The following is a 57,005-nucleotide window of genomic DNA, read 5'->3' as shown; positions in this document are numbered from 1 at the left end:
TGAGCGCCTTCGAGTCCTAGTAATTTAGGGTACGTTGGTTTATTTGCTTCTTCATCTGAGAACTGTGTTTTACCTAACGTTTGGGTGTCGCTAGTAATATCAATGATGTCGTCTTGGACTTGAAAGGCTAAGCCTATTGCACAAGCGTAGGCTTCTAAGGATTGGAGCTGCTCTTGTGTTGCCAGTTCTGTGCTTAGCGCGCCCATTCGTACACTGGCGCAAATTAATGCTCCCGTTTTATGCTTGTGCATTTGCTCTAATGTTTCGATCGAAATATCTTGCCCAATGTTCGAAAGATCAATCATCTGGCCTGTAATCATGCCGTGTCGTCCTGAGGCAAGAGACAGTTCACGTATCAATTGAAGCTGTGTTGTCGCTTGGCCAAGTGACGGAGCACTTAGCAATTCAAAAGCAAAAGTTTGTAGAGCATCACCAGCAAGAATGGCCGTTGCTTCGTTAAAGTAAATATGACTGGTAGGCTTGCCGCGACGTAGATCGTCATCGTCCATAGCGGGTAAGTCGTCATGAATTAACGAATAAGCATGGATAGATTCAATGGCCGCTGCGCAAGCATCGGTTAGCGGATTTGGTTCAGCGAAAATGGCCGCGGTGGCGTAGGTGAGCATTGGCCTAATACGTTTTCCGCCATTGAACAAACTATATGCCATTGCTTCTTGCAAATTCGTCGCTGGCGGGTAAGTATCTAATTGTTGTTTAAGATAACTATCAACGCGAAGGCGAGCGTATTGAGAGAATTGGTCTAAATTCACGAATCAGATTCCGGATCAAAGGGTTCTAAATGTTCTCCGTCTTGCTTATCGAGTAAGATTTGAACCTTTTGCTCGGCTTGTGTTAGAACGGATTGACAGTCTTGGCTAATTTTCACCCCTTTCTCAAATGCTTTTAATGCTTCTTCGAGTGGTAGTTGATTAGACTCTAATTGAGTCACAATACTGTCTAACTCGTTTAGATTTTCTTCGAAATGACGAACGCTATTTTTACGAGGCATGATTAATTCTCTTAGGTATTACGATAATTTGTAACAGAAAACGATAAATTCTTCGAGTATCGTTTCTGAGAAAATTACAAAAATACTGATCAAAGATCTGATCCTTTTATATTCTTTCGTTTAGAATTGGTTAAACTGTGTTTATTATAGCTTTTTTGTTAGGAGACGTGTGTGGATATCGCAACGTTAATTGGGTTGGTCGGCTCTTTTGTCATTGTTTTAATGGCTATTCTCTTGGGCGGCTCTGCAGGGATGTTCTTAGACCCCGCCTCTGTACTGATTGTATTGGTAGGTTCCACTTTCGTGGTCCTGATTCAATACCCTCTAGGTCAGTTTCTTGGCGCAGGTAAAATCGCAGCCAAAGCGTTTATGTTTAAAAGTGTTCCTTTAGATACTTTGATTGATGAAATTTATGGTTTAGCTGATGAGGCGCGTAAAGGCGGCTTGCTTTCCCTTGAAGGAAAAGAGGTGAGTCATCCTTTCCTATCAAAAGGTATTCAAATGCTTGTCGATGGTCATGATGGTACTGTCGTCAAAAATCAGTTATCTAACGATATGAATATGGCCTTTACTCGTCATGATACTGGTGCGAAAGTTTTTAAAGCCTTCGGTGACGTTGGTCCTGCGATGGGGATGATAGGAACCTTGGTGGGATTGGTACAAATGTTAGCCAACATGGATGATCCTAAAGCAATCGGTCCGGCTATGGCCGTCGCCTTGTTAACCACATTATATGGTGCAGCACTTGCAAACATGGTGTGTTTGCCTATTCAGGCTAAGCTACAAAATCGGGCTAATGAAGAATTAATGTGTCAGAAGCTGATTTTAGACGCACTGCTTGCTATCCAGGCAGGTCAGAATCCACGAGTAGTTGATGGTGTTCTGAAAACCTATATTGCCGAAGGCAAACGAATTGAACGTGAATAACTTTTTTAGCGGTAGTCGGATTGTTTAATGAGTGATGAAGAAGAGCAAGATTGCCCCGAATGCGTAGAAGGCTTACCAGCTTATATGGGCACATTTGCCGACTTGATGTCGTTGCTAATGTGCTTCTTTGTGTTGCTGTTGTCATTCGCCGAAATGGATGTTTTGAAATTTAAACAGCTAGCTGGTTCGATGCGAGAAGCGTTTGGTGTGCAAAAGGAAGTGAAGGCGGAAACTATTCCGATGGGAACATCGATTATTGCCCAAGAGTTTAGCCCCGGTAAACCAGAACCCACACCAATAAACGAAGTGCGTCAAAAAGCCGATGATCGTCCTGATCATACGCTGGAAGTCTTATGTAAGCCGGGTACAGCGGAAATGGATGATCACGACGGTGCAGGGAAACCTTCGCAAGCTATTTTGATTGATAAATCTTCAGCTGATTTAGAGCGTGAAAAGAAAATTAAGCAAACCGAAGAAACAGCACGGCAAATTGCCTCGGTGATGAGTGATGAGATTTCAAAAGGAACAGTAGAAGTCGAAACACAAGAGCAGACCATCACAATACGCTTAAAAGATAAGGGAACGTTTGAGTCTGGCTCAGCACAGTTAAATTACGACTTTATTCCTGTTATCGATATGATTCGAGATATATTGGTTAATGTGAAGGGGTCTATTTCTGTTGAAGGGCATACGGATAATATCCCTATTGATGGTAAGCGCTTTAAATCAAATTGGCAGCTTTCTTCTGCTCGAGCGATTTCTGTGGCGGAGGAGCTATTTGCTTCTGGTAAATTAAACCAGAGTCGTTTTGCTGTCACAGGTTTTGCTGATACGCGTCCATTGGTGCCAAATGATACCCCTGCGGATAGAGCAACTAATCGTCGAGTGGAAATTGTTATTAAGCAAAATGATTTTTCTGATCCATCAAAAGTGGATTTAAATGGCAGTAAGCCAACAAGTGATAATGCGATTGAATTTGATAAATCGAGTCTTGATAAGAAAACATTTAATTTATCTCCCCGTGAGATCTTTTAAGAGTAAATAATAGTTTTTTATCGATGTCACTGGGGTTAAAAAAAGAGCCTGTCTTATTGAAATGAGACAGGCTCTTTTTTTTACTTAATTTGGTGCTCTCAAGCGAGCGGCATACTGATTAAGGATGTTATTCTTCACTGGCAATTTCATAAATGGCTTTACCGAGTGTTTCAATTTGTGACTGCGTGATGATGTAAGGAGGCATGAGGTAGATGAGCTTGCCAAATGGACGAACCCAAACGCCTCGTTCAACAAATTTAGGCTGGATCTCGTGCTGGTTTACGGCATTTTTCAGTTCGACTACACCAATAGCGCCAAAGCATCTGACATTCGCAACTTGTTCTAATTGAGCGCAAGGTGCGAGCGCTTCTTTCATCCAATGTTCGATCTTTCCGATACGATTTTCAATGTCATATTGAGCCAGTAGTGACAGGCTTGCGTTGGCTGCTGCACAGGCCAATGGATTCCCCATAAACGTTGGTCCATGCATAAATACACCACCTTTATCGCTTATCCCAAGGGCCACTTTATCGGTTGCTAGGGTTGCCGCTAGAGTGATGTAACCGCCAGTAAGTGCTTTGCCAACACACATAATATCTGGGCAAATATCGGTATGATTGGTGGCGAATAGTTTTCCAGTGCGACCAAACCCTGTGGCAATTTCATCGAAGATGAGCAATATGTCAAATTCATCACACAAGGTGCGGATACGGTTTAAATAGTCAGGATTATAGAAGCGCATACCTCCGGCATTTTGTACGACGGGCTCTATGATAAATCCTGCGATTGAGTCGCCATTTTTCAAGAAAAGTTGACGAATTTCGTCGATATACGCTTCTTTTATTGGATTGGATGTTCCTGTTGGTGGCGGTGAAACAAAGAATTGCTCTGTGACCGCGCCATTAAATAGGCCATGCATGCCGTTTTCTGGATCACACACGGACATGGCCGCAAACGTGTCTCCGTGATAGCCGCTTTTGGGCGTAGCAAAAAACTGCTTAGCCGGCTTGCCTTGGGAGTGCCAATATTGAATCGCCATCTTGAGAGCGACTTCCACAGAAACCGAACCTGAGTCTGAAAAGAATACTCTTTGCAGTGGTTCTGGTGTCATCTTGATGAGTGTATCCGCGAGGTCGATGGCGGGTTTGTGGGTAAAGCCACCAAACATTACATGGGAGAAATCGTCTATTTGTGATTTAAGTGCCGCGTTGATGACAGGGTGATTGTAACCATGAATGACACTCCACCATGAAGACATGCCGTCGATGAGTGTTTGTCCGCTCGCCAGAGTAATATTGCATTCAGAGGCGTGTTCAACAAAATAGTGTGGCGTGGGAGTGCTCATCGAGGTGTAAGGGTGCCAAAGACGTTGTTTGTCGAGCTCAATGTACTCTTCTGGTGTCAGTGAATTTTGCATAGTGGAAGCCATTTTGTTGTTTAAGCTGGCGCATACTAAACAATGCTTGTGCTGGTTGCTAGTCTGGTTTTCTAGCCAGTTTTGTCTGGTGTTCTGGCAATAACCCAAATGTCCACTTGCGTTGCACCGGCCTTTTTTAGTTGTTTTGTGCAGGTTTCTAGGGTGTTCCCACTGGTCATCACATCGTCAAAAAGAGCGATGTGAGAATCCATTATTCCTTCAACTTGATATACCCCTTTGTGATTTTCTAAGCGCTGTTTTCGGCTCAGTGTATGTTGAGCCTGCGTGTTGATCGTTTTTTTGATTACGCTTTGCTTCACGAATGATGGTGTTCTGTTGCCGAGTTTTTGTCTAAGTATTTTATAAAGCTCTGATGCCATTAGTTGAGTTTGGCAGAAGCCACGTTCTTTGATCCGCTTAGGATGACTCGGTACAAAAATAAGTTGAGTGGGCCAGTCTTCAATATGTTGATAGTGTTCTATTAATTTTCTACTAAGTAGTTCAATTAAGGGTCGAATATAGTCAGCTTGCTGATGAAATTTTATCGAGTGAATTAAGCTTTTAGTGAGGCTTTCAAAGCGAAGTGGCGCTATGCATACATCATAAGGTGGTGGCATTGCTTGGCATTGGCCGCAAATAAATTGGAGCTCGGAATAGGTTGGTCGTTTACACAGTAGACAGGCAAATTGATTAACTGCAAAACCGGCTTCACAGAAAGCGCAAAGTGTTGTGTCGCTTTTGGCGTGACACAAATAGCAGTGATCAATAACTAATCTTCTGTAAACCTTGGTTATATTTATGGTTGACAGTTTTTTCTGGTCCATTAGTATTGCCATCCTTGACACTATTTTTGAGGCCACCATGTCTGCTACTAACACTAATGAGCCGCGTTTCGATTGGACGCACGCTGAAATACAGGCACTTTTTGATTTGCCTTTTACAGATTTATTATTTCGTGCGCAGACAGTGCATCGCGAAAACTTTACGCCTAACGAAGTACAGGTTAGTACACTTCTTTCTATTAAAACGGGTGCATGCCCCGAGGACTGCAAATATTGCCCTCAGAGTGGACATTACAATACTGAGTTAGAAAAAGAAAAACTCATGGAAGTGCAAAAAGTCCTTGAAGAGGCGGCACTGGCGAAAGGAAAGGGCGCAGGCCGTTTTTGTATGGGCGCGGCGTGGAAGCACCCATCAGAAAAAGACTTTCCTTATGTGTTGGAAATGATTAAGGGCGTAAAGTCACTTGGATTAGAGTCTTGCGTTACTTTAGGTACGCTAAACGACGAGCAAGCGGCACGTTTATCTGAAGCGGGTTTGGATTATTACAACCATAACCTAGACACCTCAGCTGAATTTTATGACAGCATCATCACGACTCGTACTTATCAAGACCGTTTAGATACTTTGTCACGAGTACGTGATTCAGGCATTAAGCTTTGTTGTGGCGGTATTGTTGGGATGGGTGAAGAGCAAAAAGATCGCGTCGGTTTACTTCGTCAATTAGCGCTTATGACGCCTCATCCTGAAAGTGTACCGATTAATATGTTGGTTAAAGTGGCGGGTACGCCGTTAGAAAACGTAGATGATTTGGATGAGTTTGAATTTATTCGCTCTATTGCTGTGGCTCGTATCGTAATGCCAAAATCTCATGTGCGTTTGTCTGCCGGTCGTCAAAGCATGAGCGAGCAAACACAAGCACTTTGCTTCTTAGCGGGTGCTAACTCGATTTTCTATGGTGAAAAACTGCTCACCACGAGCAATCCTGAAGCCAGTAAAGATATGCTGTTGTTTGCTAAGCTGGGAATCAAACCAGAGCAGCGTGAAGAACATTCAGATGATGCGGTTGCAGAAGCAATAGCAGCCCAAGTGGTTAAACAGGAAGAGTCAAAACTCTTCTATGAAGCGAATGTCTAACAACCCACTATGGCTTGAGGCGGCGCTCGATGAGCGCCGCCAGCAATCATTATTGCGTCAGGTCATTACATTAGATGGTCCGCAAACACCGAATGCGTCTTTTCATCATCGTCAATATAAAGCCTTTTGTTCTAATGATTATCTTGGCTTAGCCAATCATCCTGCGTTAATTCGTGCTCTGAGTGATTCTGCCCAGCAATATGGTGTGGGTGGCGGTTCTTCTCATCTTGTTTGTGGTCATTTGGCCCCTCATCAGGAGTTGGAAGAAGCGCTCGCGCAGTGGTTAGGTTATGAGCGAGTGATGCTTTTTAGCACGGGTTATATGGCGAATTTAGGTGTTATTTCAGCGTTAGCCGCTAAAGATCGACCTGTTGTGCAAGATAAGCTTAATCATGCCTCTTTGCTGGATGGCGCGGCCTTAGCTCAAGCGCCATTACGCCGTTATTTGCATGGGGATGTGGCAAGTGCGGGTAAATTACTCAGTAAACTGACGCCTGGTTTACTGGTGACAGATGGTATTTTTAGCATGGATGGTGATTTAGCCCCTCTAGCTGAGTTGTCGCAATTGGCCGCTGATCATAAATGGCTTTTTATGGTGGATGATGCCCATGGTTTGGGCTGCATCGGCGACAATGGTCGTGGCAGCTTAGAGTTAGAAGGTTTAAATGCTGAGTCACTGCCTATTCTGGTGGGAACATTTGGTAAGGCGTTTGGTACGTCTGGTGCGTTTGTCGCGACAAACCATGCGATTGCTGATTATTTAACTCAGTTTGCACGTCCTTATATTTATACAACCGCGATGTCTCCTGCTATTGCGGGGGCAACATTAAGTGCGCTTAAGCTGATTCAATCCGCAGAAGGGCAAGAGCGTCGAGAGAAATTAGCACGGCATATCCATTATTTTCGTCACCGTATATCACAACTTCCTGTTAAGCTGATGTTATCAAATACCGCAATTCAGCCTATCGTCATTGGAGATAGCAGTGCTGCCATTAAGGTGAGCGATGCGTTAAAATCTCTTGGTATATGGTGTACAGCAATTCGTCCACCTACGGTACCAATCGGTAGCGCTCGTTTGCGTATCACTCTTAGCGCTTCTCATACAGAAGAGGATTTGGTTTTTCTGTGCGATTCGCTAGAGTGTGTTTTAACGTCTTTGTAGTGGAGGGAAATATGCACGTAAACATCGAAACAGAAGCGCTTGGTGATCCAAGTCATTCGGCTATTTTTATGGTATCCGGTTGGGCGATGCCAAAAGAAGTGATGAAGCCTTTGGCTAAACGTCTCAGTGAGCGTTTCTATGTTGTTATCGCTAATTTACCAGGGATCTCTCTAGATGATCAGCGTAGAGCGCGAGTTCGCATTGAGCCAAATTATGATATCGATGCTTTATCTGAACGTTTGATTGCCGCCGCTCCAAAGGATTGCTGGTGGATTGGTTGGTCTTTAGGCGGCATGGTGTCGACTTATGTCGCTGCGCGACGTTCTAGTTGTGTAAAAGGTTTGATTACGATATCGGCAGCGCCTAGTTTTATCCAGCGAGAAGATTGGCCTGAAGGCATGGCTCCTATGGTCTTTGATGAGTTTTCTCAGCTTGTTAGTGAGTCGCCTGAGCAAGGCATGAAACGATTTTTAATGTTGCAGGTGAAAGGCGCGCGACATGAGCGCCCATTAATGAAACAGTTGCAGGCTTTGCTGCCTAAACAGCTTCATAAAAACGCGTTAGTCGGTGGGTTGCGGTTATTGAGATCATTAGATGTACGTCGTGAAGATTCGCTTTTGGATCTTCCTAATTTACATATTCTGGGGCAGAACGATTGTTTAGTTGTGCTAACATTTTTAGCAACGCAAACCAATGTTAATCCGTTTCAAGAGGTTATTGTTGTGCCTGACTGTGCGCATCAACCTTTTTTAGAAGAAGAGGACGTTTGCGTTCAATACATTGAAAATTTTATAGATGCAAACACCTGATCATGAAGACTTCTTTCATTATAAACGACAAATTGCTCAAAAATTTGATCGTGCCGCACTAACTTACGATGCCTATGCCGACTTCCAGCGCCTAGTGTTGGATCGGCTCATTTGTCATCTACCTTCTTTACCTTCTGCTCGTACTGATATTGTGCTGGATGTAGGAGCGGGGACGGGGCAAGCGCTTCCCCGATTGGCGCGCCTTTTATCGCCGCGTTTGTCCATCGCTCTAGACCTATCTTCTTTGATGTTAACCAAGGCCAGTACGAACCTTGCCAAGCAAGGGGGGGATCATTCTTTTTCGTTTGTTTGTGCTGATGCTGAGGCGCTACCCTTTGCCGACAATAGTATTGATGTCATTTTTTCAAGTTTGGCGATGCAGTGGTGTTTGAATCCCAGCATGTTATTTAGTGAGCTTTATCGTGTGACAAAGCCGGGAGGGTACTTAGTTTTTTCGACTTTGTGTGAAGGTTCTATGCCGGAAATCGAAGCATCTTGGAAGGGCGTGGATCAAGTGCCACATATTAACCAATATCCTTCGTTCGATGCTTTGCTTGAGCAGGTCTCACATTGTCATTGGCAGACACATGCTGCTGAATTAGTCACTGTGCCCATGTGGTTTGAGTCGCCAGAAAGTGCTATTCATTCGTTAAAAAAAGTGGGTGCTAGCTTGGTGGTTTCAACTCAAAAAAACCAAATGTCGCCCTCTAAGTGGAAAGTCTTTATTAAACAGTATGAGCAGCTTAGGGAAAGTGCCGGTATTCCTTTGCGTTATCAAGTGGCCTTTGTTGTATTGCAAAAGCCCGTTTTAAATGGAGAGTGATCAGTGAAAAAAACGTTTTTTATTACCGCAACGGATACCGATGCGGGAAAAACCTATGTGAGTGTTGGTTTGTTAAAAGCGGCCCATCGTGCCGGCCATCGCTCGTTAGGACTGAAGCCTATTGCGGCGGGCGCTGAATTAATAAATGGTGCATTGCGTAATGATGATGCGCTGTTAATTCAGGCTGCGAGCAGTGTGCGTTTGGCTTATGAGCAAGTTAATCCAGTTGTTTTTGAACCCGCTATTGCGCCACATATTGCGTCGGCTAAAGAAAATAAGTTAATCACGGTATCGCGACTTGAAGGCTATTTGAAAGGCTCGCTTTTAACGCCTTATGATTTCGCGATTGTGGAAGGTGCCGGGGGGTGGCGAGTGCCGCTCAATGATCGTGAGTTGATCTCAGATTTAGCTAAAAACCTGGGGTTCCCTATTATTTTAGTGGTTAATATGAAGTTGGGTTGTTTAAATCACGCGGTATTAACAGCCGAAGCGATTGTTCGAGATGGGCTTAAGCTTGGCGGGTGGGTTGCTAATGGTGGGCAGGATACGATGCCTTATTATGAAGAGAACCTGCATAGTTTAACAAATATGTTATCAGCACCTTTGCTTGGTACGTTGACGTGGCATAATACGCCTTCTGAAGCAGATGTTGAGTTTGACCATATTTTTCGCAGCTTTAGTTATGCGGCAAAGGGTTGAAACCTAAGATTAAAATCGCATTATTAGATTATAAGAAGAGCGACTGACTTCTTTTTTGGCGCTATTCTTGTAGGATACGTTGCTTTTTTATATTGGGTTAGAGGGTAAAACGCGTGAAAGCTTGGTTGTGTGGATTAGATGACGAGGAGATGCTGAGCGTCTCAAGTGTGCTGACCTTTATTGGTGTTGAGCATAGTGCGTCATTCACCGCGTTTCATTTGCCTGATTTCATCGTTATCGGTCAAGCTGTTGAGTGTGCTCAACTTGACGAAATGATTCCAATTATTACATTGAGTCATTCTTTAGTTAATATTGATGATGATAAAACTGAAGACAATGTTTGGTTTTGTCCATTGCCTTGGCGTTCTCAAGATTTTTGGGCTGTACTCAAAGAAATACAACAGCGACGTTTATTGCCTCAGCCATCAGGTGTGAACTTGAATTTACATGTGCGCCATCTAGAAGCCTTATTGATCAGGCAAGCTTTGCTTTCAGCGCAAGGCGTGGTTTCACGAGCAGCGCAGAATCTACAAATACAAAGAACAACGCTGATTGAAAAAATGCGTCGATATAATATTGATAAGTCGGAGTTTTAGTGACAAAGGATGAAGAAATTGCCGAGTTAAAGGCAGCCTTTCAAGCATTTTCAGAATCTTCAGAGGTTCTTGCTAAGTCTTATTTAGACTTGCAAGAGCAGGTAGCACAACTTTCCATCCAGTTAGAAAAATCTGAGCAAGATCGTCGAGAAGAGCAAGATAAGAATCGCGTGCTTGTGCAACAATTTCAGCAGCTTTTCGAATCTATGCCAGTGGGTGTTCTGTTGTTGAGCGCAGAAGGCCTTGTGGTGATGGCTAACCCGGTTGCAGATCGCCTTTTTGAACTGCCTTTGATCGGCCGTTCTTGGGGTGAAATAGTTCCGTTAAGTTTTCGTCCGCAAAAAGACGATGGTCATGAAATTAGCATGACATCGGGGCGTCGAGTACGTGTCGAAACCGCTTCGCTTGGGGATGTACCCGGTCAGCTGCTGATTTTGGTCGATTTAACAGAGGCCTATGTCTTACAAAAGAAGCTTTCTCATCATGAAAGATTGTCTAATATGGGGAAGATGGTAGCGGCTCTTGCGCATCAGATTCGCACCCCTTTATCATCGGCTACTTTGTACGCAGGGCATTTGCAAAAGAGTGATTTATCTCCCGTTATGCGTCAGCGCTTTGCGGATAAACTGGCCAATCGCTTAGAAAATATTGAACGACAAATTAGAGATATGCTCATTTTCTCACGCAGTGATATCAAGCTGGATGAGCATGTCGACGTTGCTACTTTTTTAGAAACGCTCATTACCGATTGTCGGGATATTTGCGAGCAGAAAAATGTCAGCCTTAATATTGATGGCGATGATGTGGTTGGCTCACTGTTAATTCAGTGTAATAAAGAAGCATTAATCGGCGCTTTGTTAAATTTATTAAACAATGCAATCGATGCACAAGCGGAAGGTGGCCACGTTATATTGCAGTGGCATTGTGATAAGTCTACGTTACGTATTACATTTAAAGACCAAGGTGAAGGGATGTCTCGTGCTCAATTAGAGCATGTTCAGGAAGGGTTTGTGACGACAAAACAACATGGTACAGGGTTAGGGTTGATGGTTGTGAAAGCGGTTGCAAGAGCGCATCATGGTTTTTTTGAAATAGACAGCGAAGAGGGAGTAGGTACGATAGCAAGCCTGCAGCTTCCTCTTGTAAGGGTATAGAATGTCTGATGTGAAGTTATTAATCGTTGAAGATGATAAGGGATTGGCTGAAGCGTTAGAAGACACATTAATGTTGGCAAGCTATCAATGTAAGTTAGTGTTCAACGCCGAAGATGCAATGTTAGCACTTAAAACAAATGTGTTTGATATGGTTGTTTCCGACGTTAATTTACCCGGCATGGATGGCTATGGGTTGCTGAATCATGTTGTCGAGAATTATCCAGAATTGCCGATCATGCTAATGACTGCGTATGGTGATATTGCCCATGCGGTTGAAGCAATGAGAGATGGCGCGGTAGATTATTTGCTCAAGCCGTTTCAAGAAAAAGAACTGTTAGAAGCAATCGAAAAATACACCATAAAAAAAGTGGTGACGCATAATCATCAACCTATTGCTAAAGATCCTTCTAGTGTTGCCATGCTGGAATTGGCAAAGCGCGTTGCTGTAACCGATTCAACGGTGTTGATATGCGGTGAAAGCGGTACCGGTAAAGAGGTGCTTGCTAACTTTATTCATCAGGAATCGACTCGAAGCAATGCCCCTTTTGTTGCCATAAACTGTGCTGCTATTCCAGAGAATATGCTGGAAGCCATTTTGTTTGGTTATGAAAAAGGCGCATACACAGGTGCTGTTTCTGCGCAGGCGGGCAAATTTGAGCAAGCGAATGGCGGCACTTTACTGCTTGATGAAATTACTGAAATTGATATTGGGTTACAGGCTAAACTGCTCAGAGTATTGCAAGAGCAAGAAGTAGAGCGGCTTGGTGGGAAAAAAATAATTCAACTTGATGTGCGAATCATTGCTACAACCAACCGAGACTTAGCGGAATATGTTCGTGATGGCGGTTTTAGAGAAGATTTGTATTATCGCTTAAATGTATTTCCTCTGCGCTGGCTTCCTATTCGGGAAAGAAAAGGCGATATTCAACCTATTGCACAGCGATCGTTAGAAAAACATTCGGCGAAAATGAGAGTAGCGGGTGCTGTATTAAAGCCATCGGCGTTAAGTAAGCTGGAAGCGCATCCTTGGCCAGGCAATGTCCGTGAATTAGATAATGTTATCCAGCGCGCGCTAATTTTAAGTCCTAATGGTCAAATACACGATGACCATATCGCCTTTGATATGATGAGCGCCTCGGCAGCGAGCGACTCTATTTCTGAGGAGGAAGAAGACAGTGCCGCTTCTATTCTAGGCAAAGGTGTTCAGCAACATGAGTTTCGCATTATCGCTCAGGCTTTGATTGAAGCGAATGGTAAGCGCAAAGTCGTGGCGGATAAATTAGGCATTAGTCCAAGAACATTGCGCTATAAAATTGCAAAAATGCGTGAAAGTGGCCTTGATGTAGATTGATTTTTGTATCTTTTTTTAATCGTCTTTATGCTAAGCTGTCTAAATGTGTGTTTTATAGGTGAGTTACATGGTCACGAATAGACCAGATATTAATCAGGTGCTTTCCCAGATGAGGGAAATGAAGGCGCAAGTTCATTCGCCTAGCTCATCTATGCCTAGTATTCCTAAGATCGGTGACCAACAAGGTGATGGAAGTGCGGTTGGGCGTGCGGACTTTGCTGATATGTTAAAAAATGCTGTTGATAATGTAAATTCGTTGCAACAGGATGCGACAAAGTTGGCACAATCTTATGAGCGCGGTGACGCCGGCGTGGATTTACCTCAGGTCATGATAGGCTTGCAAAAATCGAGCATTTCATTTGAAGCTATGACGCAAGTGCGAAATAAGCTTGTAGATGCTTATGAAAAAATTATGAATATGCCAATTTAGGCATGATATATCGCTTGGCGCTTTTTAATGGATAATGTCCCAGCAGAACGATCAGAGCAAAAGCTCTATCTGGATCTTGTAACTGGCTTCAACAAGCTAACGGTTATTCGGCAGCTCGCTTTGATGGTCGGCCTTGCCGCCTCCATTGCTATTGCGTTGGCGGCTGTTTTATGGACGAGTGACCCCGATTACAAACCTGTTTTGAGCAGTATTACTAACTATAATGCGGATCAAATCGTACAGGTTCTTAACACCAATAATATTCCTTTCAAAATAGATAAAAACTCAGGTGCGCTTCTTGTCGAGTCTGATTATTACCAACAAGCTCGTCTGAAATTAGCGGGTTCTGGCATTGTCTCTGATAAGACAGTTGGTATGGAAATCATGGATAAGGATCAAGGGCTTGGCACATCTCAATTTGTGGAAAGCGCTCGTTATCGTCGCGGCTTGGAGGGTGAGTTAAGCAAAACAATTTCAAGTTTGCAGAGCGTAAAATCGGCTCGAGTACATCTTGCTATTCCTAAAGAGTCCGTTTTTGTTCGTGACACCCGCAAGCCATCAGCTTCTGTATTCCTTGAGTTGTATCCAGGACGTCGCTTAGACCATAGCCAAGTAGAAGCTATTGTTAATCTAGTTGCTTCTAGTATTTCTCAACTAAGCGATAATAATGTCACGGTTGTGGATCAGCGCGGTACCTTATTGACGGAAAAAGATCCTTCCTCTCAGTTATCGGTTGCGGGCAAGCAGTTTGATTATACTCGTCGGGTGGAAGACGTGCTCTTGCATCGAGTTAATAGTATTTTAGGGCCGGTTGTCGGTGATGGTCGCTTTAAGGCTGAAGTGTCAGCCGATGTCGATTTTACCGCAGTAGAGAAAACGGCAGAACAGTATAATCCTGATTTGTTGGCGCTTCGCAGTGAGCAGACTTTAAAAGAGAACAAAGGGGCTGGCGCAACTAATGGAGGGATTCCAGGGGCGTTAAGTAACCAACCACCTGGTGCAGTTACGGCGCCTGAGACAGTTGATGAAAATGGTGCGCCAATTGGTTCATCATCGACTAGCAAGGCAGCTAATGGGCAGTCGCGTGAAGAGACAACCCGTAATTTTGAATTAGATCGTAGTATTAGTTATACCAAAAATCAGCAGGGTACTATTCATCGCTTATCCGTGGCGGTTGTTGTTGATGACTTGGTAAGTATTAATCCTGATACCAAAGCGATAGTAAAAACGCCATGGAGTGATGAAGAATTAGGCCGATTGACCCTGTTAGTTAGGGATGCAGTAGGTTACAACCCGTCTCGTGGTGATAGTGTCAGTGTGATCAATTCACCTTTTGCTTTGCCTGAGCCAGAGGCACCAGTGGCCGTTGTACCTTTTTACAAGCAAGAGTGGTTTCTTAATCTGTTGAAACCTAGTTTAGTTGGCTTGTTTGTTTTGATTTTACTGTTGATTGTGGTTCGTCCTATTCTGAAAACACTCAGCGATCAGAATAAAATCGCGGTGGCAGAAGACACTGAAGCGGCTATTTTCTCTGATGAAACAGATGAAATATCAGACGATCAAGTCTCATTGGTGAGTGCTGAAGATGTCATGGTGCCTGGTTCGCCAGAGAAAATTGAGCGTCAAATTAATGCGATTCGCGGTTTGATTGCTGAAGAGCCAGAGCGTGTTGCTCAAGTGGTGAAACAGTGGGTAATGGAAGGTTAAATGAGTGATATTGGTCAAAACGATTTAAGCTCAATTGAGAAGGCGGCTGTTTTATTGATGTCGCTTGGCGAGTCTGATGCAGCCCAAATTCTTAAGCATATGGGGCCAAAAGAGGTTCAGCGTATTGGCCAAACCATGGCTCAGCTTTCTAATGTCCAGCGTCATCAGGTTGAAAAAGTACTGGATGATTTTCTTGTTTTAGTTGGCGATCAAACCGGGTTGGGCTTGGGGTCGGATGGTTATATTCGTAACATGCTAAAAGAAGCGTTGGGTGATGAAAAAGCCAATAGTTTGATTGACCGAATCCTACTTGGTGGAAATACAACAGGTCTGGATACGTTGAAATGGATGGAGCCTAGAGCGGTAGCAGACGTTATTCGTTATGAGCATCCTCAAATTCAAGCCATTGTTATTTCGTATCTCGATCCAGATCAAGCAGCAGGTATTCTAGCAAACTTCGATGAGCGAGTTCGTTTGGATATTGTATTGCGAGTTGCATCACTAGACACAGTACAGCCAGCGGCATTACAAGAGTTAAACGATATTCTAGAAAGACAATTCTCAGGCAATCAATCGACACAATCTACGTCAATTGGTGGCATTCGTACTGCGGCCAATATTATGAACTTTATTGATAGTACTGTTGAGTCTGAGTTAATGGAGTCGATTCGTGATGTGGATGAAGATCTTGCTAATACGATTCAGGATCTCATGTTCGTGTTTGATAACCTCATGGACGTAGATGATCGTGGGATTCAGGTTATTTTGCGTGAGGTTGAGTCTGAAACCTTGATTCTAGCGTTGAAAGGCGCAGAGCTAGAGATGCAAGAAAAAGTCTTTAAAAATATGTCATCGCGCGCAGCGGACATGTTGAAGGACGATCTTGATGCGAAAGGCCCAGTTCGTGTTAGTGAGGTTGAAGTCGCTCAAAAAGAAATTCTGGCTGTAGCCAGACGTCTTGCTGATAACGGGGAGATTGTTCTCGGCGGCGGCGGTGAGCAGATGGTTTAAATAACGAATGTCAGAAGAAGACGTAACAAAGCCAGAACGAAAATTAACAGCCTATGAACGCTGGGAATTACCTAATCTTGAAAGTAACCAAGTAACGAAAGACTCCGGCCCTGCGCTGCTGATTCAAAAAGATGTGTCAATTACCACGGAAGAAGTCGATCAAAGCAGTTTAGTTTATGAACCGTTAACCGCTTCTCAGCTTGAAGAGATTCGTGCTGCAGCTTATGACGAAGGCTTTATTCAGGGTGAAGAGGAAGGCTACAAAAAGGGCTATGAGGACGGCCTTTCTAAAGGTGAAGTTGAAGGCCTAGAAAAAGGCCATGCAGAAGGCTTTGCGCAAGGCAAAGCAGAAGGCGAAGTAGCAGCTAAAGAAGTGGCTCAAAGTCAGCTTGAACACCTAGAAAAAATATTAACGGATGTGGTAAATGAAATCACGTTACCCTTGGAAGAAAGCCGAGCGGCCGCCGAAAATATTCTTTATCAAACCATGACTCGTATTATTGAAAACGTTTGTCTTTCCCAAATGAAAGAAGAGGGGCAAAGTGTTCTTAAAACACAGCTTTCGCGAGTATTTGAAGAAATTGGTGAATATGAAGGCCGTATTAGACTGCGTTTGAATCCAAATGATATAGATGTACTAGAATCTTTGGGTGTTCGAGATCGTTTGGCGATACAAGTTGATCCAGACGACAATTTGGTTGAAGGTGGTTTTTTACTAGACTCAAAATCCTTTCATGTTGATGGTCGTGTCGAGCAGCGCTTAGAAGCAGTTTGTAACGAACTTCGTCATTTATCTACTCCAGAAGAATAAAGGTAGCAAGGGTGTCGACGATAGAAGAGCGCTTACAGAAGTTGCAAGATATCTCACCCGTGTCATTACCTCCTCAGTTAGAGGGCAAGGTTACTCGCATGGTGGGGCTGACCATGGAAGCGGTGGGGTGTGTTGTTGCCCTGGGTGACCGCTGTTTGGTACAAGTCAGAAAAGATCGTTGGGTTGAATCTGAAGTGGTTGGCTTTACTGGAAATCTGACCTACTTAATGCCAACCGAAGCCATTGATGGTATTTCTCCCGGTGCTCGGGTTCGTCCCTTATTTGAAGAAAGTGAAATGCCTGTTGGTGACGAGCTGCTTGGGCGAGTAGTCAATGGATTGGGAAAGCCTTTAGACAGTAAAGGGCCGATAAGAACGAAAGACTCCGTGAGTCTACAATGTGAAGTGATTAACCCTTTGCAGCGCCAGCCTATTCATGAGCCTCTCGATGTTGGTATTAAAGCGATTAATAGCCTGCTAACGGTTGGTAAAGGCCAGCGAATAGGTCTTTTTGCTGGTAGTGGTGTGGGCAAGAGTATGCTGCTTGGTATGATGACTCGCTTTACCGAAGCAGATGTCACTGTTGTTGGTTTGATTGGTGAGCGTGGCCGGGAAGTGAAGGAGTTTATTGAGCAAACTCTTGGCGAAGAAGGTCTTGCTCGTTCTGTCGTTGTTGCTTCTCCAGCGGATGATTCCGCATTAATGCGTTTACGTGCTGCTATGCTAGCAACTCGGATTGCTGAATATTATCGAGATCAAGGGAAGAGTGTTCTCCTTCTGATGGATTCTCTAACTCGTTATGCCCAAGCGCAGCGCGAAATTGCGTTGTCCGTTGGTGAGCCGCCAGCGACAAAAGGCTATCCACCTTCTGTGTTTTCAAAACTCCCTCAATTAGTTGAACGTGCTGGTAATGGTCGTAGCGGTAGTGGCTCTATCACAGCATTTTATACAGTACTTACGGAAGGGGATGATCAGCAAGACCCAATCGCAGATGCTGCAAGGGCTATCTTAGATGGGCACATTGTACTGTCTCGTCGCTTAGCTGAAGAGGGGCATTATCCTGCTATCGATATCGAGGCGTCCATCTCACGAGCGATGCCAAATATTGTCAGTGAGGCGCATCTCCAAGGTGCGATGCGTGTTAAACAGCTGTACTCTAAATTCCAGCAAAACCAAGATCTAATTGCCATTGGTGCTTATTCAAGAGGAAGTGATCCCGATTTGGATCAAGCTATTGTCCGAATGCCGGACATTCGTGAGTTTCTTCAGCAAGGACTGTCAGAAAAGTTCTCTCTTGAAGGCAGTTTAGAAGCACTTGTTCATGCGATGACAAAAGGAGAGTAGACCTTTGTATAGAAAAGCGTCTAGTATTCAAGTAGTTCGTATTAGAGAGACGCTATGAAAAAAACTAAAAGAGCTCAGCTACTTGTCGATATAGCTAAACGTAAAGAAGAGGTTATTGCTAAGCAATTAGCGGGTGATAGAGCCAAAGTTGAGCAAGATAAAAGCAAGCTTGAAGAGCTAAAAGAATATGCGGGTCAGTATGAATCTGAACGAAATCTATTGGGCTTAAGTGCCTATTTAACTACTAATTACCAGCATTTTGTAGATCGTGTGCAGCAGGCAATCAAGCAGCAGGAAGCGGCTATAGGTCGATCTCAGCAACAAGCTGATATGACAATGCGCCAGTGGGTAGAAGCAAAAACCAACACGAAAAGTATGGATTGGCTAAAGAACAAATATCATACACAAGAGTTGTTAGTCGAAGATAAAAGAGAGCAGCGTCAAAGTGACGAGTTTGCAATGCGTCGTTTTAGGGATAATATTCGGTAATACCTTCACTTCTTTTACATTATCAATAAAATTCATATTTAAAAGTTAATAGATCATCTTTGTTTGCAACATCCTTTAGAAAAGTGTGAATCATTATGGCTAAACCGCAATCTTCTATTAATTCGCCTCGAAGAGAGTTAATTAGCTCTGTGCAAAAAGGTGTTTTTGCGCTTTTGATATTGCTTGTTGTGGGGGCCGTAGGGCTTTATAAGTTTATTGATTTAGAGTTTGGTGAAAGAGCGAACAATCAATCGACGCTAATGACATTAACGGCAAATACTCATACGGCTGAGCGCTATTGGTTTGAGTGGTTATTGCATGATAAAAATGACGCTACGCTTTCCTCTGAGGCTTTGTCTTCTAAGCTGACAGCGCTTTATACTAAAATTGATCATCAGCTCTCTCTATACCAACGCATTAATCCTAAATCACGTTTTCTAGACGTTAAAGCCGAATTGTCCTTTCTTAATGAAGTTAGAAGCCATGTTGCTGAGAGAAAACAACTATCCTCTCCCTCACTCTCGCCGCCAGAAATAAAAAAAATCTATACGTTTATTGAAAAAACAAAGGCGCAAAGTCAGGAGTTGAAAGAGCAAGAATTACTGCTTAACTACCGAAACAAAACGATATTTGATTATGGAGAATGGGGGCCTTTTGCTGTTTTTGGGCTCATTGGTTTAGTGCTTTTTGTTTTGTCAGTAAAGCTAGTTAAACAATTAAATAAAGGCTTTCAGCATCTGCACGTGGTACTTGAGCAGCATAAAAAAGGACACTTTACCTTAGACCGCGATTACCATGTTATTGATGAATTCACTGATATTGGGCGACTGTTTGATAATGAACTTTCTTCTAGAGAGTTTGAATTATCAGATGCACTTGGCAATATAACATTGATGACATTAGGTTTATCTAAGCTTGGTTCCGCTTTTCTAATCACTAATAATAGTGGGGACGTTAAGTGGTTAAGTAAGGGGTTTAGTGATCTGTGGGAAAAAAATGCAACGCTATTTGAACCGCTTTTTGAAATAGATCCTGGTCTCGATGGTCCTCTTGGTGAGCAGCTTCCTGAGCGCATATTGAGTGGTGATCATGACATTAAACTTAGCTTATCCGATGGGCGTTATTCGTTAATTGTTGAAACACTAGTAGAAGAAAGTAGTAAGAAAACTTCATTTTTACTGTGGTTAGCCCCGCTTTCTCAGGCCGCAGAAATTGAAGTACTGCGTAAAAGTCTTGAGCTAATGGTGCAAGGATCTTGGCAGTACCCAGTTAGGGTATTACGTGATGATTCGCCATTCAAAAATTTTGCTTTGTTATTAGAAGAAATACGCATAGGTGTGCAGGGGATTATTAGCGTCACCTCGGAATTAACGCTAGAAAGTCAGCCGGATGTCAGGGTTACTAAACTACAACAAATAAAAACGCTGTTAGCTTTAAAAATAAACGACAATCAAGATTCCGTTAAATCAATTATTCCGCTAAACACTTCATTGCCGAAAGTCGCCATTGATGAGCTAAATGACATGTCTTCGTTATCTAGGCAGACTCATGACTCATTATTAGTCGGTTATGAACTGCTTCTTCAGCAATTGGCGCTTGTAGAGAAAGATGCGGTAGGGCTTGTACAGCTTCTTGATGCAGTGGATCGTTGTTTGAATGAAGTTCGTTCTGGCGTCCTTTCAAGTTTATCGACTGCGAAGGGGGATAGTGACACGGCTCGTCACACTTTTTCTGTTGATTTAGACCATGATATAGACAGTGTGCAAAGACAGATTGTTTCAATGCAGGACATGGTTTCTTCCACGCTTATGCTTCTGAAGTCTGATCGTAGTGTGGGTGTGGCTCGATTGAATCGGGCTAAGCAATCGGTTGCAGAAATAAGCGATCTAATGGCAGATATCTTAAAACAGGTTACCTTGTTAAGCGATGACCGTGATGTTGTTGGAAATAGTGTTGCAGCAATAAAAAATAGAGAGGAATTGGATTCGTTTTAGCAGAACTCTTCTTTTTTTGATTTAAGGGCTTGCTGTAGCGGGCTAATAAAATCGATTGTAAGTTCTATGTTCTCATCGCTTTATAAATAAAGATGGAAGCGAGTGGTTGTCTTGCTTGCTTAGTTGATTGCATGAAAGAGACGCGTTTTTTTAGGGAGGCTCATAATGATAATTTCTGTCTTGGTGTGTGTCTTAATGCTTGTATGCGTATCCGCTCCAACGAGGTCTTAAGTGTGGAAAAGTTTTCTCATGAATCATCATCAGACTTTTCATTCGAATATGTATTGAGCGCTGAATCTCTGCGTTCGACAGACCCCTTGCCTTATATTCTTCATCTCATTATCACGGCTCCTGGGTTAGATCGGTATGCTAGTCATGTATTCATGATTATTTCAGAATTGTATTCAAATGCGCTTGAACATGGTGTTTTAAAGCTCTCGTCTTCTAAGAAAAATACCTTGGATGGTTTTTCTGCTTATTATGAAGAAAGAGAGCAATTGCTATCCGTGTTAGAAGAGGGTTTTGTGAAGATTCAGGGTGAAGTTATCTCGGACTCTACTTTAGGTAAGCTTATTTTACAGGTGACGGACAGCGGTTCAGGATTTGATTATCAGGATATTAAACTTGATACTGAGAACGCTGATATGTTTTTCAACAGAGGTTTGGCGTTATTAAATCAATTGTGTGACAAGCTTGAATTTTCCAATGAAGGCCGCTCTGTTACTGCGCATTTTTATTGGCACCCTAGCTGATGTTGTAGATTGGCCTTTGTTTTGCATATTGTCTTCTATTGCCGGAGGAAACTATGCAAGCAGTTACAAATCAGGTGTTGTCTTCACCAATACCAGCTAAATCGTCTGAGTCTCGTAACTCTGAGTCTGAGTCTCGGGGTCATTTTTTTGCGGAAAACCTTCATAAAGCAAAGCAGTCAATAGATTCTGGTTTGAATGACTCGACGGTTAAGAATGAAGCTGGCGTTGATTCAGGTGAGCATTCTGATAGCGCTACCGAGCAGAGCGATGATTTTGCTCGTTCTGAAAATACAAAATTAGCGTCCTCCGAAGGCTCAGAAAAGTCCGATTCAAAGCCGTTTCAGCCCCCCCCTCCCTCTTTAAAAAGCGCAGTTGAGACCAGTAGTGGTAATGCTATTAATCAAGATAGCTCTCTTGATAGCGGCAAAATATTGCAGCGCGATGGACAAAAAACGTCTGATACAACACCTCTAAAAGAAGCTAACGGTAATGCTATCGCATCCACCCAGGATAAGAAGCTAACAGGTAGCGACTTGGCGTCTAAAAATATTGGGCGTGAAGGTGTCAAGCCAACTCTAATAGCTAGCGATGCTGATGATGCTAGCGAAGGCAAAAGGGAGGAAAAATCCCTTTCAACTTCTTCCCCAAGTGACCTTGTTAAAATCCCCCAATTAGACTCAAAAGCTCAAACGGTGGCCATTGATAAAGAAGGGCGACCTGTTATTGCTTTTGAGGGTGACGCTAAATTAACTAAAGGGGTTAATGACATAGCTAAAAAAGCGACTTCAAAAGAAGGGCACCCTGCAGTGGCTTCTGAGGGTGACGCTAAATTAGCGGCTTCTGAAGCATTATCGAACCATTCAAAATTGGTTAAGCATTCACTAGACCAAAAAGAAGGGGCTGCCAATGCTGATGTGGCACCTGTTTCAGTTTCAGATGCGTCAGTTTCAGGTGAGGATACATCATCGATAGTGGCAGGAAAATCAACTGAGGCAGATCGTTCTCAGTTGATAAAGGGTGAAAGTACTGAGGTGACGAACAATAAAGTCCCCGCGGAAGTGAGGGCGCTTCATTCGGGGGCTGGTAAGGCGGGTGAAAACAAGAGTGCAGAAGCTGGACTTGCCTCGATAGGTTCAAAAGCAAAAATACTAAATCAAGTCGCCGCTAAAAAAGTAGCTGGAGAAGCCGCTTTAGGAAGTGATATTGATAAAAAGAGTAAAGAAAAGCCCTTAGATGCTGAAGGTTCACCAAATGCCGGTGATAGTACTGATTTGTCATGGGTACTTTCTCAAATGGGGCATTCAGCAGCGCAGACGCCTGCTCAAACTAAATCTACTGTAAGCAGTGGTATTCCTCATGTTTTATCGTCCTCTGGAAGTAAAGTGTCTGACCAGGTTGCTTTGGCGAACGCTGTAAAAGGGTCTCAGCCGAAAGAAGTGAGTCCTTTGATTTTAGGTGATGGTACTAGTGAAAAAGATGCTATTGTAGGTGGCGTCACTCTTGGCACCGGCGTAGATCATCTGTCGTCTAATGAGCCTGTTGAACTGCGTAAAAAAGAACAAGACGCCTTGATCGGAAAAATGACGGCGCAGCTAGACGGTGCCTCCAAAGAGGCTGATACAGGAGGCTTGAATAGCTCAATTTCTGCGACTAACAATTTGGCTAATCGCTTGTCGCCAGCGGCTTCACAAAATACACAAACATTCAGTGCTCAACAAAACTTAGCGATGTCTATGCCGCCGAATCATCCAGGTTGGGCAGGAGAGATGAGTCAGAAAGTAGCTTGGGTGGCTCAATCTGGCATACATACCGCGCACATTAAATTAGATCCACCTGAATTAGGCAGTTTAACGGTTAAAGTATCAGTGGACAGTGATAATAATAACACCCAAGTAAGTTTTATGGCCGCAACGCCTCATACAAGAGATTTGTTGGAAAACCAGATGGGAAGGTTGAGGGACATGCTGGCACAGCAGGGAATGGACCTTAATAGCGTGGATGTGGGCGTTTCTCAACAGGATACAACTGGAAGTCAATATCAAGGGGCAGAGCAGGGGCAATCTAATGCTAATCCTCGAGGTGTTGTAGCGCAAGATACGAATGAAGATGCTCTAAATTCTCAGAATGTATCTTATGTGTCCCCTTCTGGTGTTGATTACTATGCTTAAATGTAAGGAAATAAATGGTGCTATCTCTTATTCTTTGTAGAATAGAGGGTTGTTGGCGCGAAAAACTCTTTATGCGTCCTATTTAATCAATTACATAACACCAAAGGTTTGGTCATGGCTGAAAAAGATAGTTTAGATGTCGATACGGGCAGTGAGAAAAAGGGTGGCAAGAAAAAGCTCATTATCATATTGGCTGTTGTCTTGGTTTTATTAGCCGGCGGCGGAGCGGCAGCCTATTTTTTCTTATTTAGCTCGGCAGATGGTCCTGCTAGTGACGGCGTGACGGCAGAAGAAGCATTGCCTACGAGCACACCTTCCATCTATTTAAAACTAGATGCGCCTTTTGTCGTGGACTTTATGGTGGATGGGAGACAGCGTTATTTGCAATTGGATATGACGATCATGTCCAAAGATCAAGTTCAAATCGATGCTGTTAAAGTGCATATGCCTTTAATTCGGAACAGTTTAGTCTTGCTTTTATCTAGTCAGTCATTTGATGCGTTGCAGACGATGAATGGTAAAGAAGCATTAAAGAAGTCTGCGTTAGAAGCTATTAATGGTATTCTGCAGCAAGAGACTGGAAAAAGCGGTATTGATGGTGTGCTATTTACTAACTTTGTGATGCAGTAACGATTATGTCAGCTCAAGACTTATTATCTCAGGATGAAATCGACGCTCTCTTACATGGCGCGGATGAAAAACCTGAAGAAGAAGAGATCAAAGATGCCAATGGTGTAGCGTCGTACGACATTACTAGCCAAGAGCGCATCGTGCGTGGGCGTATGCCTACTCTAGAGATGATTAATGAGCGCTTTGCTCGTTACACTCGCATTAGCCTTTTTAATTTATTAAGACGTACGGCAGATGTTTCGTCAGGCGGACTTCAGGTAATGAAGTTTGGGGAATATGTTCATACGCTGTATGTTCCAACCAGTTTAAATTTGGTTAAATTCCGCCCCTTGAGAAGTACCGCGCTGTTTATTTTAGACGCAAAACTTGTCTTTAAACTTGTTGATAATTTTTTTGGTGGTGATGGACGTCACGCTAAAATTGAGGGGCGAGAATTTACCCCGACAGAAATTCGTATTGTTCAATTAATGTTAGAACAAGTTTTTGTTGATTTAACTGAAGCTTGGGCGCCAGTTTTAAAACTCGACTTGGAATACATTAGTTCCGAAGTGAACCCTGCAATGGCAAACATAGTGAGCCCAAGTGAAGTTGTGATAGTGTCAACTTTTCATATTGAGCTTGATGGCGGTGGTGGTGAACTTCATATTACCTTGCCTTACTCTATGATTGAGCCAGTTCGAGAGTTATTAGACGCCGGTGTGCAAAGTGATGTTGATGAAAAAGACGATCGTTGGGGAAAATCTCTTCAGCAAGATGTCAAAGACATTGATGTGAATCTTAAGGTGAGTGTGGCGAATCGTAAGATTGCATTGGGTGAGGTGTTGAAATTCAAGGCGGGTGATATTATCCCAATAGAAATGCCAGAATTTGTCACGGTTCGAGCGAATGGAGTGCCTACTTTTAAAGGTAAGTTAGGCGTAAGTAATGAGCACTATTCGGTTCAGATGGTTGAAAATTTTAAAATTAATAAGGTAACGAAATAGCATGGCAGAAGAACAAAATCCAGACGCAGAAGGTATGGGTGAAGATCTAGCTGACGAATGGGCAGCCGCGATGTCTGAATCCGGAGATGCTGGCGGAGAGGGAGATATTGATGACGAATGGGCCGCTGCCATGTCAGAACAGGAAGTTAAACCTGTTAAGTTGGAAGAGCTTGCAGCGCCTTCAGTTGCTGGAGCTGACGTTGGTTCTGATCTTGATCTTATTATGGATATTCCTGTTACCCTATCCATGGAATTAGGTAATACAGAAATTGCGATACGTAACCTTATGCAATTAACGCAAGGTTCAGTTGTCGAGTTAGATCGTTTTGCTGGTGAGCCATTGGATGTTTTAGTGAATGGCACCTTGATAGCTCATGGTGAAGTGGTTGTGGTAAATGACAAATATGGTATTCGCCTAACAGATGTTGTTAGTCCTAATGAGCGTATTAGACGATTGAAGTAAGCCTTGTGAAACTCTGTATAAAAACGAAAAAAACAATCATTACAGCCATGCTTTGCATGGCTGTTTCCTATGTGCAAGCTGCTACTCCCCAAGAAATGCCCACCACCTATTCTATTTGGAAAGTCGTTTTATCTCTGGCTTTTATCGTGGTTTTTATTCCGGCATGTTTATGGCTTGTTAAGAAATTACAGGTTACCCAAATGCGTTTCGGGCAATCTGATATTCGTATTGTAAGTAGTCAGTCTTTAGGGGCAAAAGAAAAGATTGTGCTGGTTGAGGTCGAAGGAGAAAGAGTGCTGTTAGGCGTTACCTCTCAATCAATTAACCATCTCAAGAGCTTTTCCTCAAATGGTAAGGCGTTTGCCCAGATGATGAGCGAAACAGAACCTTCTTCTGATATAAAAACAGAAAAAGGATCAACATTATGATGCGCTTAGTCTTGTTGGTTTTATTGTTGTTTCCAGCGATGTCGTGGGCTGAAGTGGGGCTTCCTGCCGTAAAAGTTGTTACTAGCGCGGATGGTAGTCAGGAGTACTCAGTATCACTTCAAATTCTATTTATCATGACGGCGCTGACTTTATTACCAGCGGCGTTAATGATGATGACAGCCTTTACCCGAGTGATTGTTGTATTGGCTATATTGCGGCAAGCAATTGGTTTGCAGCAGACGCCTTCGAATCAAATTATGGTGGGTATGGCCTTGTTTCTCACCTTATTTATTATGACACCTACTTTAGATAAGGTTAATGAAGTGGCGTTGCAGCCTTATCTGAATGAGAAAATCACCTCGATTCAAGCGGTGGAAGCAGCCGCGACTCCGATGCGTAATTTCATGTTAGCGCAAACTCGAGAAGATGATATTGCTCTTTTCGTAAAATTAGCTGGCAAGGAAGGTAAAATCCAATCTCTGGATACATTGCCTTTCACTATTCTTATGCCAGCGTTTGTAACCAGTGAGCTTAAGACTGCGTTCCAGATAGGTTTTATGATTTTCATCCCATTCTTAATTGTTGATATGGTGGTGGCAAGTGTTTTGATGGCGATGGGTATGATGATGTTGTCTCCGGTTATTATCTCTTTACCTTTTAAAATCATGCTTTTTGTTATGGTAGATGGCTGGTCTATGATAATGGGAACGTTAGCGGCTAGTTTTGGGATGTAAATATGGATCCTCAGGTTGTTTTAGATCTTTATGGGCAGGGTTTTTATTTAATTGTGGTGATTGTGGCAGCCGTTATGGTGCCAAGCCTGTTGGTTGGCTTGATTGTTAGTATTTTTCAAGCAGCGACGCAAATAAATGAGCAGACCCTTTCATTTTTGCCGCGTTTGATTGTGACTATTTTGGTGATTATGCAGTTAGGACCTTGGATCTTGACTAAGCTAACTGACTTTACGACACATTTATTTATTAATATTCCGATGATAATAGGCTAATGCTTGAACTTAATCCTGATCAGTTAATAAATCTTACGATTAGCTTTTTGTTGCCTTTTTTCCGTATTGGTGCCTTTTTCATGGCGCTGCCTTTGTTTGGTAGTCGGCTGGTTAATGCTAGAGTGCGAATCGCTTTTTCTTTTCTGATTGCTATTATTATTACACCAGTCATCCATGTTCCTCCTTATGATCCTGTATCACCCGCTTTTATTGTGTTGATTGCAGAGCAGTTGGTGATTGGTTTTGCGCTGGGTTTTGTTATCACTATCTTGTTTCAAGTGTTTTCTTTAGCCGGGCAATTAGCGGCAATGAAAGCGGGCCTTGGTTTTGCTATGTCGAACGACCCAGCCAATGGCGTTTCTGTTGCCACAATGGGGCAGTATTATGTGTCTATGGTGGCGTTGGCGTTTTTAGGAACTGATGGCCATTTGGTGATGATTGAATATTTGGCTGAGAGTTTTACCTATTGGCCTATTGGTGGAGGCTTTGACAGTCAGCATTATTGGCAGTTGGTATCACTGGGTGGTTGGATGTTTGAAAAAGCCCTATTGGTTGTATTGCCTCTCGCTATTGCTGTTTTGGTCATGAACTTTGCTTTTGGGGTGGTGGCCAAAGCGTCCCCTCAATTGAATATCTTTGCGTTGGGCTTTCCTGTCATAATGCTATTTTCTTTGTTTTTTTTCTGGATAATGTTGAAAGATTTTTTGGATATTTATCGTTTGTTTTTTCACGAAATAACCAGTTGGATGAAAGACACATGGGGGATTCGTTTACATGGCTGAGAACGAAGACGGTAGTGAAAAAACGGAAAGTGCCAGTGGTAAGAAACTTGAAGATGCTCGAAAGAAAGGCAATGTAGCCCGTTCGAAAGACCTCAGTGCTGCCTTGTTGCTTATTATCGCGTCAGCGACTATTTATGGAACGGGTGCTTATCTAGCAGAGGACCTTGAAAAGGTTTTTCGTTTTAACTTTGTTATTGAACGGCAAGATATTTTTAACTATGGGCGTATGATTTTTCATCTCTATAGTTCTATTGTTTCTGTGATGGATTCGATGGTCGTCATGATGGCTATTCTAGCCGCCGCTGGGATTATTGGTAGTATTGGATTAGGTGGGCTTAACTTTTCTTGGGAGCCATTAATGCCCAAGCTGAGCAAGATGAATCCTATTACGGGATTAAAGCGAATGTTTTCAGTTCAGTCGCTTGTTGAGCTGCTCAAGTCCATTGCAAAAGTAACGCTCGTTGGTACAGTTGCCACTATCGTTATTAATCACTTTTTGACAGAGGCCCTAGGGCTGCCATTCCAATCTATTCAGCTGGCCATTTCTCATGGTGTCAGTATTGCTATTTGGTCGTTTGTTTTTATTGCGCTGGCTTTAGCGTTGATTGCCGCTATAGATGTGCCATTTCAGGTCTGGTCCCATAAAGAAAAGCTCAAAATGACCAAGCAGGAAGTCAAAGATGAGTACAAACAGCAAGAGGGTGATCCCCAAGTAAAAGCGCGAGTTCGCCAATTGCAGCAACAAGCCGCTATGAATCGAATGATGACCGATCTTCCTGAAGCTGATGTGATTATTACCAACCCGACTCACTTTTCTGTGGCGTTAAAGTATGATCAAGAGGGTGGCAAAGCACCAGTTATGCTGGCAAAAGGGGCTGATTTCATTGCATTGAAAATACGTGAAGTAGGCAACCACTACGATATCCCTGTGATACAATCGCCGACGTTAACTCGGGCTATTTTTCATCATACTGAAATAGGGGAAGAGATTCCTCAGGGTCTGTTTCAGGCGGTTGCGCAGCTGTTAGCTTATGTTTATCAACTGCGAAACGTAAGAAATGGGGCGCCTCGACCAGAAGTTGTGCCGAATTTAGATGTTCCAGATGAGTTTCAATGGGACGGTAATTGATTTACTCAATTGGCTTTTTAATTTTAGTGGGATATTTGTGTGAGTTTTGACCGTCAAAAAGTGACAGGACAATTTAAGGATGTAGTTACTGGGCATTTAGGCATCCCCGTCCTTCTTCTGTCTCTTTTGGCTATGATGGTGTTGCCCATTCCTGCCTTTCTTTTGGACGTGTTGTTTACGTTCAATATTGCTTTGGCCATCGTTGTTTTGCTGGTTTCTATCTATTCTCTAAGACCTCTTGATTTTGCTGTTTTCCCTACGGTTTTGTTGGTTTCTACTTTAATGCGGTTGGCGCTTAATGTGGCTTCGACTCGAGTTGTTTTGCTTCACGGGCACGAAGGGCCGGACGCCGCAGGTAAGGTTATCCAAGCATTTGGTGAGGTCGTTATTGGCGGCAACTATGTGGTTGGTTTTGTGGTGTTCGCTATTTTAATGATTATTAACTTTGCGGTAGTTACTAAAGGTGCAGGGCGGATTTCAGAAGTAAGTGCTCGCTTTACTTTGGATGCGATGCCCGGCAAACAGATGGCGATTGATGCAGACTTGAATGCCGGCATGATTGATGCTGATCAAGCCAAAATTCGACGTTCTGAAATTGCTTCAGAAGCTGAGTTTTACGGTTCCATGGATGGTGCCTCTAAATTTGTTAAAGGTGATGCTGTCGCCGGATTGCTTATTCTTGGTATTAATATTATTGGTGGTCTTGCCATTGGTATGGCGCAGCATGATCTTTCTTTCTCTGAGGCCATTCAGCGTTATTCCCTATTGACCATTGGTGATGGTTTGGTGGCGCAGCTACCTTCTCTTATGTTGTCGACAGCCGCGGCCATTATGGTGACGCGAGTCAACGAATCTGGCGATATGGGGACCCAAATTGTCACCCAGATGTTTGGTTCTCCAAAAGCGCTTTATGTGGCAGCGGCAGTACTCACCGTTATGGGTATCGTGCCTGGGATGCCACATTTTTCTTTCTTATCTTTAGCTTTTGGGTTGGGTGGTTTTGCCTATTACCTCGAATATCGTAAGAAGCAAAAAGCACTTTTGGGTGTGAAAAGTTCTACCAAACTTTCGTCAACAGATACGGCGCCTTCTTCAGAATCTAAGGATTTAAGCTGGGATGATGTCGCACCCGTAGATATGTTAGGTTTGGAAGTAGGTTATCGTTTGATTCCCTTGGTTGATAAATCTCAGGGAGGAGAGCTGCTTGCTCGTATCAAAGGAGTGAGGCGTAAGCTTTCCCAAGATCTTGGTTTTCTTGTGCCTAGTGTTCATATTCGCGATAACTTGGATCTAATGCCTAATGCATATCGAGTAACGTTAATGGGGGTGAGTCTGGCCGAGGCAGAAGTGCACCCAGATAAGGAGTTAGCCATCGATCCAGGTCAAGTCTTTGGTGTTGTTGATGGGATTGCCGGAAAAGATCCCTCTTTTGGCTTGGACGCGGTATGGATTGACCCTAAAAAGCGAGATCAAGCACAGACCTATGGTTATACCGTAGTGGATGTGAGTACGGTGGTTGCTACCCACCTCAATCAGATTATGCATAAGCATGCCTATGAATTAATTGGTCATGATGAAGTGCAGCAGCTTCTAAGTTTGCTTAAACAATACAATCCTAAGTTAGCAGAAGAGCTGGTGCCCAATACGATACAGTTGAGTGTGTTGTTGAAGGTCTTGCAAAACTTATTGATCGAAGGTGTTCCGTTACGCGACATGCGTACAATTGCTGAGGCAATAATGGGGGTTCAGCCTAAAAGTCAGGATCCTATGGTGTTGACGGCAGCTGTTCGAACCGCACTTTCGCGGATGATTATTCAAACGCTAGCGGATGGTGTCGAAGAGATTCCTGTTCTTACGCTCGACCCGCAGTTAGAAAAAATGCTCATGCAGACGGTGCAGCAGAGTCAGCAGTCTGGTATCAAAAACGAAGAAGCATTAATTCTAGAACCCAAAATGGCTGAGCAGTTGCAAAGTTCACTTAAAGAGTCGGCAGAGCAGCAAGAAGCCATGGGGAATACACCAATTTTGATTGTTTCTGCGCCTATACGCCCTATGTTGGCGCGTTTTATGCGATACGGAATGGTAAATATGTCGGTTCTGTCCTATCAAGAAGTGCCTGATCATAAGAGAATTACAGTGGTCGGTGTGATAGGTCAATAATCCGTATTGATTGTAATGATTAACTCTCTATATTTATCAAAATCTTTCGGGTAAGCTATGGATTTGTAAGAAAAATAAACTAGAAGGATTGTAGTATTCATGCAAATTAGGCGGTTTCGAGCACCCGACATGCGTCAAGCGATACGGAAAGTCCGTGATGCTGTGGGCCCTGACGCGGTCATTTTGTCGAATCAACGCTTAGCAACGGGTGAAATAGAGATCGTTGCAGCATTGGATTATGATGGTTCTATGCCTTCTAGTCTGGTTGAAAAGAAAGTGTCAGCGCCTTCTCCTCGCTCGACTCCAACTCAGCGAACCGATTCTAATCAAAATCCAAGTGCGGATTACTTTGAGCGAATTGAAAGAGCAAAGCAGCACACTCCTCCTAAATCAAATTCTTCCGACTTTGCTTCTAAAGAAACTTCTTTCGAAATGCCACCGCTGCAAGGTGATCAAGAAGATCCTGCGGTTGAAGAGGCATTGTCGGTAAAAAACAGCGCAAATACTCGCCAAATTCATGAAATGGAACTTGAATTGCAGCATGTTCGTCAGATGTTAGAGAAACAAACGTTAGCGAATTCAAAAACCAAAATTAAAACTAATCCGGTTGAAACGGAAGCGCGGGAAAAGTTAAAACGATTAGGGCTTTCTGAAACCGTGATATCACGTCTTTTAGATGATATTGATTTAAAAGGTCGCGAGGATGACTGGAATAGATTATTAGCGCATTTAGCAGATTATATACCGGTAAGATCTAATGCCGCGGAGCTGCATGGTTGTATCGCTTTCATGGGGCCAACGGGCGTTGGAAAAACGACCTCTATCGGCAAAATTGCTGCACAGCATGTATTGAAATATGGTCCAGGTAGTGTTGTTCTGGTAACAACAGATACTTATCGAATTGCCGCCCATGAGCAACTGCGTACATTTGGGCGAATATTGAATGTTCCCGTTGAAGTAGTGAACGAATATTCTGATTTAAATGAAGTACTTGCGAAGTATTCTGATTATTCCCTAGTACTGGTTGATACTGCTGGTATGAATCCGAGGGATTCTAATTTAGAGCGCCAATTGTTAATGATGAAACGTGCTCGCGCAGGTTTAAAAAAATTGCTCGTATTGCCTTGTACAAGCCAAAGACAAGTGTTGAAAGCCGTGATCGATGTTTACTCTCAGGTTCAATTAGACGGTTGTGTATTAAGTAAGCTGGATGAATCGGCGTCGCTGGGAGAAGCCATCAGTGTCATTATTGAAGAAGGGCTGCCTGTTGTTTACATTGCAGATGGACAGCGAATTCCCGATGATATCGAACCAGCAAGAGCACATAACTTAATTAGTCGAGCGGTCTACACGTCAGAGCATTACAGTCAGCTTTATGGCGCACTAAAATACGGTAGTTAGTAAAATGATGTTATTACATTAAGCGCTGAGGCGAAGTATGTAGTACAGTTCTTATATGTTTAGATTCAAATAGTTAAAGGTTGCTTACGCTACAACTTATGCAGACCAAAAACGGATATCACACATACGCAAAAAAAGCGACATTGTCAGTTGACGCCATTGTTGAACAATACGGTTATTTGGTGAAAAAGATTGCCTATCACTTATTGGCGCGTTTACCCAATAGCGTAGATGTGAACGATTTGACGCAAGCGGGAATGATGGGTCTTATAGAAGCCTATAAACGATTTGAATCGACGAAAGGAGCGAGCTTTGAGACTTACGCTGGTATTCGTATTCGTGGTTCAATTATGGATGAAATTCGTAAAACGGATTGGGCTCCTCGTTCAGTAAGGCGCAATGGTCGTGCTGTTTCTTCTGCTATACAAGAATTAGAAGCTAAAGCTGGTCGTGATGTGACCGATATGGAAATAGCGGCTCACATGGATATTAGCATTGGCGAATACCATGAAATGATACATGCCTCAATGGCAACGCAGTTGTTTAGCTATGAAGAAATAATTGAAAGTGATAATGGTGTATTGGACAGCGTGCCGTCGAATATAGAGAGTACGCCATACGCGATGACTGAAGAAAGCGGTTTTCAAGGTCAGTTAGCACAAGAAATTGATTTGTTGCCGGAAAGAGAGAAATTAGTATTGTCTCTTTATTATAACGATGAATTGAATTTAAAAGAAATTGGCGCTGTTTTAGGTGTTAGTGAATCAAGAGTCAGTCAAATACACAGCCAAGCTGCGATGCGGTTAAGAGCTAGATTAAGTGACTGGCAGGACTAAATTATGAGCTGTGAAATATTACCTTTAGGTTGTGGAGGATGCATTGGATAAAAACATGAAAATCCTGATTGTGGATGATTTCTCGACAATGAGACGTATCATCAAAAACCTATTACGGGATTTGGGATTTACGAATACGGTTGAAGCGGACGATGGAACAACCGCGTTACCGATTCTTCAAGCAGGTTCAATTGACTTTCTGGTGACAGATTGGAATATGCCTGGAATGACAGGAATTGAGTTGCTTCGAGCAGTACGAGCGGATGAAAAGTTAAAAACTATTCCGGTTCTTATGGTGACGGCAGAAGCAAAACGAGATCAAATTATTGCGGCTGCACAAGCTGGTGTAAATGGTTACGTTGTTAAACCTTTTACAGCCGTAGCCCTCAAAGAAAAAATTGAGAAAATATTCGAAAGAATAGATGCAGCGAAATAAGGACTTTAAATGTCAAAGAAATTGGAGGCTGGCGGCCTAGGCGATTTTGAAAGCTTAGTAAAAGACGGCGCTGTAGATCTTTTAAATTATCTTGAAGCAGGTAATTTTAGCGGTGCTATCAGTGTAATACAGGAGTTAAGTGACGCCCGACATAAAAGTTTTTATAAAGAGGTAGGAACATTAACTCGTAGCCTCCATGATGCCATTCGAGACTTTCAAGTTGATTCGGTTGATTTAGCGGTAGAGGGAAGCGTGGGTGATTCTGGAACCAAAATCACTGACGCTTCTGATCGTTTAAATTATGTCATCGAACTAACGAATTCTGCTGCAAACAAAACCATGGACATGGTAGACAATAGCCTGCCAGTTGCCAATGAGTTAAAAATCCAGGCAAAAGACTTGCGAAAAGATTGGAATCGCTTAATCCAAAGAGATCTAACTCCTCAGGAGTTTCGTGAGTTATATAAGCGTATTGATACCTTTCTACAGTATACCGAGAACAGTGCCACAGCTTTGCATTCCAACCTCAACACCATTCTTCTTGAGCAAGGTTACCAAGACTTAACCGGTCAGGTTATTGCTCGAGTAAATGATCTAATTCGAGATGTAGAAGAACGCCTTGTACATCTTGTTGCTGTTGCGGGACGCGTTGATAGTATCTCCGGAATTGAATACGAAGAGAATGTGCCTGAACACGATGACACTCGTGGGCATGGACCGGCTATTAATAAACAAAATAACCCTGAAGTACTAAATAGCCAAGACGAAGTAGACGACTTGCTATCAAGTCTTGGTTTCTAAAGGAGCTGGGGATGAGTTTCGAAGTCGATGAGGAAATTCTGCAAGATTTTTTGGTAGAAGCTGGAGAAATTCTTGAACAGCTTTCCGAACAATTAGTGGATCTAGAGCAAAATCCAGATGATAAACAATTGCTTAATGCAATTTTTCGTGGATTTCATACAGTTAAAGGCGGTGCAGGTTTCCTTCAACTCACACCGTTAGTTGATTGCTGTCATTATGCTGAAAGTGTTTTTGATATCTTGCGTAATGGTCAGCGTCAAATTGACTCAGATTTAATGGACGTGGTGTTACAAGCATTAGACGCTGTTAATGAAATGTTTGATGTTGTTCGAGCTGGCGGTGAGCCTGAGCGTGCAGACCCAGATTTGATTAAGGCATTAAGTGCTTATGCGGTACCACCAAGCGCAAACGAAACATCAGCGGTGCAGGTCGACGAAATAAAAGACACTGTGGCAGCCAATGATAATGCAGCGCCTGATGATATTTCCGATGATGAGTTCGAGTCCTTACTTGACGCACTAGAAGGTAATGACACCTCTTCTTTAGAGCATGGTACGCCTGTGTCAGAAACACCATCTTCTGATGAAATCACAGAAGATGAATTTGATGCACTACTTGATCAGCTACATGGTTCAAGTGCGCCTGGCGTATCTTCTGAAAGCCCTTCGGAAGATCAGACGATATTACCCAACTCTGATGACATTACGGATGACGAATTTGAGAAATTACTTGATGAACTTCATGGTGGAAAGGCGCCTAGTCAAGTAGGTAGTACTGAGCCCGAAGAGACTGAAAATAATCCGCCTATTGGTGGAGAGTCAGAGCTAATTACCGACGATGAATTTGAGTCATTACTCGATAGCTTACATGGTAAGGGTCAAGCACCTAAAGTTACCTCCGATGATGCTGACACTAAGGCGAATTCACCTCAGAAGAAAGCAGAGAAGGTGACGGCTCCTAAATCGGCACCAAAGCCAGCGCCAGAGGTGGTCAAAGAAAAAACGACACATACGCCCGTTACTCAAGAAGCAACCGTCCGAGTTGATACCAAACGACTTGATGACATTATGAATATGGTGGGCGAACTCGTTTTAGTTCGAAACCGATTAGTACGCTTAGGTCTTCAAAGTGAAGATGAGTCAATGGGCAAAGCTGTCGCTAACTTAGATGTAGTGACTGGCGATTTGCAAAACGCGGTGATGAAAACGCGGATGCAACCTATCAAAAAAGTATTTGGTAAGTTTCCTCGTGTAGTGCGAGATCTTGCTCGTAATTTGAAGAAAGAGGTTAATCTAGAGCTTCGAGGGGAAGACACAGATTTAGATAAAAACCTTGTCGAAGCCCTTGCTGATCCGCTTGTTCACTTGGTGAGAAACTCAGTAGATCACGGTGTGGAAACACCTGATATACGCGAGGCGAGTGGCAAACCACGAATTGGACATGTTGTTCTTTCAGCAGAGCAAGAGGGCGATCATATTCTGTTGTCCATCGAAGATGATGGCGCGGGTATGGATCCTGATGTGCTTCGTCGAAAAGCGGTTGAAAAAGGCATTATGGATTCAGATGCTGCGGAGCGTTTGTCTGATGAAGAGGCATTTAATCTAATCTTTGCTCCTGGTTTTTCCACTAAAACTGAAATTACTGATGTGTCGGGGCGTGGCGTAGGGATGGACGTTGTTAAAACGAAAATTTCTCAGCTAAACGGTACTCTGAAAATTCAATCAGCCTTAGGGCATGGTTCGCGCTTTATTATAAAAGTGCCGCTTACCTTAGCCATTATGCCAACGCTGATGGTAACGTTATCCGATCAGGCGTTTGCGTTTCCTTTGGTTAGTGTTAATGAAATTTTCCACTTAGACCTACAGAAGACAAATGTTGTAGATGGCCAGCAAGTAGTGGTTGTGAGAGGCAAGACGCTTCCAATCTTCCATCTGAAGAGTTGGTTAATAAAAGGCGCTACGACAGAGGTTTCGCCAAAAGAAGCTCATGTGGTGGTGGTCCAAGTGGGTACTAATGAAGTGGGCTTTATTGTTGATCAATTAGTTGGTCAAGAAGAAGTTGTTATCAAGCCATTGGGCAAAATGTTGCAAGGAACGGTGGGGATAGCAGGTGCAACAATTACCGGTGATGGCCGTATTGCATTAATACTAGATGTACCGAGCATGCTTAAAAGCTATGCATCAAGGTAGATGATGTTTTCATTTAGGAGTAGCTATATATGCCGGTAAAGGTTCTGGTCGTTGACGACTCAGGGTTCTTTCGACGTCGTCTCGTTGAAATTTTCGAGGCTGATCCTAGGCTAACAGTCATAGGGACAGCAAATAACGGCCAAGAAGCGATTGATAAAGTGCAGTCTTTATCGCCTGATGTAGTGACAATGGATTATGAAATGCCTGTTTTAGATGGTATTTCTGCTGTATCCAGCATCATGAAATTGAAGCCTACACCCGTTTTAATGTTCTCTTCTCTAACGCATGAAGGGGCCAAAATCACACTCGATGCATTAGAAGCGGGAGCGGTTGATTTTATGCCAAAGAATTTCGAAGATATTTCTCGGGATTCAGCCGTGGTGAAACATGCATTAGTTGAAAGGGTTCTTGCTGTTTCTCGAACTCGATTAGGTAGGGTAAAAACTCCTGTTCAACCTTTGGCGCCCAGAATAGCGCCAAAACCAATCGTGACAGAGCGAGGTGTTATTATCCCTCGTTCGCGAAAAAGAGTCAGTTTGGTCGCGATCGGAACTTCAACAGGAGGGCCAATGGCGCTTCAAGTCGTTCTTAGTAAGTTGCCAAAAGATTTTTCAGCACCCTTGGTTGTTGTTCAACATATGCCAGCCGCGTTTACAGGCGCCTTTGCGGAGCGACTTAATAACCTTTGCCAAATAACTGTAAAAGAGGCAAAGGATGGCGATCATCTTGTACCTGGCGTTGCTTTACTAGCACCAGGAGGAAAGCAAATGATGGTGGACCCTCGAAATGGTGGGTGTGTTCGTATTTTAGAAGGTGATGAACGGCTTAATTATAAGCCATCGGTTGATGTTACTTTTGGTTCTGCGTCTAAGTGCTACCCTGGAAAAGTGCTTTCAGTTGTGATGACTGGTATGGGTGTTGATGGTCGAGAAGGTGCTCGAATGTTGAAAAACACTGGGTCAACGGTTTGGATACAAAGTGAAGCGTCTTGTGTTATCTATGGCATGCCAATGGCGATAGAGAAAGCCAATTTAGCCGATGATATCATTGACCTTAATCATATTGGTGAACGTATAGCTCGTGAGGTCTCTTAGTGGATTTTGTGACTCTAGCAGGATTGCTGCTTGCCTTTAGCTCTGTATTTCTAGCAAATTGGCTAGGAGGAGGAGAGATCGTACTTCTTCTTAATTTACCTTCTGCCATTATTGTCATTGTTGGGAGTATTGGTGCGACCTTAATGCAGAGCAGTATTCAAGATGCCTTAAGAGCATTTTACCTCGCTAAATGGAGTCTTTTTCCACCGATTCATGATTTTTCTTATGCAAAAACGTTTTTAATCGATTTAGCTCAAAAGGCACGACGTACCTCTTTATTTTCTTTAGAGTCTGAGATTTCTTCCTTTTCCAATCCATTTGCCGCGCGTGCTTTGCAAATGGCGATTGATGGCACTGACCCTGAATTACTTGCAGACCGCTTGCATGATGAAGCGAATCGCATTCATGATAAGCGAATGGCGAGCGTCAGCTTTTTAGAGTCAATTGGTAGCTATGCGCCAACGTTAGGTATCATGGGTTCGGTGCTTGGTCTTATCCAAGCCATGGCGAACTTAGATAGTCCTACTGCTTTAGGGCATGGTATCGCTGTTGCTTTTGTCTCTACACTGTATGGGCAAGGGTTTGCTAATTTAGTCGTGTTTCCAATTGTTAAAAAGTTGTCCTCTTATGTTGATCAGGAGCTGCTTTATAATCAGCTTATTATTGACGGAGTTCATGGGATCGCAACAGGAAAACATCCTCAGAGATTAGAGGTTGAGTTGAATAGTTATGAGTGATGATGTCCCTCATTCATCACGTCGCCGACGAGTGCGTAAAAGCAAACCTGCGAGTGCGACACAAGGGAGGGATCGTTGGATCTTATCCTATGCTGATTTCATTACGTTATTGTTCGCTTTTTTTGTTGCCCTTTATTCCATCTCCCTCAAAACACAAGGCAATGATAGGCGCTTAACAGAAACCCTGAATGGTGTGTTTGAAGCAGTACAAAAGTCTGTTAAGCCTATTAATATTGGCCAACCTATTATCGGTGATCCTAAAGATCAAGACGTGGTTAATGCAAAAGCTATTCCTGCAAATCCACCTAATATGGAAGAGAAATTGCAGAATCCAGTTTCTGCCACAATCACTCCTAAGCCGACTATTTATGATCTATTGAATAATACGATTAATAACGATTTTAAATCTCTTCAAAAATCTGGGCAAATCTCTATATCAGAGTCACCACACTGGATTAATTTAGAGTTGAAATCCGCTTTGTTGTTCGGCGCAGGAGAATATCAGCTTACGAATGAAGCGGTAGCTCTATTGATTGTTATTAGTAATATTTTGAAAAGCTACCCAGCGCCCATTTTAGTGGATGGCAACACTGATAACCTTCCTGTTACCTCTAATCGTCTGATATCCAATTGGCATTTATCAAGCTTACGAGCATCCTCTGTGGTCGATGAGTTGGTATATCGCGGTGTTAATCCGAAACTAATTGCGCCTATTGGCTTTGCTAGTGAGCACCCTAAGGTTCGCAATACAAATAGTGAGGCAAGGCAGCAGAATCGGCGAGTTGTGCTACGAATCAGTAAAACGCAAGCGGGCAATCTTTATGATTACTTGTTTAAATAGATAGTTACTGTATATGATTGCAAGAAAGTAGTAAGCAAAATAACAGTATAGGATCTCTAGGGAGTCAGAGTGCACATTTGGGCAGTGGCAAATCAAAAAGGTGGAGTGGGCAAAACCACCACAGTGGTTACCTTAGCTGGCTTATTGGCAGATGCCGGAAATAGAGTGCTAATGATCGATTTGGATCCGCACGGATCGTTAACAAGTTATTTTCGCTTCGACCCCGATACAATAGGACACAGCGCATACGATTTATTCCAAGTAAATGGGAAAATCCCCGAATCGCTCCCCGCTCAATTGGTCTTAGAAACGGGTCATCCTAACCTTTCCCTGTTGCCGGCTTCTACCGCATTGGCAACATTAGAAAGGCATGCCCAAGCACAAGGTGGTATGGGATTGGTTATTTCAAAATCACTCGCGATTTTATGGGAAGACTTCGACTATGTTTTGATTGATAGTCCGCCTGTTTTAGGTGTGTTGATGATTAATGCATTAGCGGCTTGTCAGAAGTTAATTATTCCAGTGCAAACCGAGTTTTTAGCGATTAAAGGTCTGGAGCGTATGGTGCGAACGCTGACCATGATAAATCGCGCAAGAAAACGCCCAGTTCCTTATATTATCGTGCCAACATTATTTGATAGAAGAACTCAGGCGTCAAATAAAAGCTTACGCAGTATAAAAGACACATACGACGAATTAGTATGGCACTCTGTTATTCCTATTGATACAAAACTGAGAGATGCGAGTACCGCTGGTGTTGCGCCTTCAGCATTAGATGCTAATGCTAGAGGGGTTAAAGCTTATAAAAGTCTAATTAGTTCTTTATTAAATCCGGCGGACTAGATCACAGTTATGAAAGATTTAAAAACGAAAGACAGTACTATGACTGGCCCGCAATTAGCGGTACAGCGTTATCTTGATGATTTGTTACAAGAAGCGACAGACATTAATTCATCTGATCAAATAGATGGTCAGGTGGAAGATTCCGAAATGGGCGATCAGGCTCAAGGAATACAAGAAATAAAAACAGATTCAGATTCTAAAGGAATCGAAACGCGAAGCTCCGAGTTAGAAAGCGAGGAGCAATTACTCACCACTGAAGTCATACCAGAAAGTGAGTCGTTTCACTCAATTGAGACATCCTTTGCCGATTTTGAGGCTGCCATTACTGATGTTCCCGCTGCGGTCTTGTCCGATAGTGAGTATGAAATAGAAGCTGATGAGCCAGAGCCAGAGCCAGAGGTGCGTAAATGGGTCGCTAAAACCGAACCATTACCCTGGGCTAGTGGAAGATTTGAATGCCTACTATTTTATGTTGGTGGATTAAAAATGGCTGTGCCATTGATTGAACTAGGCGGTATTTTCCAAAGTGGAGGGGAAAAATTAACCTCTATTTTTGGTCAACCTGACTGGTTTATGGGCGTTGCTAATGTAGGGGAATTTAACTTGCGGTGTGTTGATACCGCTCGTTGGGTGATGCCTAATCACTATAAAGGTGAACTTAAAGAAAATTTTAAATTTGTTATTCAGCTAGATCGTTCTGATTGGGCGTTAGCATGTGAGGAAGTCGCCGAGGCTATCTCTTTAGAGCCTTCACAAGTAAAATGGCGAAGCGATAGAAGTAAAAGGCCGTGGTTGGCCGGAACCGTTATTGATCATATGTGTGCCATATTAGATGTTCAAGGTTTTATTGAATTGTTAGATGACCCTGATAATGGTTTTAAGAAACATCTTTGATAGACGTATATTGATTATTTTACTATTTTAAGGAAATTGATGTGACGACAATAGGTAGAGCGTTAAAAGAGTCTAAACAAGCTGAAGATCCAATGCTTCAATGGGTCACATTTAGACTAGAAAATGAGACCTATGGCGTAAACGTCATGCAGATAAAAGAAGTATTGCGCTATACCGAAATTGCCCCAGTACCAGGAGCCCCTAGTTTTGTGCTCGGTATTATTCATCTTCGTGGCATGGTTGTCACCGTTATTGATACTTGTCAGCGATTTGATTTACCGTCAGGTGATATCAATGATGCCACTCGTATTATGATTGTCGAGGTTGAAGGGCATGTTATAGGTATTTTGGTAGATTCAGTTTCTGAAGTCGTGTATTTACGTCAATCTGAAATTGAAGCAACGCCGAATGTCGGTAATGATGAGTCTTCAAAATTTATACAGGGTGTGTGCCACAAAAATGATACTCTGCTTATTTTGGTGGATCTTGATAGGCTTTTATCCGATGATGAATGGTCTGAAATAGGCTCAATGTAAGTTAAAAGGTAGTTGTACTCGATGGAATCTCAATGGTTATTTAATCTTCTGCTCACCTTTCAGTTTGTTATTTTAGTGGCTTTAGCGGTCTGGGCTGTACGTTTATCAAAGCGTATAAAACAAATGAAAATTCAGCATCAGGAAGACAGTGTTAATCAAAAGAAACAGGTGCAAGTATTAGCATCAGGTTCGATTGGTATGGGGCGCCGTTTGGTTGCCATTGAGAAAAAGCTCAATATGGCGGTTGAGCGTCAAACCGAGATCTTGTCGAAAGAAGGCAGTGTTTCGTATAACCGTGCGATGGAATTGCTGGCGATGGGAGCAACGGTTGATGATCTTGTTTCTAAGTGCGGTTTAATAAGGGCAGAAGCTGAATTGATTAATCTGTTGAAAAAAGAATCACACCGTAACTCTGATTACCATTAAACCTAATCAGTCTAATACCCATTTGTTTTTGATATTGTGTGCAAAAGCGATAATTTCTGCGACGGCTAGATAAAGAGATTCAGGTATTTCTTCACCGAGTTCGAGCGTACTTAACATTTCAACAAGCTCAGGGCTTTGATGAAGTACCACATCGTTCTCCTTAGCAACCTCCATAATACGTTCTGCTAAATAACCTGAACCCTTTGCTATGACTGTGGGAGCTTGAGCGTAATCATATTTTAGTGCCACTGCTTTTTTCATTAGGTTCTCACATCGATTAACGAAGTTTGAGTCGGGCTTTTGGGCTTGTCTTCTTGCAGCTTTGTTTGGAAGACATCTAGCCTTTGCACGTCTATATTCTTATCGATCAGCTGTTGTTTTAATTTCCCCATCTGTTGCTTGATCGCTTTTATAGTGTCGGTATTTTCGGCGGCAAAAAGAATGCCTACTTTATTTTCCTGAATACTGGTTCTTACTTCAAAACGTCCTGTTTCTTCAAAATCAAAGTTAAGTTTTACTAACCAGCGACGCTCATGGTCTGGCACAGCGTTATCGTGTGTATCTTGATCTATTTGTAACTGTACTAAACTGGTGTTCTGGTTGTCTTTTATAGGCAGTTCTATCTGTAGCGGGTAAGTTTGAGCATTGACCTGATTAAGGTCTGAAAAATGCCGTAATTGGTTGGTGGTGATTCTTTCGATGGCGTTGGCGACTTGCTCAGTTGGAAAATTATTTGAGCGCTGCACTGGCGAATCATTCGTTGTGTTCTCTAAACGCGTTAAATTCAACTTAAGATCTGTATTGAGCTCGTTGATATTAGCATTTTTCAATAGCGACTCAGCAAACGGGCCGCTGGTTTGAATCGCGTGTTTCATTGCGCTGGGTGATTGAGTCAATTGCTCTAAGGCAGGTAAACTTTGGATTAGCTGAGCGAGTGCGCGCTGCGATTGGGGTGATAATGACGTAGAGGCGGTATTATTGATTTCCTGTAATTGCTTGATCAGTTGAGACATTTCGGGAGCGGATAATTGCTTGGGCAAGCTTTGCTTTAACGCGTCAATTTGCGGTGCACTTGCCACCGTTGTTTTATTTGGAATGACTTGCAATTGATTGTTCGAATCGAGCAGTACGCGAACGCTATCGCCTTTTTGTAGTGGCGTTTGGCTGGTGATTTGAAATTGATTGTTGCCATCAGAAACCGAGGTGAGATAGCTGCCATTGGTGCTGCTTGAAGCCGATAGGGCGGTTAAAGAGATAATACGTGACGCCACGCTGAGGTTGTTGATTGTACTGCCTTGGATTGCGTTGCTTTGGATGCTGCTATTTGGCTTATTATCTGAGAAAGTTAAGCTGGCTTGATGTTTTGCTGTGAGAGTCAGCTCTGCTGTTTGTTGGCTATCGACGGGTATTCTTGGTCCGGTATTGATTAGGGTAAGTGGCTGTTGTTGGTTGGTTGTTACGCTGAGTAGTTGGGCGGGCTTGCCTTGAAATGACAGTGATTCGCTGCCTTGTACTTTGATCAAGCTGAGCGACTGGATGAGTTTTATTTCGCTTTGCAATTGGCTAATAGTGCCGGTTTGCGCAGACAGACTCGAAGGTGTTTTACCGGGTAGCGCTTGATGGTTAGTGTTTTTGATATCAGGAATCATTCTCGCTGCCATTCGTTCGTTATTTTAAGACGTTTCACATATAATGAAGACGCTTTAGCGCTTGCTTCAATGCGATTAAGCGGCGCTTATTATTTTATCGGCCCACATGGACATATCTTTTGCATTCTGTTGCTATTTTAACCATATCAGATTTATGGGTTGAGCGAGGCGAAAGCGATCTCTTAAATGGATTGTCTTTTTCTGCTCGGTCGGGCGATGTTGTGCATATCACCGGGGCCAATGGCGCAGGTAAAAGTACTTTTTTCAAAGCGCTGTTAGGCTTGCTGCCTATATTAAGTGGCAGCATGACGTTTAATGGTGATTCGCTCACCCAGCAGCGCCAGAATTTCCTTAACAATACGCTCTACATCGGCCACTCCGCAGGGTTGAATGGCGCGCTCACTGTGATGGAAAATATACGTTGGTATCTGCCAAAGTGCTCCGAGAAAATCGTCGAACAGGCATTAAGTGAGTTATCTTTAGGCGCTTTTGCAGAGACCCAATTGCACGCGCTTTCTGCTGGACAAGTTCGTCGTGTGGCCTTGGTGCGACTCTGGTTATCAGAGCAGCAAATTTGGTTGTTAGATGAGCCTTTTACCGCGCTGGATCAAGGCTTAATTAGTATGCTGGAAGCGAAAATGGCGGCGCACGTGGCGTCAGGTGGTATTGTTATTTTGGCCTCTCATTTACCTTTAGCGCACCTTTCTTATCTGCAAGTGGAGTTATAGCTTGTGACCTACTTGTCGTTTTTTAAAGCCGAATGTCTAACGCTTTTTCGCAGCAAACAACGGGTCGTTAATGCGTTACTCTTCTTTGTTCTGGTCGTCGTGCTGTTTCCGCTAGGCATTGATCCTTCAGCTGACTTTCTGGCACCTGCTGCAGGCGGTATTATTTGGTGTGCTGCGGCGCTGTCGGTGGTGGTTTCCATCGAAAGCCTATACAAGGAAAGCTATGCAGATGGCACGCTTACTCAGCTGGTTGTGAGTGGATTGTCACTACCTTGGCTTATCTTAATCAAGGTGGGGGTCTATTGGCTGGCGATGATGCTACCCTTATTGTTGCTCACGCCTGTTTTTGCTCAGATGTTGTTTCTGCCCTCAGATAGCCTGCTTGTGTTGCTGGCCACCTTGTTGATTGGTACTCCAGGGTTGTTTCTTATCGGCAGCATTGGTGCGGCGTTAACGGTATCGTTAAAACAAGGGGCTATGCTGATGGTGCTGCTTATTTTACCTTTCTATTTCCCCATTATTATTTTTTCAACCGCGGCGATTAAAGCGATACAATTTGGCTTGCCTTATGGTGGTTTATTGGCCTTGTTGGCGGCTATTTCATTGTTAGCGCTGGTGGTTGCACCTGTGATGACATCCCTGTGTATTAAAGCGAGTGTGCGTTAATGAGCTGGATCTGGTTTCATAAATTAGGATCGCCGAAATGGTTTTACCAATGGTCTAGTAAGTGGGCAACTGCGGTGTTTTTGATTGGCTTGCTGGCGACGCTGATTGGGGTTGGCTGGGGGCTAGGTTTTGCTCCGACGGATTACCAGCAAGGGGAAACTTACCGGATCATTTATCTGCATGTACCGGCGGCCGTGTTGGCGGAATCCTGTTACTTCTCTTTGGGTGTCGCTGGTTTTGTGTATCTGGTTTGGCAAATGAAAATGGCACCGATATTTATTAAATCGATGGCGCCGATTGGCGCAGCGATGGCAGCTATTGCCCTTTTGTCAGGGGCTATTTGGGGCAAACCCACATGGGGTACTTGGTGGGTTTGGGATGCTCGGCTTACGTCTGTATTGGTATTGTTCATTTTGTATATGGGCATTATTGCTCTGCAAAATACCTTGGAAGACGTTACGTTGGCGAACCAAGCGGCCGCGATTGTCAGTGTACTGGGTTTGATTAATTTACCGATTATTAAGTATTCGGTGAACTGGTGGAATACTTTACATCAACCCGCATCGTTTAGTTTGACTAAAAAACCAACGATGCCGATGGATATGTGGTTACCCTTATTGATCGCGGTGATTGGCTTTTATTGCTTAGTGGCAGGGCTAGCTATGTGGCGCATGCAATCCGAGATTTTACTGCGCGAGCGTCGTACCCAGTGGGTTAAAGAAAAGGTAATGAATGATGGCGTTTGATAGTGTGGCTGATTTTCTACAAATGGGAACTCATGGTGGGTTTGTGTGGTCAACGTATGGCTTGGTTTTATTGATCTTAACCGGCTTGATACTGAATACGCTTCAAGGTCGCCGCAAGGTGATCCGACAATTAAAAAAACGCTATTTAAGAGAGTCTAATTCCTAGTGCACGCCATCCGCAAAAAACGCCTTATTACAATAGCTGTTATCTTGTTCATACTCAGTGCAGCGCTTGGCTTGGTAATGTATGCACTCCAACAGAATATTAATTTATTTTACTCGCCAACCCAAATAGCGTCAGGCGAAGCGCCTGTAAATACGACTATTCGAGCTGGTGGAATGGTTGTGGTTGGTAGTGTGCACCGTAATTCTGACACCCTGGACGTAACATTCGATGTAACGGATTTTAAGCATAATGTCCGAATTCAATATCGAGGCATACTTCCTGATTTATTTCGCGAAGGCCAAGGTATCGTTGCCCAAGGCAAGTTGATGAATAATGGTATCTTCAGAGCGTCACAAGTGCTTGCTAAACACGATGAAAAATACATGCCGCCGGAAGTCTCCGATGCTTTAAAAGAAGCACAGAAAAAGACGACGACTAAACCCTCTACTAGTGATTTTTAGGCTTTTATGATTCCTGAAATTGGACATTTTGCATTAATATTAGCGCTGTTTTTCTCTCTTTGTCTGGCCGTTGTTCCTTTGATTGGTTATTGGCAAAAAAATCCTACGCTACTCTACACCGCTCGCCCTTTGACGTTTTTAATGTCTTTTTTTGTATTAGTGAGTTTTTTGGTGTTAGCGTTTGCGTTCATGACAGATGATTTTTCTGTTATGTATGTCAGCCAAAACTCAAATAGCCATTTACCTATTTGGTATAAGTTCAGTGCTATCTGGGGAGGACATGAAGGCTCATTGTTGCTGTGGGTTTTGATCTTATCGGGTTGGAGCTCTGCGGTAGCGTTAAAAATTCATACCTTACCCAAAGACGTTGGCCCTGTTGTATTGAGTGTGTTGGGCATAGTGTCATTAGGCTTTTTGTCTTTTATGTTATTTACCTCCTCGCCTTTTGTGCGACTGATGCCTGAAATACCGACGGATGGACGAGACTTAAATCCGCTACTGCAAGATATTGGACTGATTATTCATCCACCTATGTTGTATATGGGCTATGTGGGCTTCTCTGTGGCGTTTGCGTTTGCTATTGCTGCACTAATCACCGGTAACTTGAACTCTTCTTGGGCGCGCTGGACAAGGCCTTGGACATCTTTATCTTGGGCTTTTTTGACACTGGGTATCACGTTAGGTAGTTGGTGGGCGTATTACGAGCTTGGTTGGGGTGGCTGGTGGTTTTGGGACCCAGTCGAAAACGCTTCTTTTATGCCTTGGTTAGCGGGTACGGCACTCGTGCATTCTCTGGCGGTGACTGAAAAGCGTGGCGTGTTTAAAAGCTGGACCGTGTTGTTGGCTATTTTTACTTTCAGTCTCTCTTTATTAGGCACCTTTTTAGTTCGCTCAGGGGTACTCACCTCAGTGCATGCTTTTGCCGCGGATCCGACACGAGGCATTTATATTCTTGCCTTGTTAATTGTGTTGATTGGCGGCAGTTTATTGCTTTACGGCTTTCGCGCAGGGCAAGTCCGTGGAAGTGCAACGTTTGGTATGACGGGGCGAGAAGCTTGGTTGCTGCTGAATAATATTTTATTGACTGTGCTGACGCTAACGGTGTTGTTAGGCACTTTATATCCGTTGATTTTTGAGGTGTTAGGGCTTGGTCGTATTTCCGTCGGTGCGCCTTATTTTAATACCGTATTCTCTCCGATAGCGCTTTTACTGATTGTCTTTATGGCGGTTGGTCCCCTTTCAAAATGGCACAAGACAAAAGCATCGGTCTTACTAAAAGCTTGTCTTTTCGCGGCGTTACTTTCCATCGTGCTAGCGGGAGCAGTGAGTTATGTTAATTCACTAGGAAGCTTAGCTTGGTTAACGTTAAGTGTGGCATTTTGGGCGGTGTTACTGACCTTTAAAGATTGGTTCGATAAAGTTTCTGCTGGAACAAAAGGTATTATTCCTAGGGCACGACAATTACCACGTAACTACTACGGCATGATGCTTGCGCATCTTGGCATGGTCGTTACCTTGATTGGCATATTGTTAGTGAGTACCAGTAGTTATGAATCAACGCTTAAGTTATCGCCAGGTGAGTCTGTTTCTTTTGCGGGTTATGAATTTCATTTTGATGGAATATCTCATGTGGAAGGGCCGAATTATATAGCGGATAGCGGTGAAATATCAGTCTCCAAGCAAGGGCGATTTGTCACTTTACTGACACCAGAAAAACGCTTTTATTCTGCAAGTCGCCAAGTAATGACAGAGGCGGGTTTGGACGCTGGCTTTACCCGCGATCTTTACGTCTCTCTTGGTGAAAAGCTAGAAGGCGATGCTTGGAGTGTACGTATTTACGTGAAGGCCTTTGTTCGCTGGATTTGGCTAGGTGGGTTAATGATGATGTGTGGTGGTTTATTGTCTGCATTAGATAAACGCTATAGTACGAAAGTGAGAGGTAATAATGCGTAAATGGGTGTTATTTCTGCCACTGATTGTATTTATTGGCCTAGGGATTGTGTTGTATAAACAGTTGGGGGCTAATCCTGAATATATGCCTTCAGCATTGATAGGTAAGCCAGTACCTGACTTCACATTAGTCACGCTGCAAGCAGATAAAGTACTTGATCAATCTTCACTCCCTAAAAGTGCTTACTTGCTGAATTTTTGGGCGACGTGGTGCCCAACCTGTGAAGAGGAACACGCCTATTTAAATCAACTTGCTAACCAAGGTGTTCCTATTGTTGGGATTGATTATAAAGATGATCAAAAAAAAGCGCAGCAATGGTTGTCTATTAAGAGCAATCCGTATCAATTGGTTCTAATGGATGAGTTGGGTAAGTTTGGTGTTGATATGGGGGTTACTGGCGCGCCAGAAACATTTATCGTAAACACTAAAGGCATTATTGTTTACCGCTATCAAGGTGCTATGGATGACGTTGTCTGGCAAAAAATCAAAGGCTATTTACAATGAGAATGATTAACTCTTTTCTTGTGATGATTGCTTTGTTAGCTTCATCTTGTATTCTTTCTGAGCCGCTAATGACCTTTAGTTCATCTTTAAATCAAACTCGTTTTCAGTCTTTAACACAAGAATTACGCTGCCCTAAATGTCAAAATCAAGATTTGGCCGATTCTCAATCTGGGATTGCTAAAGATTTAAGAACGCAAATTCACTTTATGATTGAACAGGGTAAAACAGACCAAGAAATAGTCGATTATATGGTGGCGCGCTACGGTAATTTTGTTTTATACCGACCAAAATATTCAGCGGTAACCTCGGTACTTTGGATGGGGCCAGTGGCCTTTTTAGTGATTGGTTTAATGGTTTTTGTGTTCGTCGTTTGCCGTAATAAAAAGCGAAGAATGGGAGAAACGTCATGATGCTACTTTGGTTGGTGATGGCATTAATGATGGTGGGAAGTCTGACGTATCTTTTTCTTTCGGTGCAAAAAAGCTTGTACGATGAAAGACATAATCATGAAGAAGATCATATTGCTGAGAGCTTTTCACGGGTCCGAAAAGTAGAAATAGAAAACGAAGAAGAAATAGGGCGTTTGACCTCAAAAGAAGCCGAAAGACTATTAAGTGACCTTCAACTAGAGGAGCAATTATCTTTCGAGCCAGTTGAAAAACCTTTGTTTTACAGAATGCTCTCTTTACAAAGGGCGCTATCTACAAAGTACGTTTTCTTGGGGATTTTCGCCCTAGTCGTGCTAGGTAGCGTCAGCATGTATCAATATTTAGGCTATGCGAAAGACGTCGCTTTTACTCAAGAACTCGCATCTAAAACCAACACGCCTAAAAGTACGCTTGATTTTTTGAAGTATAGAAGTCAGCGGTATGACCGGGCTGAAGATTGGTATTATGAAGCTAATGATTTAATGGCTTCTGCTAACTATAGCCAAGCGATAACGGCATTTCAAAAAACATTGGAAAAATTACCAGAAAACTCCCCTGACAGAGTCGCAGTATTGGTGAAATATGCACAAGCCATTTTCTATAATAATGGTAATGTGAGTAGCCCAGACATGGAGGAAATCGTTAAACAAGTGTTGGCGCTTGATCCAAAAAATGCGACAGCTCTAGGGTTGAAAGGCGTAGTTGAATTTGATCATAAAGAATATTTAAATGCGGTGTTAGCATGGCAAGAGGCAGCTCGATACAATGAAAATGCCACCGAACGACAAACGTTATTAGGCGCTATTCAGAGTGCTCGAAAAGCGGGAAATATTAGTTATCAACAAGTGCCCGCGCTTGTAACTCGTCAAATTGCGGTAAGAATTGTTTGGGATAAGAGCAAGGTTGTGTGGCATTCTGATGATGTATTATTAATTTATGCCGTAGCGCCCGGTCAAAAAATGCCCGTTGCGATACGCCGGGTGTACCCGCAGGACTTAAATCGGTTAGTAACATTAACGAATCTTGATAATCTAATGTCAAAAATGTCATTGGAGAACGTAGGGAAAGTTGATCTTGTTGTAAAATTATCGAAGATTACAGCGAAAGATCTGACAAAAGGGCGGGTAATCGGTATAAAAAAAGCCGTACCTTCAAACACTAAGGCGATTTATACAATCAATGTGACCTTATAATTGAATCCTAAGGCACTTCGTTTGATAATAGCATTAACTTTATTGATCTAATTCGGAAAAATGTAATGGAATTTAGCTTGCGTGAGTGGCTAATCTTGATTGGGGTTGTTGTTATAGTCGCAATTCTGGTCGATGGATTTCGTCGATATAAAAAAGGCCAACAGTTTAGTCAGGAAGAAGATGACGATGATTTCGTCGATCCTGAAGAACTAGCACGTGAAGCCATTGTCAGGAGAGAGTTGCCTAATGGCGGCGCGAGACCAGCCTCATCTGAGGTAAAACGTGGTCGTTCGAACCCTATTAATAATGCGTTTGAAAATGCTCGTCAAACGGTTAATGCACCGCTTGCAGACGTACCTCATAAAGTGGATTCAGGGCCTACGTTAGATCGCGATGAAGGTTTGCATCTTGATGAATTGGCTTCTTTGGTGCCGGATCGTGAATCGGACTCAGTGCGTTTTTCTGAGCAGAATTATTCGGATGATCATTTTGAGGGGCATAATTCGGAATCATTTAGTGATCAATATAGTGATCTGGATGTTGGAAATGAAGCGCCAAGTCATGAGACTTTTGAAGAAATAGACTATGAGCGAGACTATTCAAGCGTCGATGTAGATCAACTGACTCCGCAAGGCAGCGCTTATGATTTAGTTGGCGATGAGCAGGAAACTGATGACGAGGCAGAAATAGAAGAAGTCATTGTTATTAATATTCTAGCCCCTGAAGGACAAACTTTCTCCGGTATTGAGCTACTTCAGTTGGTCTTAAATTGTGGTATGCGTTATGGCGATATGGATATTTTTCATCGCCACGAAGAAGGCTTTGATCGTGGTCGAGTGCAGTTCAGTATGGCCAATGCGATTGAACCAGGCACCTTTGATTTAGACACTATGGGTGAAGGTAATTGTCCTGGTGTGAGTTTCTTTATGGGATTGCCGGGCCCTAAAAACAGCATGAAAGCATTCGACTTTATGCTTGAAACAGCGCAAGCCTTAGTGCGTAATTTAGGGGGGGAGCTGCGCGATGAGCGTCGCACTCCAATGAGCGAACAAACCATAGCCCATTGTCGTCAGCGGATACGTGATTTTGAGCGTCGGCGCTTGATGAAACGCAAACCTTAAATTTTATCAAGGCCCTAAGGGGCCTTGATTGTTTCTACCTTCTGTACGGTTTTATTTCGAGCTTTCTTTATGAGTCACAACAACGGCATTACTCAAGAACAGACGCAGGCTTTGGTTAAGCAATTAAATGACTACAGTTACGCCTACCATGTAAAAGACAATCCATTAGTTCCTGATGCTGAATACGATCGTTGCTATCGACAGTTGCAGTCTATAGAGGCTGAGTATCCTGATTGGATTCAAGCGGATTCTCCGACCCAACGGGTAGGAGAAAAACCAGACAGCGGTTTTGAAAATGTACCACACACAGTCCCCATGTTGTCCCTTGATAACGCCTTCGATAATGAGTCTTTAGCAGATTTTGATCAGCGTATTCGCAAACTACTGGACGTCGAAAAGGTCACTTATTGCTGTGAGCCAAAACTTGATGGCTTAGCGATCAGTTTACGTTATGAACATGGTCGATTAGTGAGAGGTGTGACTCGTGGCGATGGACTTTCAGGGGAAGATATTACTTCCAATATTAGAACTATTTATTCCGTTCCTTTGTCGTTGCGAACAGATACGCCTCCGCCTGTACTTGAGGTGCGTGGTGAAATCTACATGCCAAAAGAGGGCTTTGAAAAGCTTAATTTACAAGCGGTAGAGCGAGGCGATAAGCCATTTGTGAACCCTAGAAACGCCGCCGCCGGCTCACTCCGCCAACTTGATCCGAAGATCACGGCGTCACGTCCTTTGGTGATGTGTGCTTATTCTATTGGTTATGTTGAAGGTTGGTCCCAGCCAGACAGTCATTATGATGGTTTGGTGCAATTAGGTGAATGGGGCTTTCGTATAAATGACCTGATGCAAACCGTTGAAGGCGCGGCAGGTTGCATTGAATATTATGCCATGCTAAACGAGAAACGCCCGAATTTGTCTTATGACATCGATGGTATTGTGTACAAAGTTGATCAGATCGAGCAGCAAGAAGAACTTGGTTTTATCGCCCGAGCTCCGCGTTGGGCGATTGCTCGAAAATTTCCCGCTCAAGAAGAAGTGACGCGCATTTTAGGCGTTGATTTTCAAGTGGGTCGTACTGGCGCCATTACACCGGTTGCGCGCCTGGCGCCAGTGTTTGTCGGCGGTGTTACCGTGTCTAATGCCACCTTGCACAACAAGGATGAAATTGCGCGCTTAGGAGTAAAAGTAAACGATTATGTGGTGATTCGCCGTGCTGGCGATGTGATACCCAAAGTGGTTCAGGTGCTAGAAGATCGTCGTGTTGAGGCAGAAGTCACCAGTGTGGTTTTTCCTGATGTGTGTCCGGTTTGTGGCTCCGATGTTGAACAAGTTGAAGGCGAGGCCGTAGTACGTTGTACTGGTGGCTTGGTGTGTGGTGCGCAATTAAAAGAATCGTTGAAGCATTTTGTGTCCCGTAAAGCGATGGACATTGATGGTCTAGGCGACAAGTTAATTGAACAATTAGTCGATCAAGAATTGTTAAAAACGCCGGTGGATATTTTCACTTTAGCAGAGAAAAAAGACACCCTATTGTCGATGGAGAGAATGGGGCAAAAATCGGTTGATAAGTTGTTGAGCGCGATTGATGTGGCGAAGAAAACACAGTTTAACCGTTTTATTTATGCCTTGGGCATTCGAGAAGTGGGTGAAGCCACAGCGCGCTCTTTAACAAGTCATTTTACCGAATTAAATGCTTTGATGAATGCAGATCAAGAAGCTTTGGTTGAAGTGGACGATGTTGGTCCTATTGTTGCTCAACACGTCAGGTTGTTTTTTGAGCAAGAGAAAAATGTGGCGACGATACAAGGTTTGCTGGCAGCTGGGATTGAATGGGAAACAAAAACGCTAGTCGATGACAGTGATTTACCCTTGGTTGGAAAAACCTATGTGGTAACGGGGTCGTTGAGTCAATTTTCCCGGGATCAGGTCAAAGAAAAGCTGCAAGCTTTGGGCGCTAAAGTGAGCGGCTCAGTATCGGCCAAAACAGATTGTTTAGTGGCAGGTGAAAAAGCAGGGTCAAAATTGACCAAGGCGCAAAGTTTGAATATTCCGGTTCTTGATGAGGCGGGTGTCATTGCGTTATTAGCCAGTCATGGAGCGGTGTAATGGATACCTTGATTCCTTATGAATCTTTAGAGTCGGACACATTAATGACCATTCTTGATGATATTGTGTCTCGTGAAGGCACAGATTATGGTGATTATGATTTGTCTGCAGAACAGAAGCGTCAGCAAGCCGTAGCAGTATTAAAAAGCGGTGAAGCGGTTTTGTTATTTGATACGGAAAGTGAAACCATCAAGATGGTGCCAAAAGACACGCTAGGACATTACGACCTCATGTGAGGGCGTAATGTCGATTAGTAAGTCGTGATTAAGACGCTGTCGCGTCGCTGCAATCTCGAACGCAATGGTTAATATTGTGATCCATTGCGCGCGAAGGCGCTTCGCCTGTATTGCGGCCAACGATTTTGGCAGGAACGCCCGCCACTGTAGTGTGCGCGCCAACAGCTTCTAATACCACGCTACCTGCACCTATTTTCGCACCTTCACCGACTTCGATGTTGCCCAATATTTTCGCACCAGCGCCAATCAGGACACCTGAACGGATTTTTGGATGACGATCGCCATGCTCTTTTCCAGTGCCACCAAGTGTGACAGATTGTAGAATAGAAACATTGTCTTCGATGATACAGGTTTCGCCAACGACCAAGCCTGTAGCATGGTCTAACATGATGCCACAGCCAATCGTTGCTGCCGGATGAATATCAACGCCGAATACCATCGACATCTGGCCTTGTAAGTACAGGGCAAGACTTTTTCTGTTGTTTTTCCACAGCCAATTGGCAACGCGATACGTCTGTAAGGCGTGAAAGCCTTTAAAGAATAGCAGGGGGGTCGTCAGGCAATCGCATGCTGCATCCCTTTCTTTTATCGACAAAATATCTTGCTCTATACACTCAACAATGCCAGATTGAGGGGCAGACATGGCTTCTTCAAAGACCTCTCTTAGTACGATAGAGGGAATTGAAATACTGTCCAGTTTACAGGCCAGTAAGAAGCTAAGCGCTGAGCTTAACGACTCGTGCCTAAGGATAGTGGTATTGAAGTAGCTGGCGAGTATGGGTTCATCTAACGCAAGTTTTTTTGCTTCAGCTTGTAAAGATGACCATAAGTTGCCAGAAGTCACGGCATTGTACATTGTGTTACTCAAGGGGCTATTTACCTATGTTAATTCGCAGCTAGAATGTTAGTAATAGTGTTAGCATGAAACAAAACAAGGCGTAAGGCAAAGATTGCCACAGATTATGGAGACAGTATGACTAAAAAAACCGTTGCCGATGCATTGCATGTATTCTACGAGCTAAATTCTACTTTCGCTGATGCTTACTGGGAAACCAACGATATTAATCAAAAAGATCGTTTTTTTGCTATGAAGAGCATGTTACAAGATGAGCTTGATGAACTCCATAAGCTAAGTGTGCAAGACCATATTTATCCTTATGAATCGATAGATCCTGGCGTTTTGCAACTGAGTGATAAGTTACGTTCATTGTTACCTGAAATGAATCGTATTGTGTTAAGACCGAAAACCATCAATCGTTTCATCGAATTGATTCCAGCTGCGTGTGACCTTTTCGAACTATAAAAAAGCCGAATGCTAATCTTTTCTGTATTAGCATTCGCCTGATTGGTTAGCGATTATCTCGTTTACCCTCGTTTTAATGCTCTGATTACAAAGCGATTAGGATGAAGCTTATCCATAATGCTTTGCTCTAAGGGTGAGGGAGTATTCGTGATTAGGCTGGTTAGGTAGCTGCCGCTTAAGGGCGCAGAAACTAACCCTCTTGACCCATGGCCAATATTGATAAATAAACCATCTTGAGGGTTAGCGATTTGATTGCATTTCCATTTGGCATTTTTGCTGAGCATGGCGTAATGGTTTTCTAATATTGCTGGTGTCGAAATGGGACCTACCATAGGAGTGTAGTCAGGAATGGCGCAGCGAAACGACACTCGTCCACCACAATCTCGCTCATTGAGCGTCCCTGTTTCTAAGTGCAGTAAATCTTCTAAAATACGCAGATTACGTTGCTGACTTTCTGCTCTGACTGTTTCATCTAGATCTCTCACATCGTAAGTGGCGCCAAAGTGTAGGGTTTCTTTCAGTGCTGGAGAAACATAACCTGCTTGGCAAAGAACATGCTCAGTGGTTAACTTTCCGACGTCTTCATTAACGCTTGAACAGGCTTTTTGTGCGGCTTCTAGAGGTAAGTACGATACTTGACCACGAATAGGGTAAGCCGGTGTTTTTGGTAAGAAGCTCAAATCATGAGTGTCATTGGCAGTACAGATAACCACATGAGAGAAACGTTCTTGCGGTATTTTATCATTGGCTGGCTGATGACTGGCTAACCACGGGTGAGGCGCGTTATCGTCTTTCTCTAATCCTTCTAAACGTGTCATTAATCGCACATTAATTAAAGGATGATCAAGCAGTTTTTGGCAGAGGTCGGTTAGTACAACCCAACCAGATAAAGGTAAGAATAAGCTGCCGTTCTCACCGTGTTTATGCACGATAGAGGTTGGGTAAAGTTTGTTTTCTAGCAAGTTGGTGAAACGTTGTTTTTCTTTCTCGTTTGTTGGGCGTTGCTCTAGGCCGCATTGCTGCCAAAAGACCGCGCTATCATCAAGCTTAGAGTAGAGTTTGCTTGCGTATAAATAAGAACTTAAATAAAAACGATTTACCGGAGTGTCCTGACTGGCAAGCTTAGGGTAAAGCATGCCTTGAGGGTTACCAGAGGCTTTACAAGCAACGGTTTTACCTTGTTCCCACACTGTCACCTTAATACCTTGTTCAGCGAGTGCGTGAGCTGTGGTGGCGCCTGCGAGCCCAGCGCCAACCACCAATACGTGTTTTTGATGGTGCTCTTCATGGCCACTGTGCTGGGATGGATTTTGTCGTACATTAAACCAAGCTTCGCCTTGTGCCATGCGTTCAGTAAACGTTAGAGGTTGTTCGTTCAGCTCACCAACAACCATTTCTCGCTTTTGGCCAAAACCTTTTACTTTTCTAACCTCAAAGCCGACGTCTTTTAGGCCTCGACGTACTATGCCTGCAGCGGTAAATGTTGCACACGTAGTGCCTTGGTGGCTGAGCCTATGGATGTGCT

General features: G+C 43.2%; 61 protein-coding genes (2 of these 61 only partly in view). 53 read left to right on the top strand and 8 right to left on the bottom strand.

From position 1 onward, the window contains the following. A protein-coding gene (locus E0D70_RS08160; protein ID WP_133011779.1) for a polyprenyl synthetase family protein crosses the window boundary here: on the bottom strand, positions 1 to 770 show its 5' portion. Its footprint begins 112 nt before the window's first position; only the first 770 of its 882 coding nucleotides appear in the window; it begins with the start codon at positions 768 to 770; its stop codon lies beyond the left edge, outside the window. Beyond that, positions 767 to 1,009: an exodeoxyribonuclease VII small subunit gene (xseB, locus tag E0D70_RS08155; RefSeq protein WP_133011778.1), complete on the bottom strand. Its 243-nt coding sequence runs from the start codon at positions 1,007 to 1,009 to the stop codon at positions 767 to 769. The genes E0D70_RS08160 and xseB overlap by 4 nt, the downstream gene beginning before the upstream one ends. Positions 1,010 to 1,180: 171 nt before the next feature. Between xseB and pomA the strand changes: the two genes are divergently transcribed. Together pomA and E0D70_RS08145 are read left to right on the top strand one after the other, a co-directional pair. Next, the gene (gene pomA / locus E0D70_RS08150) at positions 1,181 to 1,936 is read left to right on the top strand and encodes a flagellar motor protein PomA (protein WP_133011777.1); all 756 of its coding nucleotides are present in this window, start codon (positions 1,181 to 1,183) and stop codon (positions 1,934 to 1,936) included. 27 nt (positions 1,937 to 1,963) lie between these two features. After that, on the top strand, positions 1,964 to 2,971 hold the full coding sequence (locus E0D70_RS08145) for a flagellar motor protein MotB (protein ID WP_133011776.1): 1,008 nt from the start codon (positions 1,964 to 1,966) through the stop codon (positions 2,969 to 2,971). Positions 2,972 to 3,098: 127 nt separating this feature from the next. Here E0D70_RS08145 and bioA read toward each other — a convergent pair whose 3' ends face one another. Together bioA and E0D70_RS08135 are read right to left on the bottom strand one after the other, a co-directional pair. Continuing rightward, positions 3,099 to 4,388, bottom strand: a complete 1,290-nt coding sequence (gene bioA, locus E0D70_RS08140; RefSeq protein WP_133011775.1) for an adenosylmethionine--8-amino-7-oxononanoate transaminase — start codon at positions 4,386 to 4,388, stop codon at positions 3,099 to 3,101. A 71-nt stretch (positions 4,389 to 4,459) separates the two neighbouring features. Next, on the bottom strand, positions 4,460 to 5,005 hold the full coding sequence (locus E0D70_RS08135) for a ComF family protein (protein ID WP_240537035.1): 546 nt from the start codon (positions 5,003 to 5,005) through the stop codon (positions 4,460 to 4,462). A gap of 244 nt (positions 5,006 to 5,249) precedes the next feature. On the opposite strand from E0D70_RS08135, the gene bioB reads away from it, so the two are divergent. From bioB to E0D70_RS07945, 38 genes are all read left to right on the top strand, one after another. Continuing rightward, a complete protein-coding gene (gene bioB, locus E0D70_RS08130; RefSeq protein ID WP_133011773.1) occupies positions 5,250 to 6,305 on the top strand; it encodes a biotin synthase BioB in 1,056 nt (351 codons plus the stop codon). Beyond that, positions 6,289 to 7,467 (top strand): 8-amino-7-oxononanoate synthase, encoded by a 1,179-nt coding sequence (gene bioF / locus E0D70_RS08125; RefSeq protein ID WP_133011772.1) that lies wholly within the window; start codon positions 6,289 to 6,291, stop codon positions 7,465 to 7,467. Before bioB ends, bioF begins: the two co-directional genes overlap by 17 nt. 11 nt (positions 7,468 to 7,478) lie before the next feature. Further along, on the top strand, positions 7,479 to 8,276 hold the full coding sequence (locus E0D70_RS08120; RefSeq protein WP_133011771.1) for an alpha/beta fold hydrolase: 798 nt from the start codon (positions 7,479 to 7,481) through the stop codon (positions 8,274 to 8,276). Further along, positions 8,263 to 9,099 carry a malonyl-ACP O-methyltransferase BioC gene (gene bioC / locus E0D70_RS08115; RefSeq protein WP_133011770.1) on the top strand — a complete coding sequence of 279 codons (837 nt, stop codon included), beginning with the start codon at positions 8,263 to 8,265 and terminating at the stop codon, positions 9,097 to 9,099. Before E0D70_RS08120 ends, bioC begins: the two co-directional genes overlap by 14 nt. A gap of 3 nt (positions 9,100 to 9,102) precedes the next feature. Further along, positions 9,103 to 9,798: a dethiobiotin synthase gene (gene bioD / locus E0D70_RS08110; RefSeq protein ID WP_133011769.1), complete on the top strand. Its 696-nt coding sequence runs from the start codon at positions 9,103 to 9,105 to the stop codon at positions 9,796 to 9,798. 113 nt (positions 9,799 to 9,911) lie between these two features. After that, on the top strand, positions 9,912 to 10,394 hold the full coding sequence (locus E0D70_RS08105) for a helix-turn-helix domain-containing protein (RefSeq protein WP_133011768.1): 483 nt from the start codon (positions 9,912 to 9,914) through the stop codon (positions 10,392 to 10,394). Continuing rightward, positions 10,394 to 11,548 carry a sensor histidine kinase gene (locus E0D70_RS08100; RefSeq protein WP_133011767.1) on the top strand — a complete coding sequence of 385 codons (1,155 nt, stop codon included), beginning with the start codon at positions 10,394 to 10,396 and terminating at the stop codon, positions 11,546 to 11,548. The genes E0D70_RS08105 and E0D70_RS08100 overlap by 1 nt, the downstream gene beginning before the upstream one ends. A 1-nt stretch (position 11,549) precedes the next feature. Then, positions 11,550 to 12,899, top strand: a complete 1,350-nt coding sequence (locus E0D70_RS08095) for a sigma-54-dependent transcriptional regulator (protein ID WP_133011766.1) — start codon at positions 11,550 to 11,552, stop codon at positions 12,897 to 12,899. Positions 12,900 to 12,966: 67 nt separating this feature from the next. Then, the gene (gene fliE, locus E0D70_RS08090) at positions 12,967 to 13,329 is read left to right on the top strand and encodes a flagellar hook-basal body complex protein FliE (RefSeq protein WP_133011765.1); all 363 of its coding nucleotides are present in this window, start codon (positions 12,967 to 12,969) and stop codon (positions 13,327 to 13,329) included. Positions 13,330 to 13,356: 27 nt separating this feature from the next. Further along, positions 13,357 to 15,036 (top strand): flagellar basal-body MS-ring/collar protein FliF, encoded by a 1,680-nt coding sequence (gene fliF, locus E0D70_RS08085; protein WP_133011764.1) that lies wholly within the window; start codon positions 13,357 to 13,359, stop codon positions 15,034 to 15,036. After that, entirely contained in the window at positions 15,037 to 16,047 is a 1,011-nt protein-coding gene (gene fliG, locus E0D70_RS08080) for a flagellar motor switch protein FliG (RefSeq protein ID WP_133011763.1), read from the top strand. Between the two features lie 7 nt (positions 16,048 to 16,054). Continuing rightward, positions 16,055 to 16,858 (top strand): FliH/SctL family protein, encoded by an 804-nt coding sequence (locus E0D70_RS08075; RefSeq protein ID WP_133011762.1) that lies wholly within the window; start codon positions 16,055 to 16,057, stop codon positions 16,856 to 16,858. An 11-nt stretch (positions 16,859 to 16,869) separates the two neighbouring features. Next, positions 16,870 to 18,201 carry a flagellar protein export ATPase FliI gene (gene fliI / locus E0D70_RS08070; protein WP_133011761.1) on the top strand — a complete coding sequence of 444 codons (1,332 nt, stop codon included), beginning with the start codon at positions 16,870 to 16,872 and terminating at the stop codon, positions 18,199 to 18,201. Between the two features lie 54 nt (positions 18,202 to 18,255). Further along, a complete protein-coding gene (fliJ, locus tag E0D70_RS08065; RefSeq protein WP_133011760.1) occupies positions 18,256 to 18,690 on the top strand; it encodes a flagellar export protein FliJ in 435 nt (144 codons plus the stop codon). A gap of 95 nt (positions 18,691 to 18,785) precedes the next feature. Further along, complete coding sequence (locus E0D70_RS08060; protein ID WP_133011759.1) at positions 18,786 to 20,684, top strand: hypothetical protein; 1,899 nt, start codon at positions 18,786 to 18,788, stop codon at positions 20,682 to 20,684. Between the two features lie 233 nt (positions 20,685 to 20,917). Then, complete coding sequence (locus E0D70_RS08055; RefSeq protein ID WP_240537033.1) at positions 20,918 to 21,436, top strand: ATP-binding protein; 519 nt, start codon at positions 20,918 to 20,920, stop codon at positions 21,434 to 21,436. A 53-nt stretch (positions 21,437 to 21,489) separates the two neighbouring features. Next, the gene (locus E0D70_RS08050; RefSeq protein ID WP_133011757.1) at positions 21,490 to 23,604 is read left to right on the top strand and encodes a flagellar hook-length control protein FliK; all 2,115 of its coding nucleotides are present in this window, start codon (positions 21,490 to 21,492) and stop codon (positions 23,602 to 23,604) included. Between the two features lie 114 nt (positions 23,605 to 23,718). Next, positions 23,719 to 24,234 carry a flagellar basal body-associated FliL family protein gene (locus E0D70_RS08045; RefSeq protein WP_133011756.1) on the top strand — a complete coding sequence of 172 codons (516 nt, stop codon included), beginning with the start codon at positions 23,719 to 23,721 and terminating at the stop codon, positions 24,232 to 24,234. A 5-nt stretch (positions 24,235 to 24,239) separates the two neighbouring features. Beyond that, the gene (gene fliM / locus E0D70_RS08040; RefSeq protein ID WP_133011755.1) at positions 24,240 to 25,217 is read left to right on the top strand and encodes a flagellar motor switch protein FliM; all 978 of its coding nucleotides are present in this window, start codon (positions 24,240 to 24,242) and stop codon (positions 25,215 to 25,217) included. A gap of 1 nt (position 25,218) precedes the next feature. After that, positions 25,219 to 25,680, top strand: coding sequence for a flagellar motor switch protein FliN (fliN, locus tag E0D70_RS08035; RefSeq protein ID WP_133011754.1), 462 nt, complete (start codon positions 25,219 to 25,221; stop codon positions 25,678 to 25,680). 5 nt (positions 25,681 to 25,685) lie between these two features. Further along, the gene (gene fliO / locus E0D70_RS08030; protein WP_240537031.1) at positions 25,686 to 26,108 is read left to right on the top strand and encodes a flagellar biosynthetic protein FliO; all 423 of its coding nucleotides are present in this window, start codon (positions 25,686 to 25,688) and stop codon (positions 26,106 to 26,108) included. Then, positions 26,105 to 26,842, top strand: coding sequence for a flagellar type III secretion system pore protein FliP (gene fliP, locus E0D70_RS08025; RefSeq protein ID WP_133011753.1), 738 nt, complete (start codon positions 26,105 to 26,107; stop codon positions 26,840 to 26,842). Before fliO ends, fliP begins: the two co-directional genes overlap by 4 nt. A gap of 2 nt (positions 26,843 to 26,844) precedes the next feature. Further along, positions 26,845 to 27,114 carry a flagellar biosynthesis protein FliQ gene (gene fliQ, locus E0D70_RS08020; protein WP_133011752.1) on the top strand — a complete coding sequence of 90 codons (270 nt, stop codon included), beginning with the start codon at positions 26,845 to 26,847 and terminating at the stop codon, positions 27,112 to 27,114. Next, positions 27,114 to 27,896 (top strand): flagellar biosynthetic protein FliR, encoded by a 783-nt coding sequence (gene fliR, locus E0D70_RS08015; protein ID WP_133011751.1) that lies wholly within the window; start codon positions 27,114 to 27,116, stop codon positions 27,894 to 27,896. Before fliQ ends, fliR begins: the two co-directional genes overlap by 1 nt. Continuing rightward, positions 27,889 to 29,025: a flagellar biosynthesis protein FlhB gene (gene flhB, locus E0D70_RS08010; RefSeq protein WP_133011750.1), complete on the top strand. Its 1,137-nt coding sequence runs from the start codon at positions 27,889 to 27,891 to the stop codon at positions 29,023 to 29,025. The genes fliR and flhB overlap by 8 nt, the downstream gene beginning before the upstream one ends. 39 nt (positions 29,026 to 29,064) lie before the next feature. Then, the gene (gene flhA / locus E0D70_RS08005; RefSeq protein ID WP_133011749.1) at positions 29,065 to 31,185 is read left to right on the top strand and encodes a flagellar biosynthesis protein FlhA; all 2,121 of its coding nucleotides are present in this window, start codon (positions 29,065 to 29,067) and stop codon (positions 31,183 to 31,185) included. Between the two features lie 99 nt (positions 31,186 to 31,284). After that, positions 31,285 to 32,586 carry a flagellar biosynthesis GTPase FlhF gene (flhF, locus tag E0D70_RS08000; RefSeq protein ID WP_133011748.1) on the top strand — a complete coding sequence of 434 codons (1,302 nt, stop codon included), beginning with the start codon at positions 31,285 to 31,287 and terminating at the stop codon, positions 32,584 to 32,586. 98 nt (positions 32,587 to 32,684) lie between these two features. Then, positions 32,685 to 33,422 carry an RNA polymerase sigma factor FliA gene (locus E0D70_RS07995; protein ID WP_133011747.1) on the top strand — a complete coding sequence of 246 codons (738 nt, stop codon included), beginning with the start codon at positions 32,685 to 32,687 and terminating at the stop codon, positions 33,420 to 33,422. A gap of 55 nt (positions 33,423 to 33,477) precedes the next feature. After that, the gene (locus E0D70_RS07990; RefSeq protein ID WP_207923232.1) at positions 33,478 to 33,858 is read left to right on the top strand and encodes a chemotaxis response regulator CheY; all 381 of its coding nucleotides are present in this window, start codon (positions 33,478 to 33,480) and stop codon (positions 33,856 to 33,858) included. 9 nt (positions 33,859 to 33,867) lie between these two features. Then, complete coding sequence (locus E0D70_RS07985; RefSeq protein ID WP_133011745.1) at positions 33,868 to 34,659, top strand: protein phosphatase CheZ; 792 nt, start codon at positions 33,868 to 33,870, stop codon at positions 34,657 to 34,659. Between the two features lie 11 nt (positions 34,660 to 34,670). Further along, positions 34,671 to 36,848 carry a chemotaxis protein CheA gene (locus tag E0D70_RS07980; protein ID WP_133011744.1) on the top strand — a complete coding sequence of 726 codons (2,178 nt, stop codon included), beginning with the start codon at positions 34,671 to 34,673 and terminating at the stop codon, positions 36,846 to 36,848. Between the two features lie 29 nt (positions 36,849 to 36,877). Next, entirely contained in the window at positions 36,878 to 37,942 is a 1,065-nt protein-coding gene (locus E0D70_RS07975) for a protein-glutamate methylesterase/protein-glutamine glutaminase (RefSeq protein WP_133011743.1), read from the top strand. Beyond that, positions 37,942 to 38,679: a flagellar motor protein gene (locus E0D70_RS07970; protein WP_133011742.1), complete on the top strand. Its 738-nt coding sequence runs from the start codon at positions 37,942 to 37,944 to the stop codon at positions 38,677 to 38,679. Before E0D70_RS07975 ends, E0D70_RS07970 begins: the two co-directional genes overlap by 1 nt. Further along, positions 38,672 to 39,520 carry an OmpA family protein gene (locus E0D70_RS07965; RefSeq protein ID WP_133011741.1) on the top strand — a complete coding sequence of 283 codons (849 nt, stop codon included), beginning with the start codon at positions 38,672 to 38,674 and terminating at the stop codon, positions 39,518 to 39,520. The genes E0D70_RS07970 and E0D70_RS07965 overlap by 8 nt, the downstream gene beginning before the upstream one ends. Positions 39,521 to 39,589: 69 nt before the next feature. Continuing rightward, a complete protein-coding gene (locus E0D70_RS07960) occupies positions 39,590 to 40,363 on the top strand; it encodes a ParA family protein (RefSeq protein WP_133011740.1) in 774 nt (257 codons plus the stop codon). Positions 40,364 to 40,372: 9 nt separating this feature from the next. Continuing rightward, positions 40,373 to 41,257 (top strand): chemotaxis protein CheW, encoded by an 885-nt coding sequence (locus tag E0D70_RS07955; protein WP_133011739.1) that lies wholly within the window; start codon positions 40,373 to 40,375, stop codon positions 41,255 to 41,257. A gap of 92 nt (positions 41,258 to 41,349) precedes the next feature. Continuing rightward, positions 41,350 to 41,793 carry a chemotaxis protein CheW gene (locus E0D70_RS07950; RefSeq protein ID WP_133011870.1) on the top strand — a complete coding sequence of 148 codons (444 nt, stop codon included), beginning with the start codon at positions 41,350 to 41,352 and terminating at the stop codon, positions 41,791 to 41,793. A gap of 21 nt (positions 41,794 to 41,814) precedes the next feature. Then, positions 41,815 to 42,219 carry a DUF2802 domain-containing protein gene (locus tag E0D70_RS07945; protein WP_133011738.1) on the top strand — a complete coding sequence of 135 codons (405 nt, stop codon included), beginning with the start codon at positions 41,815 to 41,817 and terminating at the stop codon, positions 42,217 to 42,219. Positions 42,220 to 42,225: 6 nt separating this feature from the next. On the opposite strand, the gene E0D70_RS07940 is transcribed toward E0D70_RS07945, so the two are convergent. Together E0D70_RS07940 and fliK are read right to left on the bottom strand one after the other, a co-directional pair. Further along, positions 42,226 to 42,480 carry an EscU/YscU/HrcU family type III secretion system export apparatus switch protein gene (locus E0D70_RS07940; protein ID WP_133011737.1) on the bottom strand — a complete coding sequence of 85 codons (255 nt, stop codon included), beginning with the start codon at positions 42,478 to 42,480 and terminating at the stop codon, positions 42,226 to 42,228. Further along, positions 42,480 to 43,868: a flagellar hook-length control protein FliK gene (fliK, locus tag E0D70_RS07935; protein ID WP_165942885.1), complete on the bottom strand. Its 1,389-nt coding sequence runs from the start codon at positions 43,866 to 43,868 to the stop codon at positions 42,480 to 42,482. Before fliK ends, E0D70_RS07940 begins: the two co-directional genes overlap by 1 nt. Positions 43,869 to 43,987: 119 nt before the next feature. On the opposite strand from fliK, the gene ccmA reads away from it, so the two are divergent. From ccmA to E0D70_RS07875, 12 genes are all read left to right on the top strand, one after another. Next, entirely contained in the window at positions 43,988 to 44,596 is a 609-nt protein-coding gene (ccmA, locus tag E0D70_RS07930; protein WP_133011735.1) for a cytochrome c biogenesis heme-transporting ATPase CcmA, read from the top strand. Between the two features lie 3 nt (positions 44,597 to 44,599). Further along, complete coding sequence (ccmB, locus tag E0D70_RS07925; RefSeq protein WP_133011734.1) at positions 44,600 to 45,262, top strand: heme exporter protein CcmB; 663 nt, start codon at positions 44,600 to 44,602, stop codon at positions 45,260 to 45,262. Then, positions 45,262 to 46,008, top strand: coding sequence for a heme ABC transporter permease (locus tag E0D70_RS07920; protein ID WP_133011733.1), 747 nt, complete (start codon positions 45,262 to 45,264; stop codon positions 46,006 to 46,008). The genes ccmB and E0D70_RS07920 overlap by 1 nt, the downstream gene beginning before the upstream one ends. Next, positions 45,995 to 46,174: a heme exporter protein CcmD gene (ccmD, locus tag E0D70_RS07915; RefSeq protein WP_240537030.1), complete on the top strand. Its 180-nt coding sequence runs from the start codon at positions 45,995 to 45,997 to the stop codon at positions 46,172 to 46,174. Before E0D70_RS07920 ends, ccmD begins: the two co-directional genes overlap by 14 nt. Beyond that, entirely contained in the window at positions 46,174 to 46,635 is a 462-nt protein-coding gene (gene ccmE / locus E0D70_RS07910; protein WP_133011732.1) for a cytochrome c maturation protein CcmE, read from the top strand. Before ccmD ends, ccmE begins: the two co-directional genes overlap by 1 nt. A gap of 6 nt (positions 46,636 to 46,641) precedes the next feature. Next, positions 46,642 to 48,588 (top strand): heme lyase CcmF/NrfE family subunit, encoded by a 1,947-nt coding sequence (locus tag E0D70_RS07905; RefSeq protein WP_133011731.1) that lies wholly within the window; start codon positions 46,642 to 46,644, stop codon positions 48,586 to 48,588. Further along, positions 48,581 to 49,090, top strand: a complete 510-nt coding sequence (locus E0D70_RS07900; protein ID WP_133011730.1) for a DsbE family thiol:disulfide interchange protein — start codon at positions 48,581 to 48,583, stop codon at positions 49,088 to 49,090. Before E0D70_RS07905 ends, E0D70_RS07900 begins: the two co-directional genes overlap by 8 nt. Continuing rightward, on the top strand, positions 49,087 to 49,500 hold the full coding sequence (locus E0D70_RS07895) for a cytochrome c-type biogenesis protein (protein WP_133011729.1): 414 nt from the start codon (positions 49,087 to 49,089) through the stop codon (positions 49,498 to 49,500). Before E0D70_RS07900 ends, E0D70_RS07895 begins: the two co-directional genes overlap by 4 nt. Before the next feature lie 17 nt (positions 49,501 to 49,517). Then, positions 49,518 to 50,711, top strand: coding sequence for a tetratricopeptide repeat protein (locus tag E0D70_RS07890; protein ID WP_240537029.1), 1,194 nt, complete (start codon positions 49,518 to 49,520; stop codon positions 50,709 to 50,711). Positions 50,712 to 50,776: 65 nt separating this feature from the next. Next, positions 50,777 to 51,832: a cell division protein ZipA gene (gene zipA, locus E0D70_RS07885; RefSeq protein ID WP_133011728.1), complete on the top strand. Its 1,056-nt coding sequence runs from the start codon at positions 50,777 to 50,779 to the stop codon at positions 51,830 to 51,832. Positions 51,833 to 51,901: 69 nt separating this feature from the next. Next, a complete protein-coding gene (gene ligA / locus E0D70_RS07880; protein WP_133011727.1) occupies positions 51,902 to 53,941 on the top strand; it encodes an NAD-dependent DNA ligase LigA in 2,040 nt (679 codons plus the stop codon). After that, entirely contained in the window at positions 53,941 to 54,177 is a 237-nt protein-coding gene (locus E0D70_RS07875) for a YheU family protein (protein WP_133011726.1), read from the top strand. Before ligA ends, E0D70_RS07875 begins: the two co-directional genes overlap by 1 nt. A gap of 28 nt (positions 54,178 to 54,205) precedes the next feature. Here the strand turns inward: E0D70_RS07875 and cysE are convergent, their stop codons facing one another. Beyond that, positions 54,206 to 55,033, bottom strand: coding sequence for a serine O-acetyltransferase (gene cysE / locus E0D70_RS07870; protein WP_133011867.1), 828 nt, complete (start codon positions 55,031 to 55,033; stop codon positions 54,206 to 54,208). A gap of 117 nt (positions 55,034 to 55,150) precedes the next feature. On the opposite strand from cysE, the gene E0D70_RS07865 reads away from it, so the two are divergent. Next, entirely contained in the window at positions 55,151 to 55,480 is a 330-nt protein-coding gene (locus E0D70_RS07865) for a hypothetical protein (RefSeq protein WP_133011725.1), read from the top strand. A 62-nt stretch (positions 55,481 to 55,542) separates the two neighbouring features. On the opposite strand, the gene mnmC is transcribed toward E0D70_RS07865, so the two are convergent. Further along, a protein-coding gene (mnmC, locus tag E0D70_RS07860; RefSeq protein WP_133011724.1) for a bifunctional tRNA (5-methylaminomethyl-2-thiouridine)(34)-methyltransferase MnmC2/FAD-dependent 5-carboxymethylaminomethyl-2-thiouridine(34) oxidoreductase MnmC1 crosses the window boundary here: on the bottom strand, positions 55,543 to 57,005 show its 3' portion. It continues 574 nt past the right edge of the window; the window shows 1,463 of its 2,037 coding nt (coding positions 575–2,037); its start codon lies off the right edge, out of view — the gene reads right to left on this strand; its stop codon occupies positions 55,543 to 55,545.

Source organism: Marinomonas flavescens, assembly GCF_004352835.1.
Classification (GTDB): Bacteria; Pseudomonadota; Gammaproteobacteria; order Pseudomonadales; family Marinomonadaceae; genus Marinomonas; species Marinomonas flavescens.
Note: the sequence above shows the minus strand (reverse complement) of the source record. Positions and strands in the feature narration are given on the sequence as shown.

What these genes read in the sequence shown, in the direction of transcription:
- fliP (WP_133011753.1), top strand. Translation starts at nt 26,105, where the DNA reads ATGATGCGCTTAGTCTTGTTGGTTTTATTGTTGTTTCCAGCGATGTCG.
- ligA (WP_133011727.1), top strand. Translation starts at nt 51,902, where the DNA reads ATGAGTCACAACAACGGCATTACTCAAGAACAGACGCAGGCTTTGGTT.
- bioB (WP_133011773.1), top strand. Translation starts at nt 5,250, where the DNA reads ATGTCTGCTACTAACACTAATGAGCCGCGTTTCGATTGGACGCACGCT.
- ccmD (WP_240537030.1), top strand. Translation starts at nt 45,995, where the DNA reads ATGATGGCGTTTGATAGTGTGGCTGATTTTCTACAAATGGGAACTCAT.
- xseB (WP_133011778.1), bottom strand. Translation starts at nt 1,009, where the DNA reads ATGCCTCGTAAAAATAGCGTTCGTCATTTCGAAGAAAATCTAAACGAG.
- flhF (WP_133011748.1), top strand. Translation starts at nt 31,285, where the DNA reads ATGCAAATTAGGCGGTTTCGAGCACCCGACATGCGTCAAGCGATACGG.
- fliM (WP_133011755.1), top strand. Translation starts at nt 24,240, where the DNA reads ATGTCAGCTCAAGACTTATTATCTCAGGATGAAATCGACGCTCTCTTA.
- E0D70_RS07920 (WP_133011733.1), top strand. Translation starts at nt 45,262, where the DNA reads ATGAGCTGGATCTGGTTTCATAAATTAGGATCGCCGAAATGGTTTTAC.
- E0D70_RS08145 (WP_133011776.1), top strand. Translation starts at nt 1,964, where the DNA reads ATGAGTGATGAAGAAGAGCAAGATTGCCCCGAATGCGTAGAAGGCTTA.
- E0D70_RS08135 (WP_240537035.1), bottom strand. Translation starts at nt 5,005, where the DNA reads ATGCCACCACCTTATGATGTATGCATAGCGCCACTTCGCTTTGAAAGC.
- E0D70_RS08120 (WP_133011771.1), top strand. Translation starts at nt 7,479, where the DNA reads ATGCACGTAAACATCGAAACAGAAGCGCTTGGTGATCCAAGTCATTCG.
- E0D70_RS07955 (WP_133011739.1), top strand. Translation starts at nt 40,373, where the DNA reads ATGAAAGATTTAAAAACGAAAGACAGTACTATGACTGGCCCGCAATTA.
- E0D70_RS07875 (WP_133011726.1), top strand. Translation starts at nt 53,941, where the DNA reads ATGGATACCTTGATTCCTTATGAATCTTTAGAGTCGGACACATTAATG.
- flhB (WP_133011750.1), top strand. Translation starts at nt 27,889, where the DNA reads ATGGCTGAGAACGAAGACGGTAGTGAAAAAACGGAAAGTGCCAGTGGT.
- E0D70_RS07995 (WP_133011747.1), top strand. Translation starts at nt 32,685, where the DNA reads ATGCAGACCAAAAACGGATATCACACATACGCAAAAAAAGCGACATTG.
- E0D70_RS07940 (WP_133011737.1), bottom strand. Translation starts at nt 42,480, where the DNA reads ATGAAAAAAGCAGTGGCACTAAAATATGATTACGCTCAAGCTCCCACA.
- E0D70_RS08045 (WP_133011756.1), top strand. Translation starts at nt 23,719, where the DNA reads ATGGCTGAAAAAGATAGTTTAGATGTCGATACGGGCAGTGAGAAAAAG.
- E0D70_RS07980 (WP_133011744.1), top strand. Translation starts at nt 34,671, where the DNA reads ATGAGTTTCGAAGTCGATGAGGAAATTCTGCAAGATTTTTTGGTAGAA.
- E0D70_RS07905 (WP_133011731.1), top strand. Translation starts at nt 46,642, where the DNA reads ATGATTCCTGAAATTGGACATTTTGCATTAATATTAGCGCTGTTTTTC.
- E0D70_RS07965 (WP_133011741.1), top strand. Translation starts at nt 38,672, where the DNA reads ATGAGTGATGATGTCCCTCATTCATCACGTCGCCGACGAGTGCGTAAA.
- fliE (WP_133011765.1), top strand. Translation starts at nt 12,967, where the DNA reads ATGGTCACGAATAGACCAGATATTAATCAGGTGCTTTCCCAGATGAGG.
- fliJ (WP_133011760.1), top strand. Translation starts at nt 18,256, where the DNA reads ATGAAAAAAACTAAAAGAGCTCAGCTACTTGTCGATATAGCTAAACGT.
- fliG (WP_133011763.1), top strand. Translation starts at nt 15,037, where the DNA reads ATGAGTGATATTGGTCAAAACGATTTAAGCTCAATTGAGAAGGCGGCT.
- E0D70_RS07985 (WP_133011745.1), top strand. Translation starts at nt 33,868, where the DNA reads ATGTCAAAGAAATTGGAGGCTGGCGGCCTAGGCGATTTTGAAAGCTTA.
- fliK (WP_165942885.1), bottom strand. Translation starts at nt 43,868, where the DNA reads ATGATTCCTGATATCAAAAACACTAACCATCAAGCGCTACCCGGTAAA.
- fliQ (WP_133011752.1), top strand. Translation starts at nt 26,845, where the DNA reads ATGGATCCTCAGGTTGTTTTAGATCTTTATGGGCAGGGTTTTTATTTA.
- E0D70_RS07865 (WP_133011725.1), top strand. Translation starts at nt 55,151, where the DNA reads ATGACTAAAAAAACCGTTGCCGATGCATTGCATGTATTCTACGAGCTA.
- E0D70_RS07990 (WP_207923232.1), top strand. Translation starts at nt 33,478, where the DNA reads ATGAAAATCCTGATTGTGGATGATTTCTCGACAATGAGACGTATCATC.
- E0D70_RS07945 (WP_133011738.1), top strand. Translation starts at nt 41,815, where the DNA reads ATGGAATCTCAATGGTTATTTAATCTTCTGCTCACCTTTCAGTTTGTT.
- E0D70_RS08050 (WP_133011757.1), top strand. Translation starts at nt 21,490, where the DNA reads ATGCAAGCAGTTACAAATCAGGTGTTGTCTTCACCAATACCAGCTAAA.
- zipA (WP_133011728.1), top strand. Translation starts at nt 50,777, where the DNA reads ATGGAATTTAGCTTGCGTGAGTGGCTAATCTTGATTGGGGTTGTTGTT.
- E0D70_RS07900 (WP_133011730.1), top strand. Translation starts at nt 48,581, where the DNA reads ATGCGTAAATGGGTGTTATTTCTGCCACTGATTGTATTTATTGGCCTA.
- E0D70_RS07950 (WP_133011870.1), top strand. Translation starts at nt 41,350, where the DNA reads ATGCTTCAATGGGTCACATTTAGACTAGAAAATGAGACCTATGGCGTA.
- fliN (WP_133011754.1), top strand. Translation starts at nt 25,219, where the DNA reads ATGGCAGAAGAACAAAATCCAGACGCAGAAGGTATGGGTGAAGATCTA.
- fliF (WP_133011764.1), top strand. Translation starts at nt 13,357, where the DNA reads ATGGATAATGTCCCAGCAGAACGATCAGAGCAAAAGCTCTATCTGGAT.
- bioF (WP_133011772.1), top strand. Translation starts at nt 6,289, where the DNA reads ATGAAGCGAATGTCTAACAACCCACTATGGCTTGAGGCGGCGCTCGAT.
- bioA (WP_133011775.1), bottom strand. Translation starts at nt 4,388, where the DNA reads ATGCAAAATTCACTGACACCAGAAGAGTACATTGAGCTCGACAAACAA.
- E0D70_RS07895 (WP_133011729.1), top strand. Translation starts at nt 49,087, where the DNA reads ATGAGAATGATTAACTCTTTTCTTGTGATGATTGCTTTGTTAGCTTCA.
- fliR (WP_133011751.1), top strand. Translation starts at nt 27,114, where the DNA reads ATGCTTGAACTTAATCCTGATCAGTTAATAAATCTTACGATTAGCTTT.
- E0D70_RS08075 (WP_133011762.1), top strand. Translation starts at nt 16,055, where the DNA reads ATGTCAGAAGAAGACGTAACAAAGCCAGAACGAAAATTAACAGCCTAT.
- E0D70_RS07890 (WP_240537029.1), top strand. Translation starts at nt 49,518, where the DNA reads ATGGCATTAATGATGGTGGGAAGTCTGACGTATCTTTTTCTTTCGGTG.
- E0D70_RS08095 (WP_133011766.1), top strand. Translation starts at nt 11,550, where the DNA reads ATGTCTGATGTGAAGTTATTAATCGTTGAAGATGATAAGGGATTGGCT.
- E0D70_RS07975 (WP_133011743.1), top strand. Translation starts at nt 36,878, where the DNA reads ATGCCGGTAAAGGTTCTGGTCGTTGACGACTCAGGGTTCTTTCGACGT.
- bioC (WP_133011770.1), top strand. Translation starts at nt 8,263, where the DNA reads ATGCAAACACCTGATCATGAAGACTTCTTTCATTATAAACGACAAATT.
- E0D70_RS08060 (WP_133011759.1), top strand. Translation starts at nt 18,786, where the DNA reads ATGGCTAAACCGCAATCTTCTATTAATTCGCCTCGAAGAGAGTTAATT.
- cysE (WP_133011867.1), bottom strand. Translation starts at nt 55,033, where the DNA reads ATGTACAATGCCGTGACTTCTGGCAACTTATGGTCATCTTTACAAGCT.